This window comes from Streptosporangium sp. NPDC048047 (genome assembly GCF_040653115.1).
Taxonomy (GTDB): domain Bacteria; phylum Actinomycetota; class Actinomycetes; order Streptosporangiales; family Streptosporangiaceae; genus Streptosporangium.
In genome coordinates this window covers 35,177-92,847 of sequence record NZ_JBEZNH010000027.1, presented here as the reverse complement: position 1 = coordinate 92,847, position 57,671 = coordinate 35,177, and the positions used below count along the sequence as shown (strand labels likewise).

Below are 57,671 nucleotides of genomic sequence, written 5' to 3'. Positions count from 1 at the left end.
GCTCGCCCATCCACCACTTGCGGGCGTCCGCCGGCGGGGCGCCGGCCGCGACCGTCGCCTCGACCAGGTCGATGGCGTCGGCGTTGTACATGGACTGCATGTCGAGGTCGGAGACGCCCCATTCCTGCTGCAGCCGCTTGCGCCGCGCGCCGGGCAGCTCGGGCAGCGTGGCCTTGAGCTCGGCGACCCAGGCGGGGTCGGGGGCGATCGGCACGAGGTCGGGCTCGGGGAAGTAGCGGTAGTCCTGCGCCTCCTCCTTGGACCGTCCGGACGTGGTGGAGCCGGTGTCCTCGTGGAAGTGGCGGGTCTCCTGGACGATCCGGCCGCCGCCGGCCAGGACGGCCGCCTGGCGCTCGATCTCGCCTCGGACGGCGCGCTCGACGCTGCGCAGCGAGTTGACGTTCTTGGTCTCGGTACGGGTGCCCCACTCCGAGGATCCGCGCGGCATGAGGGAGACGTTCACGTCGAACCGCATGGAGCCCTCCTCCATGCGCACGTCCGAGACGCCGAGGCCGCGGACGAGTTCGCGCAGCTCGGTGCCGTAGGCGCGGGCGACCTCGGGGGCGAGCCGGTCGGTGCCCGGGATCGGCTTGGTGACGATCTCCACCAGCGGGATGCCGGCCCGGTTGTAGTCGACGATCGAGTAGTCGGCGCCGTGGATGCGGCCGGTCGCGCCGCCCACGTGGGTGGATTTGCCGGTGTCCTCCTCCAGGTGGACCCGCTCGATCTCGACCCGTACGACCTCGCCGTTCACCTCGATGTCGAGGTAACCGTCGAAGCAGAGCGGCTCGTCGTACTGGCTGATCTGGTAGTTCTTCGGCATGTCCGGATAGAAGTAGTTCTTCCGGGCGAAGCGGCACCACTCGGCGATCGAGCAGTTGAGGGCCAGGCCGATGCGGATCGTCGCCTCGATGGCCGCGGCGTTGGCCGTCGGCAGCGCGCCGGGCAGGGCCAGGCAGACCGGGCACACGTGCGTGTTCGGCGGGGCGCCGAACGTGGTCGGGCAACCGCAGAACATCTTCGACGCCGTGCCGAGCTCGACGTGCGTCTCCAGGCCGAGCACCGGCTCGAAGCGCTCCAGCGCCTCGTCGTACGGCATCAGCGTTTCCGTGCTCACTGGTCGTTCACCACTCCTCGTTCACTGCGCGGGGCGCTCGTGCCTCGCGCTCCACTCCGCTCACTGCGTCGGGCTCTCTCCCGCTCACAGGTCGTTCACCACTCCTCGTTCACTGCGAGTCGTTCACCGCGAGCATCGCCGCTCACAGGTAACCAAGTCCTTTCAATGCGTTCCGCGTCTCGGCCACCCAGTCCGCGTAGGCGGGCACCTGGGCCAGCACGCCGAGATCGATGTTGCGTCCGATGTACTGGAAGTAGTCGCGCAGGGGCTTGCCCCGCCGGGGGACGGTCGCGGCCAGGACCTCGCCGGGGTCGGTGATCCTGGCGACGTCGCGCGGCCGGGTGGGCAGCCGGCTGAGGTCGCTCCCCTCCAGTCTCGCCCACACTCCGGGGTCGGCGAGCAGCCACGCCTCGGTGTCACCCAGGCTGACCACCGGAACCAGGTAGTGGGAGTGGTATCGGACGCCGTCGGCCCGTCCGCCGATCTTGCCGCGCTCCCACTCGACGTTGTGGGTGAACAGCAGGTGGCAGTCGGCCGCGAGCTCCTGCATCGCGGCCACCACGCGGTCACGGCCGCAGGTCACGACCTCCGTGGCCTCGACGTCGACCACGTGGGGCGACATCCAGGTCAGCTCCCGGAGCTGCCGGGAGATCACGATGCCGAGGAAGCTCTCGGCGGCCTCCCCCTCCGCGATCAGACCGGGGACCAGCGAGCGGGGCGTCATGCCGCCGCGCCGAGGTACTCGCGGACCTGCCGGGGCGAGACGAACGTGCCCGGCTCGCCGTACGGCTGGACCGACTTCGCCACGGTCACCCGCGACACCCGGTCGTTGTCGGGGTCGACGCGGACGGCGGTGTCGAGGAAGGTCAGCGCGTCCGGGTCGGTGCGGTAGGTCTCGGCCACCACCGCCGGGGAGTGGCTGGTGACGATCACCTGCCGGAACGGCTCCGCGCCTCCGGGCATGGCGACCCGCTGCCTGACGCGCCGGAGCAGCTCGCCGACGCGGGCGGGGTGCACGCCGTTCTCGATCTCCTCCACCAGGAGGGTGCAGGGGTGGCCGGGGTCGTGCAGGGCCGCCAGCAGGGCGAGGACCCGCAGGGTGCCGTCCGACAGCAGCGCGGCCGGCACCGGCCCCTGGCCGTCGAGGACCAGGTCGAAGGAGCACTCTCCCCGCTCGACGCGGGACACCAGGTCGGCCACGCCGGGCAGGATCCCGGCGAGGTCGGCCATCAGGTCGGCCAGCGCCGCCGTCCCGGCCATCCGGGCGAGCACCGCGGCGAGGTTGGCGCCGTCGCCGGTGAGCGGCCCGGTGTCGGCCGGGACGCTCCTGCGGCGCATGGTCCGCGGCGAGGGCGCGTGCCTGCGCCAGGCCCGCACCGTACGGCGGGGCGTGCTCTCCGGCTCCGGGTCCTCCACCACCAGCTCCAGCAACTCCTCCGGGATCTGGCGGACCGCGTGGCTGACGACCGGGCCGCTGGCCCGGGGGATCCGCAGCACCATCTCCGCGCCCGCGTCGATCCGGATCGGCAGCAGCGCGCCGGGTTCCGGGGCGACCAGGGCCTCCACCGAGACGACGAAGCCCGGCACCGGGGTGCCGCGCGCCACCCGGTGGAACTGCTCGGCGGGCAGCCCGCGGGTCGCGCCCATCAGCCCGCCGGCCCCGGTGACCTCGTCGGCGACGAACCCCAGGGCGTCGAGCAGGTTCGACTTGCCGCTGGCGTTGGGACCGACCAGCACCAGGAAGGGCGGCACGTCGAGGTCGAAGTTCAAGAATGACTTGAACCCGTCGATCTCGATCCGAGTGATCATGCCGCCGCTCCCCCCTGTCGCGTCCGTCGCCGTGTCTGCCCGGGTGCCCTTACAGCGCCGGTGCCTTGGACAGCAGGGTCCCGCCCCAGCGGGACTCCAGGGCGTTCTCCACCGCGGCGGCGACCCGGTAGCAGCGGTCGTCGCCGAGCACCGGGGCCATGATCTGCAGGCCGACCGGCAGGCCGTCCTCGTCGGCCAGGCCGCACGGCACCGAGATCGCCGCGTTGCCGGCCATGTTGGCCGGGATGGTGCACAGGTCGGCGAGGTACATCGCCATCGGGTCGTCGGCGCGCTCGCCGATCGGGAACGCCGTGGTCGGCGTGGTGGGCGAGATGAGCACGTCCACCTGGCCGAAGGCGGCCTCGAAGTCGCGGGCGATCAGCGTGCGGACCTTCTGCGCCTGGCCGTAGTAGGCGTCGTAGTAGCCGCTGGACAGCGCGTAGGTGCCGAGGATGATGCGCCGCTTGACCTCGGGGCCGAAGCCGGCGGCCCGGGTCAGCGCCATGACCTCCTCGGCGCTGCGCGTGCCGTCGTCGCCGACGCGCAGGCCGTACCGCATGGCGTCGAAGCGGGCGAGGTTGGACGAGCACTCCGACGGCGCGATGAGGTAGTACGCCGGCAGGGCGACGGTGAACGACGGGCAGGAGACCTCGACGACCTTGGCGCCGAGCGACTCCAGCAGCTCCACCGTCTCGCGGAAGCGGGCGAGCACGCCCGGCTGGTAGCCGTCGCCGCCGAACTCCTTGACCACGCCGATGCGCAGCCCCGCCACGTCGCCCTGGCGGGCGGCCTCGACGACGCTCGGCACCGGGGCGTCGATGGACGTCGAGTCGAGCGGGTCGTGGCCGGAGAACGCCTCCTGCAGCAGCGCGGCGTCCATGACGTTGCGGGCGAACGGACCCGGGGTGTCCAGGGAGCTCGCGAAGGCGATCAGGCCGTAGCGGGAGGAACCGCCGTAGGTCGGCTTCATGCCGACGATGCCGGTGACCGCGGCGGGCTGGCGGATCGAGCCGCCGGTGTCGGTGCCGGTGGACAGCGGGGCCTCATAGGCGGCGACCGCGGCCGAGGAGCCGCCGGAGGAGCCGCCCGGGATCCGCGTCAGGTCCCACGGGTTGTGCGTGGGGCCGTAGGCGGAGTTCTCGGTGGAGGAGCCCATCGCGAACTCGTCGAGGTTGGTCTTGCCGAGGATCACCAGACCGGCTTCGCGCAGCCGCCGCGTCACCGTCGCGTCGTACGGCGGGCGCCAGCCTTCGAGGATCTTCGAGCCGGCGGTGGTCGGCATGTCGGCGGTGGTGAAGACGTCCTTGTGCGCGATCGGCACGCCCGCGAGCGGGCCGAGGCGCTCCCCGGCGGCCCGGCGGGCGTCGACGGCGCGGGCCTGCTCCAGGGTCGTCTCGGCGTCGACGTGGAGGAAGGCGTTGACCTGCGGCTCCACCGCGGCGATCCGGTCGAGGTGGGCCTGGGCGACCTCGACGGCCGAGACCTCGCCCGAGGCGATCAGGGCGCCGAGCTCGGCGGCGGTCTTGTGAGTGAGACTCATGCTTCCTCCCCGAGGATGCGCGGAACGCGGAAGCGGTCGTCCTCGACCGCGGGGGCGCCGGCCAGGGCCTGCTCGGGTGTGAGGCCGGGCCGTACCTCGTCGGGGCGGTAGACGTTGGTGAGCGGGAGCGCGTGCGAGGACGGCGGGATGTCGTCGGCCGCCACCTCGGCGACGCGGGCGACCGCACCGATGATCACATCGAGCTGGGCGGCGAAGTGGTCGAGTTCCTCGTCGGCCAGCGCCAGCCGGGACAGCCGGGCGAGGTGAGCGACCTCGTCGCGGGTTATGGCGGACATGAGTCGTTGAACCCGTCTCGTGGAATGGCAATTGGACACTGTCATCTTAGGGCGCGTGACTCGACGTGCCTGACCGCTCGCCCCCCACGACCCGCCCGCGGGAGCCGGTGTCACGCCGTCCGGACGTCGAGGACCTCTCCGGAACGCAGCAGGGTCAGGCCGGGCAGGGCGCGGCCGCGGTGCTCGTGCAGCCAGGCGGTGGCCTCGGCGGCGGGCATCGGCGGGGCGAACAGCCGGCCCTGGGCGAGGTCGCATCCCATGGCGGTCAGCCGGTCGGCCACCTCGGCGGACTCGACGCCCTCGGCGACCGAGCGCAGGCCCAGGGAGCGGACCAGGTCGACGATGGAGCGGACGATCCGCTCGTCGTCGGAGGACTGGCCGATCCGGTGGACGAACGAGGAGTCGATCTTCACCTCGGCGACCGGCAGCCGCTGCAGGCGCACCAGCGAGGAGTAGCCGGTGCCGAAGTCGTCCAGCGCCAGCGGCACGCCCAGCGAGACCAGGGCGCGTACGGCGTCGGCGGTGTAGGACTGGTCGGTCATCAGGACGCGCTCGGTCACCTCCAGCTGGATCGCCTTGGGCGGCAGCCGGTGGTAGGCCAGGCCGGCCTCCAGGCGGTCGGGCAGCGCCGAGTCGAGCAGGTCGCGGGCGGAGACGTTGACGGAGATCTGCTCGTGCAGGCCGGCGCGCCACCAGTGCGCGGCCTGCTCCAGGGCCGCGTCCACGACGTACTGGGTGAGGTGCCGCATGAGGTAGGACTGCTCGGCCATGGGCACGAACTCCCCGGGCGAGATCATCCCCCGCTCCGGGTGACGCCAGCGCAGCAGCGCCTCCACGCCCCGCACCTCGCCGACGGCCAGGTCCAGCTTGGGCTGGTAGTGCAGCCGCAGCTCGGAGCGGTCGATGGCCCGGCGCAGGTCGCCCAGGAGGTTGAGCCGGTCGGGGCTGTTGCGGTCCTTCTCCGCGACGTAGATCTCGACGCCCGTCCGCCCCTCCTTGGCGAGGTACATCGCCACGTCGGAGCGCTGCATCAGCAGCTCGAAGTCGGGGGCGTGGTCGGGGTGGAGGGCGATGCCGACCGAGGCGTCGAGGTCGAAGGTCATCCCCTCCAGCCGGACCGGCTCGGTGAGGGCCACCCGCAGCCGCGCGGCGACCTCGCGGGCGGCGACGGCGTCGCGCACCGAGGGCAGCAGCACGGCGAACTCGTCGCCGCCGAGCCGGGCCACCACGTCGCCCGGCCGCACGCTGTGGGTCAGCCGGTGCGCCACGATCTGCAGCAGCCGGTCGCCCACCGGGTGGCCGAGGGTGTCGTTGACCTCCTTGAACCGGTCGAGGTCGAGCAGGAACAGGCCGACCCGCTCGCCCGGCCGAGCCTCTGCAAGCGCTTCCTCGGTGCGCAGCACGAGCAGCTTGCGGTTGGGCAGCCCGGTCAGCCCGTCGTGCATCGCCTGGTGGTCGCGGCGGAGCGACAGGGTGGCGGTGAAGTAGACGGCGGCCATCGGCGCGACGAACAGCGGGACCAGCGCCGGGGAGTGGTTCATCACCACCACGACCGGCGGCGCCAGGCCGATCAGCCCGGCGTAGACCAGGCTCTGGTGGCCGATCGCCGCCCGGACCACCCGGTGGACCGAGCGGCGCTCGTGCAGTGCCACCGCGCCGGAGACCAGCAGCCCCCGCACCGTGAAGTAGGCGAGCCCGGCCAGGGCGATCGCGAGCAGGTCGGAGCCGACGGGCGTCCGCCCGCCCGCCGTGACGGGCTGGTGGCCGAGCGTCTCCAGCACCGCGCCGGCGGCGGCGCAGGCCAGCGTCGTCTGCGCGATGTTGAACATGACCCGGTGCCACGCCCGGCGGGTGACGGCCGCGTTGACGACGATGCCGACCGCCTGGATCAGCACGGCGACCGGCATGCCGTAGTGCAGGAGGGCGGCGAAGATGAACATCGTCGACGGGTAGGTGCCGCCCACGGACGTCGACGACGACAGCAGGACCGGCCGCAGTTCCCCGAGCACGACCAGGCCCGTGAGCATCCAGAACATCGGGCTGCGGGCGAGGACGAGCGTCTCCGCCGGGCCGAGTCGCCACTGCGCCGCCGCGAGGACGGCGACCCCGAGCGTGATCACGACGGTGAGGTAGGCCCACAGTGGTGAGCCCGCACGTGGGCCGGTGTCGCGAGTGTCATTCGGGTCAGCCATGAATAACAAAACCCCCATTAGTTCCCTATGGGAGAGTACGGCCTTTGGGCCACTTCGCGAAACCGGTTGGGCACGTTCCGTTACGAGTGGGTTTGAGTGGTTACCCCGTTTTCCCCGCCGTCTCTCCCCGTCTTCCCGTCCTCCGGCTCGTCGTCCGTTTTCCCGTCCGCCTCGCCGGCCGCCCTCCCGTTCCCCGTCTTCCCGCCGTCTTCCCGCCGTGCCCGGCCGTCCCCGTCCTCGCCCCCGGCGGCCTCCCGGCCGCGTCCGGTCGCCCTCGTTCCCCGGCCGCCTCCCGGCCCGCCGATCATTCTGCCGCCCTCGGCCCGCCGTCCGCCCCGTCCTCCGGCCCACCGCCCGGCCCACCGCCCGGCCGACCGGCCACCCGTTCCACCGTTCCCCGCCCGCCGTACGGCCCGCGGCTCGCCGTACGGCCCGTGCCCCGGCGGAGACCATGAGACGGCCCCGCCCCGGCATGTCCGGGGCGGGGCCGTCCCGGTCACGCCTCGGGCGTGACCGTCAGCCCGGCCGCGGCCTCGGGCCCGTCCTCCAGGAGGACCTTCAGGCCCTCCTCGTCGAGGATCGGCACGCCCAGCTTGACCGCCTTGTCGAACTTGGACCCGGCGTTCTCGCCCACGATCACGAAGGACGTCTTCTTGGAGACCGAGGACGCCACCTTGCCGCCCCGGCTCGCCAGGGCCGTGCCGGCCTCGTCACGGGTGAGGCCGGCCAGCGTGCCGGTCACCACGAAGGTGAGCCCGGCGAGGGTCTGCGGGGGCAGGTCGGCGGGCGCCTCGTCCTCCATCCGCACCCCGGCGGCCCTCCACCGGTCGACGATCTCCCGGTGCCAGTCGACCTGGAACCAGTCGTGGATCGCGGCGGCCACCCGCGGACCGACGCCCTCGACCGCGGCGAGCTCCTCCTCGGAGGCGGCGGCGATCGCGTCGATCGAACGGAACTCGGCGGCGACGGCCTGGGCGGTGGGCGGGCCGACGTGCCGGATGGAGAGCGCGACCAGTACCCGCGCCACGGTCGTCTCCTCCTTCGTCTTGGCCCGCTCCAGCTCCTGGAGCATCTTCTCGGCGTTCTTGCTCAGCCCGCCGCTCTGGTTGGCGAAGAAGGAGACGATCCTCGGCTCGCCGGTCTCCGGGTCGGTCTTGGGCAGCCCGGTGTCGGGGTCGCGGACCACCGAGCGGATCGGCAGGAGCTGCTCGGCGGTCAGGTCGAACAGGTCGGCCTCGGTGCGGATCAGCGGCTGCTGCGGGGGCAGCGGCTGGGTCAGCGCGGTGGCCGCGACGTAGCCCAGGCCCTCGATGTCGAAGGCCCTGCGACCGGCCGCGAAGAAGATCCGCTCACGGAGCTGGGCGGGGCAGGACCTGGTGTTGGGGCAGCGCAGGTCGGCGTCGCCCTCCTTCTCGTAGGCCAGCTCGGTGCCGCACTCCGGGCAGTGCGCCGGCATCACGAACTCCCGCTCGGTGCCGTCGCGCAGCTCCTCGACCGGTTTGACGATCTCCGGGATCACGTCGCCGGCCTTGCGCAGCACCACCGTGTCGCCGATCCGCACACCCTTGCGCACGACCTCGGAGGCGTTGTGCAGGGTGGCGCGCTCGACCGTGGAGCCGGACACGACGACCGGCTCCATGACGCCGAACGGGGTCACCCGGCCGGTGCGGCCGACGCCCACCTGGATGTCGAGGAGCCTGGTGTTGACCTCCTCCGGCGGGTACTTGTAGGCGATCGCCCAGCGCGGCGCCCGGCTGGTGGAGCCGAGCTCGCGCTGGAGGTCAACCCCGTCGATCTTCACCACGACGCCGTCGATCTCGTAGGCGGGGTCGTGGCGGTGCTCGCGGTAGTACTCGATGTAGGCGTTGATCTCGTCGAGGCCGCCGACGACCCGGTAGAGGTCGCTCACCGGCAGCCCGAACTCCCGCAGCCTCTCGTAGATCTGCGACTGCGAGGCGGGCATCGGAGCGCCGCCCTCCCAGGGGCCGACCCCGTGGACGATCATCCGAAGCGGCCGCCGCGCGGTCTCCCGCGGATCCTTCATCCGCAGCGAGCCGGCGGCGGAGTTGCGCGGGTTGGCGAACGGCTGCCTGCCCGCCTCGACCAGCTGCTCGTTGAGCCGCCCGAACCCCTCGACGGGCATGTAGACCTCGCCCCGGACCTCCAGCAGATCGGGGACGCCGTCGCCGGTCAGGCGCTGCGGCACGTCGGCGAGGGTCCGGACGTTCGCCGTCACGTCCTCGCCGACCCGGCCGTCGCCGCGGGTGGCCCCGCGCACCAGGCGGCCCTTCTCGTACACCAGCGCGATCGCCAGGCCGTCGATCTTCAGCTCGCACAGGTAGGGGGCCGGGTCGCGCTCGGCCAGCCGCTCGGCCCGCGCCTGCCAGGCGGCCGTCTCGTCGGCGCTGAACGCGTTGTCCAGGCTCTCCATCCGCCGCAGGTGGGCCACCGAGGCGAAGTCGCTGGTGATCGGCGCGCCGACCCTCTGGGTCGGGGAGTCGGGCGTGCGCAGGGCGGGGTGCTCCTCCTCCAGCCCCTGCAGCTCGCGCATCCACGTGTCGTACTGGGCGTCGCTCACGGTGGGCGCGTCGAGCACGTAGTAACGCCAGTTGGCCTCGTCGACCAGCTCGGCCAGCTCGGCGTGCCGTTTCCTCGCCGACGCCGGCGCGACCCCGGACTCCGTCTCAGCGCCCATCACCCAAGATCTCCCCTCGTCACCGCGAACCGGCCGGCCGGCGACCCCGGCCGGGGGCCGCAGAAGCAGCGAACTCCCAAGTGGAACGCTATCGCCGCGCACCGACAATGCGGGGACCGCCTCGACCCCCGGAAAGGACGGTCCGGGCGGTCACTCGCCGGGATCCTCCCGCAGCACCAGCGCCGCGCCGCGCACCTTCGCCAGGGCGGCCCTGGCGTAGGCGGGCGAGGCCCCGGCCAGCCCGCAGGAGGGGGTCAGGACGACCTGGGAGGCGAGCGTCGCGGCGGGGAAGCCGAGGCGGCGCCAGAGCTCGACGGCGGGCCGGGCGACCACCCCCACGTCGGGCAGCGGGGCGTCGGTCCCGGGCAGCACGCCGAGGAACAGGGCCGTCCCGGCCTCGATCGCCTCACCGATCGCGTCCTCGTCGCGCCGCCGGAGCAGGGCGGCGTCCAGCGAGATCCCCCGGGCGCCCGCCGTACGGAGGAGCCTGAGGGGAACGCCCGGGGCGCAGCAGTGCACGACCGGGAACGCCCCGGCGGGCAGCACCGCGCCCAGCCGTTCGGCGGCGACCTGGGCGTCGACGGCCGGCAGCCGCCCGAAGCCCGAGGCGGTCGGCACCGTGCCGGCCAGGACGCCCGGCAGCCCCGGCTCGTCGAGCTGCAGGACGATCTCCGTGGCCCCCGGCACCCTGCGCCGCACGTCGGCGAGGTGGGCGGCGAGCCCCTCGGCGAGGGAGGCGGTCAGGTCGCGCACCGCGCCGGGGTCGGCGAGCGTCTTGTCGCCGTGCCGCAGCTCGATCGCCCCGGCCATCGTCCACGGCCCGGCCGCCTGGATCTTCAGCGGGCCCTCGTACCCCTGCGCCGCCTCCTCCAGCGCGTCGAGGTCGCGCCGCAGGTGGTCACGGGCCCGTCTCAGGTCGCGTCCCGGCCGGTCGGTGAACCGCCACCCGGACGGCTGCACCTCCACCGGCAGCTCCACCAGCAGCGAGGCGGTCCTGCCGACCATGTCGGCGCCGACTCCGCGCGCGGGCAGCTCCGGGAGGTAGGGCAGGGCGGGCAGTTCCCCGAAGACGACCCTGATCGCCTCCTCGTGCTCCTCCCCCGGGTGGGATCCGATCCCGGTGGCGGTCGCCTCGCCCCACGGATACTCGCTCATGCCGCTCCTCGCCGCGTTCCTCCGCGAACCGGACGGCCGCCGTCGCGTCCGGCGGCCCGTCCTCGCACGACAGCAGCTTAGAGCGGTCCGGCGGCGTCCCCCGACCGCCCGGCGGTGCCGCCGCGCGAGAACGGGCCGGCCCGCGGCGGTCCACCGGCCGCCCGGCCACCTCCCCGGGACACGGCCGGGGATTCGGGCGTCGGCATGACGTCCCTTGATCGGGTTGAGTAGTGTTTCGCCCGGTATTCACCCAGCCCGGGGGGACACATGGTGATCGGCCGGACACTAGCCGTCGTGTCGCTGCTGGCGGCGGCCGCGGCGGCCCTGGGGCCGCCCGCGGCGGCGCGGGCGGCCCCGGCACCCGAGAGGCCGCCCGCCGCGCGGGCGGCCGAGCCCAGGCAGTGCGCGCCCAAGCCCGGCACGAAGAGCATCGCCGAGCCCTGGCCCCAGCGGCGGCTCAGCCTGCGGGACGTGTGGCGGCTGACCAAGGGCGCCGGTATCACCGTCGCGGTCGTCGACAGCGGGCTGGACACCACGCATCCCCAGCTCGCCGGGGCCGCCGTGTACGACGTCACCGGCACCGGGACGCGCGACTGCGACGGCCACGGCACGGCGGTGGCGGGCATCGTCGCCGGGCGGCAGCGGAAGGAGTCCCCGTTCTCCGGGGTCGCGCCGCAGGTCAAGCTGATCTCCGTCAAGCACACGGACGGCGACGAGGGCGAGGTGGGCAACCTGGCCCGGGCCATCGCGCGGGCCGCCGACCTCGGCGCCGACGTGATCAACGTGTCGGTCCGGGCGAGCGACCAGCCCGACCTTCGCACCGCGGTCACCTACGCCCAGGCCAAGGGGGCGGTGATCGTGGCCGCGGCGGGCAACTCCGAGAACAACGACTCCACACCGGCTTACCCGGCCTCCTACCCCGGTGTGCTGTCGGTCGGCGCGGCGGGCCCCGACGGGCGCCGTACCGACTTCTCCAACACCGGTTCCCCGGTCGTCGTCCTGGCCCCCGGCGAGGGGATCACGAGCACCTGGCCGTGGGTCACCTACCGGGAGGACCTGCGGGGCACCAGCTTCGCCGCGCCGTACGTGGCGGGGGTGGCGGCGCTGGTCCGCGCGTACCACCCGGAGCTGAGCGCCGAGGCGACGGTACGGCGCATCGCGATGACCGCCGACGGCGGCACCGGGGCGGGCGTCGGCGCCGGGATGGTCAACCCGCTGCTGGCCGTCACGGCCGTGCTGCCCTCGGAGGCCGTCGCGCTCGCGCCGCCGCCGCCCGTCCCGTTGCCGCCCGGCGCGATACGGCCGGCGCCGGTGAAGGACGTCCGGAGCATGTCGATCGCCGGGTGGGTCGCGCTCGGCTCGTTCGCCGCGGCGGGCGTGGTCGTCGTGGCCGGCGTCGCGATCCCGGCGGGGCGCCGCCGGAGGTGGCGGGCGGGGGCGCTGGAGAACGGGGCGTGAAAGAGATGTGAATTATGTGAATTTCGTGACGCACGTTTGGTTCGATAGTACTAGACCGCCAATCAGCGGTTTTGATGGCAAGTTGAGCCAGAAGGAGTGAAATGGGCGATTTAAACCCATTACTGGCTGAAGATCCAGAGCGTATAGGTCCATACGTTCTCGTCGGCCGTCTCGGCCGCCTTCAGCCCCCCGTTCATCTGGGTCACCTGCCGGACGAGGACACCCTGCGCGCGATCCGGATCCTGCCTCCGCGGCCCGGGATCGATCCCGGCGCGCGAGCGCAGATCACCGACGGCCTGGAGGCCGTCAGGCGGGTCTCCGGCGCGCACACCGCGAAGCTGATCGAGGTCGGCTGGGACGGCGACACCCCCTATGTCGTGCGCGAACACGTCGAAGGACGCTCGCTGCGCGAGGCCGTGACCGCCGACGGTCCCCTGACCGGTGACGCGCTGGAGCGGCTCGCCGTCGCCACCCTCACCGCGCTGACCGCCGTCCACCTCTCCGGCATGACCCACGGGGGCCTCAGCCCCGACACCGTGCTCCTCGGCCCCGACGGGCCGCTCGTCTGCGACATCGGCCTCGGCGTCATCGGCCCCGAGCCCGACTACCGCGCCCCCGAGCACATCCAGGCCGAGCTGACCCCGGGGACCGGCGCCGTCCCCGGCAGGCCGGCCGACGTCTTCTCCTGGGCCGCCACCGTCCTGTACGCGGCCACCGGACGTTCCCCGTTCGGCGGACAGCTGGACAGGCTCATGAACGGCCCGGCCAACCTGGTCGGCCTGCCCGCCGACCTGGCCGGCCTCCTCGCCGTCTGCCTGAGCAAGCGCCCCCAGGAGCGGCCGGACACCAAGGCCGCCATGCTCCGCCTGCTCGGCGAGCAGCAGGTGCCCCAGATCACCGGGGACGACTGGCTGCCCGAGGCGCCGCAGGGCCCCGTACCGGGCCGCCCTGAGGCCACCCTCCCGCAGCCGGCGGTCCCCTCCGGCTGGGGCGCGCCGCCGCTCCCCACCGACCCGCCTCCGCCGGACCCGCAGGGGCCCGTCGTGATGCAGCTGGCCCCCGAACCCGAGAAGCGGCCCAGGAACGGCAAGCTCTCCGTGGCGCTGGCCGCCTGCGTGGGCGGGGCCGTCCTGCTGTCCGGCGCGGGGATCTGGGCTGCCGGGCAGTACACCTCGCTCGGCAGCACGGAACAGGTCGCGGCCCAGGGCGGCGACGGCCACTCCGGCCTGTCCAGGGTCGCGCAGGGAAACGGCCAGGGCCAGGGCCAGGACCAGGACCAGGGTCAGGGTGACGGCGGCGGCGACACCGGCGGGTACGGCGACCAGGGCGGGATCGGCGACCAGCCGACGGCCAAGGTGACCGTGCCGTGGAACGCCACGGTCGATCCCCAGGTCCCGGACGTCTCGCCGATGAAACTGGCCACGGAGACCCCGCTCCCCCCGCCGATCCCTTCGATCACGGCCTATCCCACCGCGCCGCCCGTACCGGTGCCGACGAACCCCGCCACGGGCGCGCCGACGGCTCCGGCCCAGCCGACGGCGCAGCCCACCAACGGGAACGGCAACGGGAACGGGAACGGCAACGGGAACGGGAGGAACCCCCACAAGCCGGAGGTCGACCCGACACCGGCCCCCACGCCGCCGCCGAGCGGTCCCGCGACGCCTCAGCCGACCGACGGGGGTTCCCCGGCGCCCACGGCTCCGGAGACGCCCCAGCCGAGCGGACCCGCCACCCCGGTGCCCACGGCCCCGACGACGCCCCAGCCGAGCGTGAGCCCGACGTGGATCCCCACGGCGACGCCGACCGCGAGCCCGACGTGGATCCCCACGCCGGTGCCCACGGCGACCGCCACCCGGGCGCCCAGGCCGACGCACACGCCGAGGCCGACCTGGTCGCCGAGGCCGACGCGCACGGCGGAGCCGAAGCCCACCAGGACCTGGTCGCCCAGGCCCACCTCGTCGCCGAAGCCGACCCGTACGGTGGAGCCGACACAGCCGCCCAAACCGACGTGGTCGCCGAAGCCGACCCGTACGGCGGGGCCGACGGTGATCCCGCCGGCCCCGACGAGCCGGCCGTCGACGAGCGCCCCGGAGAGGCCGACGCCGCCGCCGACCCGTACGAACCCGTACTCCCCCGAGAAGGTCTGCGGGGCGGGCTTCTACGTGCAGCGGTCGGTCCCGTTCGCCGGTGGGACCGCCTACCAGCTCTACAACTCCTCCAACGGCCTCAACTGCGCGGTCACGATGAAGACCGCCAACGTGGGCGTCGCCAGCCCGGTCTGGGCGACCCTGGAGGTCCAGAACGGCGAGAGCAAGACCGACCGGGGCAGCTACGAGTTCTACGCCGGGCCGGTGATCCTGTCCGGCAAGGGGAAGTGCGTCCGCGTCAGCGGCGGCTCCTCCACCGGTGACACGAGCTCCGGCTGGGCCAACTGCGGCTGACACCCGCGGACGCCGTGACCGCCGGCTCCCGGCGGTCACGGCGGATCTCCCGGCCCCGGGCATGAAGAGGCCCGCCTCCCCTCCACCACGGTTCGGTGGAGGGGAGGCGGGCCTCGCCGGTTCCGGGGTCACGGTGGGGCCGCGGTCACCACTTCTCCGTCAGGTCGCGCAGGGTGCGCGCCAGGTCCGCGCCGATCGCCTCGAACTCCCGGCGGGCGCGCTCCATGTCCAGGGCGACCGGCGCGCCGCCCGTCGCCGCCCTGAGCAGCTCGTCGTTGCGGCGCGCCGCCTCCTCCTGCGCCGCCCGTACCGCCTCCGTCGCCGCCTCGGCCAGCTCCGCGGTGCCCATCCGCGCCGCACGCGCGTCGAAGGCGATCCGCCGGATCCGGCCGGCGCCGTCCACCTCCGCGCGGACCATGCCGTCGGCGGCGGTCCCCTCGCCCGTCACGGCCGCGAGCTCCCGCTGGGCCTCCGCCAGCCCGGCCATCACCCGCTCGCTGTGCCGTACGACCTCGTCGAGGTCCTCCGGGCTCTCCACGCGCGGGTTCTCGGGGTCGAATCTCGTCATCTGGCCGGCTCCGGAGTCTCTTGCCTGGGGGAAAGCCACTGGAAGCCCGCACTCGGCGGGAGGCCGGGCACGTTCCCGGCCGGTGGCGGGGGCTGGGGCGCGTTCCCGGGGGACGGCGGCTTCTGGAAGGACGGCAGGTCGCCGATCCTGATCTCGGCCTGGGTGAAGTCGATCCGCGCCGCGCCGGTGGGTTCGAGGTTGTACATCTGGAAGATGGCCTTGCCACCGAAGTAGACCGCGAAGCCGCTGGCCACCACCTCGACGAGCTTCCACAGCGCTCCTGTGGAGACGCCGATGATCTGGGTGGCCAGGGTGCCGAGCATCCGGAGGTTGAGGGCCGCCGACCCCGCCCAGGGCGTCAGGAGCATGGCGGCGGCGATCGTCGCGAGGAGCAGGAACGTCGCGGCCAGCCGGGCGATCGCCACCCAGTAGGCGCGGTAGGCGTCGCCGATCTCGTCGACGATGCCCGCGATGGTCTTGATGTAGCCGCGCATGCTCTCCAGGCCCTCCTGGAAGTGCCGCACGGCGTCCTCGTACGCGTCGCGGTCGTCCGCGATCCAGCCCTGGGAGCCCGTGGTGAGCAGGGCCGCCGAGTAGCTCTTGACGGCGGTGTCCAGCCGTGAGTGCAGGGACTCCCAGTTGTTGTAGACGTCGGCCATCCCGGGCACGTTGGCCACCGCGGTCGCCGCGATCACCACACCCGCGTACAGGGTGGGCGCCAGCCGCGACCCCTTCTGCAGGCTACTGATGATCTTGGAGGCGTCGGTCATCACGGTCTTGGCGTTCTTCGCGGCCACGCCGGGGGACGGCCGGTAGGGCGACGGGGCCCGGTGCCGCCCGCCCCCGGACGGCCACCGGTGAGCGCCCCCGCCGGACGCCTGGGGCGGCCGTGACTGCTGCGGCGTCCAGGTCGTGTGGGAAGGCTGCGGCGGCGGCCAGGCCGGCGGCCGTGACTGCTGCGGCGTCCAGGTCGTGTGGGAGGGCTGCGGCGGCGGCCAGGCCGGCGGCTGCGGGGGCGGCGTCCAGGTCGTCGGCGGCGGTGTGGCCGGCTGCCAGCCCGGCGGCAGCGGCGGGACGCCCGCGGCGCGCGCCGGCGGCGTGATGTCGTTCATCTCGCGGGCCCCGTCACCGGTAGACGACGACGCTGTGCGACTCGGCGGTCCGCCAGTTCCGCTCGGCCCGCTCCAGCAGTTCCAGCCACGTGTCCAGCACCTCCAGTGCCTCGTCGAACTTCTGGACGACGTCCCGCTGGATGTCCCGGTAGCGGATCCCGACGACCACCTCGCCGCCCGCGCCCCAGCCGAAGGGACGGAGGGCCTCCGGACCGGTGTCCCGCAGGTCGGTGCTGTGCACCATGTCCCGCATCTCCCTGATCTCGGGGATCAGGTCGTCGCGGATCTCGGTGCGGACGCTCCGGATCGCCGCCGACGTGACGTGTATCTCCTGCCCCATGACCCCTCCCCGTGATCAACGTCGTTCCGGGACATCTCTACCACCCGCCCCGCGCCCCTCCGGAGGTCACGACGGCCTGTTCAGGAGGCTTTAGGCACCCCGAAACCCCGGGGCCACAGGGCGTTCACCGGCCCCGCCGGTGATGCCGTGCACCTGATCGCGCTTCTATGCTGTCGGCTACCGTCACACCGCGACGCGGAGGTGGAATGCAGACCCGTCGTGATCTCTACCAGGCGTACAAGCTGATGACCCAGCGCCTGAGCATGGCCCTTCTCCAGGGCGAGCCGGACCTGCCGGAGACGCCCACGCGCCGGCACAACGTGGCCATGTTCGGCTCCGCGCTGGTCGCGGTGGTCGTGGCGGCGATCTTCGGCATCCTGGGGCTGCTCCGACCCGGCAGCGCGACCGCGCTCACCGCCCCCGGGACGGTGCTCGTGGAGGAGGAGTCGGGCGCGGTGTTCGTCTACAGCGCCCCCAAGGAGAAGCTGATCCCGGTCGACAACGTGACCTCCGCCCGGCTGCTGCTCGGCGAGCAGCAGGTGAAGGTCCGCTCGGTCAGCGCGGCCTCGCTCGCGAAGTTCCGGCGCGACGCGATGGTCGGCATCGCCGGCGCCCCCAAGTCGCTGCCCGCCCCCGACCGCCTGGTCCGCGGCCCCTGGACGGCGTGCGTGGTCGACGGCGTGGACACCGGCAACGAGCGCAGGCCGTACACCACGCTGCTCGGCGGCATCGACGTCGGCGGCGCCCCGATCGAACAGGGTTCGGCCGTGGTCGTGGAGGAGGGCGGCCAGGCCTGGATGCTCTGGTCGAACCGGCGGATGCGGGTCCCGGCAGAGGCGGTGCGGACGATGACCCCCGGGCGGCCCCGGCAGGTCCCGGCGGCCTGGCTCAACGCGCTGCCCGAGGGGCCCGCCTTCCGCGGCCCGGACATCCCCGGCCTCGGCCGCGCCGTGGCCGGGCCGGACGGGAAGCGCTACCGGGCCGGCACGGTGTTCACGGTGCCGCCGGTGGCCGGCATGACCGTCCGCTGGTACGTCCTGCTCCCCGACGGCCTGGCGTCCCTCACCCCGGCGCAGGCCGCCCTGCTGCTGCAGAGCCCGGTCATCAAGCAGAAGGCGTACCGCGGCGCGTCCGCCCGGCCGATCGAGCTGGACGCCGCGACGGTGAACGCGACGAAGGCGTCCGCCACCGATCTCGGTACCTCCGACCTGCCCTCGGCCATGCCCAAGATCACCACGGTGTCCGGCTCGACCCCGCTCTGCGCCGTCTACTCCGGCACCGAGAAGGGATCGACCCGGGCGGTGCTGACGACGGGCGCCGCCAAGCCCATCCCGCAGCCGCCGAAGGGCTGGTTCAACCAGGAGCTTGCCGACCAGGTGCTGCTCACCCCCGGCTCGGCCGCCCTGGTGGGCGTCCTGCCCGGGGAGGGGAGGCTGGACGCCGTCGGGCCGCTCTACCTCATCGGCGACCAGGGACGCCGGCACGCGATCCCGTCCGCCGACCTGCTGCCCAACCTCGGGTACGGCCAGCAGAACGTCGCGCCGCTGCCGGCCCACCTGCTGCACCTCATCCCCGAGGGGCCTGCGCTCGACCCGGAGGCGGCCAGGAACCCGATCCAGGCCGCCCCGCCGGTGACGGCCCCGCCGCAGCAGTGAGCACGGCGCCTGGCGCGGGCGGCGGAAGGGGGGATCCGGAGGGCGGTCAGGCCTCGACGCCGGCCGTCAGCGGGGGCGCGCCGCCGGGCGGGCTCCCCTGTCCCGGCTTCGGGGTGAGGCCGATCCCCTTCTGGTACTGCAGGCCCGCCTGGGTGAAGTCCGGGGCCTGACCGGGAGCGGTCTTCATGCCGAAGAACAGCGCCCGGTGGCTGATCTGCAGAGAGTTGACCGCGGTGAAGATGGAAGCGGCGGCGGTCACGAGCACCATCTTCCGCTTGACCACGGCGTTGACCACGGTGTTGATCTTGTTGACGATCTGGAGGATCGCGAACTGCACGGTCGCCATCAGGACCGGGGGGAGGAGCCTGGCGGCCTGGAAGGCCACCCCGAGCCCGAGCATCACCGCGGCGACGTTGCCGGCGAACACGGCCGCGGCGTGGTAGGCGTTCCCGGTCTGGTCGGCGCACTCGCCCGCGGCATGGCGGTACCTCTTGTTGTCGTCCAGTGCCGCGAGGAAGGAGTCCGCGGCGGTGTTGAAGGTCTCCGCGGCCTCGCCCTCCCAGTGCTTGTTCTCCTTGACCTGTTTCTTCAGGTTCTTGATGTCGGCCACGATCCGGTCGAGGTTCTCCGGCGAGCCCTCCTTGCCCTGGTCGCGCCAGCCCTCGGCGGCCTTCTTCATGCTGCCGGGGTTGGAGACCAGGAGGCCGAGCGCGACGGGGACGGCCAGCGCCTGCTTGCTCCTGATCAGCCCGGCGGCGACGACCGTCGCCGCCACGGACGCCGTGAACCACCGGACGTCGTTCTCATACGCCACGAGGCGCTCCTTCCGCCCTGCCGCCCGTCGTCACCGTCACGTCTCGTGCCCGATGACCGAGGGGGCGATGTCCACGTCGTCCTCCCAGTCCTGCTCGCTCCCGCGCAGCAGCCCCGAGGGCTCCCTCTCCTCGTCCTTGCCGCCGGGTGCGCCGCCGCCCCCCATGGGAGGCATCATCGGCATGCCGCCCATGCCCGGTGTGCCGGGCGCGCCGGTCACGCCGGGACGCACCGCCTGCGACAGGGAACTCCCGCCGTAACCGCCGCCCTGGCCCCCGCGGTTCTGGTTGCCCTGGTTCTGGTTGTTCTGGTTCTCCTGGGAGTTGCCGGGGGGCTGGCCCTGCCCTCCCGGGTCGCCCGGCCAGTTCGGCGGCACCGCGTTCTGGAGCTGCTGAGCCTGCCGGGCCTGCTGGGCGAGCAGGTCGTTCGGGTCGTAGCCCGCCAGATGCGTGGCGTTCGGGTTGTAGCGGGAGGGGTCGCCCTGGTCACGGCCGGGGAGCGCGCCGTTGAGGTCCGGCACGTTCGGAACGGACGCGTTCGGGACGGACGCGTTCGGGACGGGCACGTTCGGGGTGGTCGTGTTCGGGTCGGGGATGTGCGGCCGGGGGACATCGGTGCCGGGCATGTTCGTCCCGGGGGCGCCGGGGCCGGCCTTCGACGGGTCCGTTCCGGGCGGCCCGCCGTTCAGGCCGGGGACATCGGAGCCGGGGCCCGGCAGCCCGCCGTTCAGATTCGGCGCGGGCAGCCCGCCACCCGGCAGTCCGCCGCCCGGCCCCATCGACCCGGGGCCGGTGGGAGAGCCACCGGGAGGCGAGCCGTTCAGCAGGGATTCGATGTCGGGCCGGCCGGAGGGGGATCCCGAGCCGGGGTCCTTGTCCTTGCCGCCCCCGCCGGGGTCCTTGATCTTGCTGTGCTCGTCGGCGTCCTTGTAGAACTTGTCCGATTCGGCCAGGGAGTGCTGCCACGACTCCAGCGTCGCCGCGGCGGCGTCGAGCGCCGTCGCGCCCTCGTTGCACGCCTGCGAGTGGGCGCTGTCGATGCCGATGCCCAGCACGCCGCAGCCGGGCCAGTCGAAGGTGAAGCCCTTGGTCCGGGTGGAGAGGTCCTTGAGAGGCTGGACGTGCTGCCCCATGGAGCCGCCCAGCCCCTTCACCTTGCCCTCGGTGAAGCCGACCTCCCGGGGGGCGCCGCCACGCGCGGCCTTCTCACCGTTATCGGCCATGACCACCGTCCTCTTCCGTGCGGCTTTCCGGATGGTCTCCCCGGAACCTCCGGGTAAGCGATCACCCTACCCGCGTCGGATCTTCGGCGTCCGCCGTACGGCCCGCTGCCCGGTCGCACCGCCGGCCGGACTCCGGCGGCGTCCGCCGCCGCGGGAGCGGTGCTCCCCGGCGGGCCGGATCACGGCGGACGGCGACGCCTCAGCAGAGCAGCGAGGGTCCCCCGCCTTCGGCGGAGCCCCAGACGTCGTCGACCTCCGAGATGGGGATGCCGGAGCTCCGCTCCTCCTGCTCCCCCTCGGCGCCGCCGCCGCCCATGAAGGGCGGGATCATCCCGGGGCCACCCGTCGTGCCCCGGGACAGCACGGCGGAGGTCACGCCGTTCGGGTTCGAGCCCCAGCCGGAGCCGTTCCCGGAGCCGAACCCGCTCCCCGGGCCGTTTCCGGTGCCGGGGCCGCCGAGGATCGGCGGGACGTTGGTCGTGACGTTGGGGAAGGCGGTCACGTTCGGGTTCGGGGTCACGGTGTTGCCGATCACCGGGTTGGGGTGCCCGAACGAGTTGTACGGCGAGACGGTGTTCGGGGGCGTCTGCGGGTTGAAGCTCGCCATCTCGGTGGTGCGGTCGTACCGGGAGCCGTTCTCCCCGCCGATCACGGATGGCACGGTGCCGTCGCCGTCCCGGCCGGGTCCGTTCGCCCCGGGCCCGTTCGCGCCGGCGCCGTTCCCGCCCGGGTCGTTCGCACCCGGGGCGTTCGTCCCCGTGTCGCCGGGTGCGTGGGAGCCGGAACCGTCCGTGCCGGTGCCACCGGAGCCGGAACCGTCCGAGCCCGAACCGCCGGAACCGGAACCGCCACCGTTCCCTCCGTTGCCGCCCGAACCCGAGCCGTCAGAGCCCGAGCCGCCGGAACCGTGGGAACCGGAACCCGAACCGGAGGAACCCGAACCGCCGGACCCCCCGGGCCACGAGGAACCGCTGGGGTCGTACCCGCCGCCCGAGCCGTTCCCGGAGAAGATCGAGCCGTTGTTCGGCGAACCGTCCGAGTAGCGGGTGGTCCGGTAGTCGCCGGGCCCGCCCGGCAGCTCCACGACCGGCAGCTCGTACGACACGTGCGGGGGGACGTACGAGGTGTAGAGGTCGACGATCTTCTCGTTGAGCTCCTTCAGTACCTCGCGCGCCGCCCGGTCGGCCTCCTCCGGCGTCAGGATCGTCTCCCCGGGGGGAGTCGCGCTGGGAGCGGGCGTGGTCGTCGGGGTGGGGGTGGCGGTCGGCGACGGCGACGAGGTCGCGCGGGGCGCCCCCCCGGGGCTCGGGGAGGGCCCCGGTGTGGGGGTCGGCAGCTTCGGGTCGGGGATCTTCTCGATCTTCGCGATGGCCTGGGGGAGGTACTCGCCGCCGTAGAGCCGCAGGGTGGTGGACATCTGGTTCATCTTCGAGGACAGCTCGGCACCGGTGGCGTGCAGCATCTGCAGCGCCTTCTGCACCTCCTTGGCCGCGTCCCCGCCCCACACCCGCGACAGTTCGGCCGCGTTGCGCTGCAGGGCGCCGCAGACGGTGTCGATGGTGCCGGCGGCCTTCCCGTAGGCGAACCCCGCGTCGTTGACGGCGGTCGCGGAGGTGTCGTTCAGCAGCCTCTGGATCTCGCTCTTGCCTGCGGAGACCGTCCCCGCGTCCGGAACCGCGCTATAGGACCGGATCAGCAGAACCTTGGTTTCGCTTCCCACAGCACCTTCCCCTGCCCGCTTCTGCCCCGTGTCCCGCCTCAGCCGCCGTTGGCGTGGCGGGCCCCGTCGTACTCGTCGGCGTTCGCCCTGATCGCCTTGATGGCCTCGTCCAGCCGCTGGGCCAGGAGGCCGTACACCTTCCACAGGGCCTGTGCGCCCTCGTCGCCGCTGGACTTGCCGACCGTGTGGGCGAAGGCCTGCGCCGCGCTCCAGGCGCCGATCTCCTTGGAGGTCAGCTCGCCGTTCTCGCTGACGCCCTGCACCGTCCCCGTGGTGTAGCCCTCGGAGTAGGCCGGGCCCTTGAGCATCCGGGCGTACTCTTCCAGGTCGCTGGCGATCGCCCGCATCTTGGAAGGGCTGAACTCCGCGCCGGGAGAGCCGTCCAGACCGGGCCAGTTGGGGTCGACCCAGAGCGCGCGGTCGTTGCCGCCGTCCATGGCGTCCTTGCTGGTCATGATCACCCCTTGTGGAGAGGCCGGGTCGCGGGCCGCGTGCCCGCGACCGGAGACGGACTGTCTCGGTCACCGCCGCCACGGTGACCGAGCGGAGACCGGTGTGCCGGTCGCGTCAGTGGCTGGACCAGATCGCCTTGTTGCGCGCCTCGGCGGCCCGGTAGTTGTCGTTGGCGACGCCGAGGGCCACCGCGGCCTCGTGGAGCTGACGGCCCATCTCCTGCTCCGCCCGGTCCCACTTGGCCCGGTGCTCCTCGAAGAACTGCGAGGCCCCACCGGACCAGGCCTGCTCGCCCAGGGTCTGCCGGAGCTTGGTGACCAGGTCGTCGGTGGCCTTGTCCATGTCGGTGACGACCTTGAGGAGCTGCTCCTGGACCCGCTCCATGTGGCCGAAGTCGACCTTGGTGTAGTCACCCGCGTTGCTGGACATTCAACTCTCCTTACTCTGACCGTGTACGGGGACGCGCTACCGGGGGGGAAGGTTGATGAGCGAGTCGACCCGGTTCATACCGGACTGCACATCCTGGTCGGCCCCGCTGTAGGTGACGGCGTTCTGGCCCATCCGGTCGGCGATGTCCTCCAGGTCACGCCGGATGATGAGAGCCTGCTCGTCCCACTTGGTCATGGCCTGCTGGAACTTGACGGCCGCCGCACCGAGCCAGCCCGAGGCCGTGAGCTCCTGGGTCGTGGTCGCGACGCCCCTGCGCAGACCCTCGACGAACTGCGCGGTGTCGACGACCTGGGTCGCACCCAAGTTGATCTTCTCTGGGCTCGCACCGTAAAAATCCACCGGTCACCTCCGTGACATGGGGCTACCTCTTCGTCACGGCGCCACGTCCTCGCGCCGGCCCCGTGGCGCATTGGTCACACAGAGCGACAAAAGGAACTACCCCCGCGAACATCATCGAATGGCATGCTAGCGATCTAGAGCCCCACAAATAACTCGCGAATATATTACGGCCTCATAACATTTCCACGTCTTCGAAAGAAACGCCCAGGCCAAAGGGCATTTACCCCGTTAATGGCCACTCGGCGGCGCCGATCGCCTCCCGGGCGAATAGTTGATGCTTCATCCACTTCTGTACCGTCCAAACGCAGGTGGGCTACTGTTGACGATCACTGCGTGCCGTGACGGGAGGGTGAAGGTGGCCGAGGGTCCTGACATCGAACGCCTGCTCAACTGGGGCGAGACTTCGGCTCCGCCCACCACCGGCCCGGTGGAGATCATCCGCCCCGCCGACGACGGCGCGGGAGCGGCGCAGCCGTCCGCGGAGTCCGGCTTCTCCGGCATGACCGGCTACGAGGGCCCGATCGACCTGGCCACGGAACCCGCGTCGTCCGCCCTCGGCGCCGATGCCTCCGCGGCGGTCTCCGGAACAGGCGGCGCCGCGCCCGGCGGATCCCCCGACGACGGCCCCAAGCAGGAGATCATCACGGACCCGTACGGCGAGGCCGGCCGTGGCGGCGCGGGAGCCGATGACGGTACCGGTCCCGGGGGGACGGCGAACGACGGCGGGACCGTGGATGACAGCGGGACCGTGAACGACGGCGGTACGGGCACGGACGGCCCGCGCGGCTCCGGCGACGACTCCGGCGCCGACGGGTCCGACACCCCGGACGGCGGCGCGGGGGTCCCCGAGGGCGAGGCTCACGACCCGGGCGACACCGGGGACGGCGGATCCGGCGACGAGCCCGGATACGTCGAGCCGAGCGGGCCGGACGACGACGCCGCCGGGTCCGGCGACGGAGGCGGCTCCGACGACCCGGCCGGACCGGACGGGGAGATCTACCCCGACGACCCGAACGGCGACGTGACCGAGGACCCCGGTCCGCCCGCGGCCGACGGCCAGTCGGACTCAGGCGAAGGGGGCGGCTCCGGCGACCAGGGGAACCCGGGAGACTCCGGAAGCCAGGGCGACCAGGGGAATCCCGGCGGCTCCGACGGCTCCGGGACGGGTGACCAGGGCGGCTCCGGCACGGGAGACACCGGCGGCCCCGGAACCGGCGACCAGGGCGGCACCGGTGACCCGGCCGGTCCGGGGTCCGGTGATCCGACCGTCCCCGTCGAGCCCGGCACCCCGCAGACCCCGGGCGACCCCGGCCCCGGGAGCCCGGCCGACTCCTCCACCCCTCCCACCCCGGAGAACCCTGCCGACCCCGCGCTTCCGGGCCAGCCGGAGACCCCGAGCGCGGAGCTGCCGGGAGCCTCACTGCCCGGCACGGGCGCCCCGGGCGCCGAGACTCCCGGATCCGGGACGCCGGGGATGGAGACCCCGGCGGTGCCGGGCGGATCACCCGGCGGCGGGGACCCGGGCGGTGGCGGGATGCCCGGCCTCGGCAATCCCGGAGGCGGCGCGGGACCGGGTGGATCACCCGGCGGCGGTGCCGGGGGCGGCCTGAGTCCCGCCGAGCAGAAGAAGAAGGCCGCCGAGGAGCAGAAGAAGCAGGCGGCCCAGCAGCGCCAGCAGTACCTCGCCACGAACGGCGTGGGCGACCAATGGCGCAAGGCCGACACCGGCTCGCTGACCAAGCTCAGCGGCAGGCTCAAGGCCATCGGCGACGAGGGCGGAGAGGCCGCCGTCGCCCACTCCAACGCCACCGGCATCGACCTGGGCGGCTTCCCCGGACTGGGCGTGCTCGGCCTGATGGGGCTCAACTCCGCGCACAACGGAACCCGCGACAACATGGTCAGATACCTGGAGTCGGCCAAGACGCACCTGAACACCACGATGAGCGGGCAGCTGAAAGAGGGATCGACGGTCATCAAGGCCGCCGAGGACGCCAACACACTCAAGGGAGTCTGAGCGGACATGGACGCCTACAGCGCCGGGACGGGCCTCTACACGACGGCGCTCGCCCTGTGCGTGGCCAGCGCCGCGATCCCCAACAGTCCGATGTTCACCTACGCCAGCCGGACGGCCGCGGCGGCGATCGGCGTCCTGTACTCCAGCCCGAGCGACATCCAGGGATGCGGGGACGGGTGGAAGGGCCTGAACCCGCACATCGAAGGCACGAAGGCCGCCATCCTCAAGGCTGCGGAGGCCGTGACGGACGACGAGTGGAAGAAGATGGGCCGCGAGGAGTTCGACGCGGCCTACAAGAAGTTCTGCGCCGAGCTGGACAAGTGCAAGCAGATGAACGACTCCGTCGGGGGCTGCATGGACGGAGCCGCGAAGATGTCGTACGCCGGGGCGATCGTCTCGACTCTCGGAGCCCAGGTCCTGTTCGGGCTCGCCCTCGCGGCGATGGCCGGGAAGTTCATCCCCGTCGTCGGGCAGGCCGTCTCCCTGGCGACCCAGACCGCCGGGATCACGTACGCCAACGCCTTCCAGATAGGCCTGAAGAACATGGCGAGGAAGAACCTCATGGTCCTGGGAACCGCCGCGACGATCGCCGTGATGGCCGGCCAGTTCTTCTCCCAGTCCACCCAGCAGAAACTGTCCACGGCGACGACCCCGACCAACGGCGACATCCCCGCCTTCGAGCAGGTGACGATCGAGGGCCTTCCCGTGTCCACCAAGGGGATGCCGGGGGCGTCCGGCATGCCCGGGGCATCGGGCATGCCGAAGATTCCGGGAATGCCGGAGGCCTGATCCGCCGCCCGCGCCCCGGAGCGGCACCGGTCCGGTCAGAGGTCCAGACGGCGGCGGATGCGGTCGAGCTCGCCCATGACGTCCTCGAACGTCCGGTTGTAGGCCGCCTCGGCGCTCTTGAGCTGCTGGAGCGCCGCGTCCGGGTCCTGGGCGAACCGCATCGGGTTGTCGTCCTCGCCGAAGGTCTCGGCCATGACGGCGTTGACCTGGTCCTGGAGGTCCCGCGTGGCGGCGTGCAGGACCTCCTTGATCCGCTCGGCCAGCTCGCCGGAGCTGAGCCGCATCGCCTTGGGGTGGAGCTGGAGCTCCTGCAACCCCTCGGCGGCGTACTCCACGGTGACCAGGCCGTCCTCGTCCTGGGCGCGGCCGACCAGCGTCGCCAGGGACTTCTGGAGCTCTTCCATCCGGGCGAACTGGCTGTCGGCTCCGTTCAGGAGCTTGTCAACATCAATGTTCGCGAAATCCCCGAACTCCGCCGTCATCGGTCGTCCCCTCTTGCCCCGCACTCACTCATCCGGACTGCTACAAAGGTCCGTTTCCGCGGAAAGCTAACCGCACCCGATCACACCTCCGCAATCCACTCGGCGACATTCCACCCACGCCGCCGCTTCGCACCCGCCGCGGGAACCACAGGCGCTCCCGGGAACGGAGGCGCTCCCAGGGACGGAGCCGCCCCGGTTCAGCCGGCCAGGCCGCGCACCCAGGCGTAGACGTCCAGTACGCCGAGGGCCAGCGGGAACAGCGTGATGATCAGCAGGATCTCCACGATGTCCCCGGCCCGCCCCCAGAACGGGGACGGCTTGCCCTGACGCAGCCACAGCCCCATACCCGCCGCGACCGCCGCCGCGCACATCAGCCCCATCACCGCGATGATCGCCGCCACCCCGCCCGCGCCGGCGACCCGGGCGAGGGCGAAGAAGACGAGGCCGGCGAGGCCCGCCGTGACCAGCCAGAGCCGCTGGCCGAACCCGCGGAAGACCCGCGAGCGCAGCAGCAGGGTCAGCGCCAGCGTCACCGTCGCCGTCATGGCGACCCAGTCGTTCACCAGCGCCAGGTAGAGCTCCGTCCCCAGGGCGACCATCCCGAGCCCGGCGACCATGCCGGTGGCGTAGGCCTGCGCCCGGAGCGTGCGCTCCCGGACCGACGGCCCGTCGACCCGCTGGTTGTCGCCGCGCAGCTCCTCGGCGTTGGTGGGCATCGAGGGCATCGGCATGCCGGCGGCCCGGAACGCCACCGTCGGGATCAGGGAGCTGAACGCCAGCAGCACCGTGAGCGTGACCGCGGCGACCCCGGCCGGGGAGGCGTCCGAGACCATCACGACGCCGGAGCTCACCGCCCCGGCCATCGCGGCGATGGCCGTGCCGAGGAACCCCTGCACGCCGTCGGAGATCGCGATCAACGCCACCGTCGCCACGAGGCCGACGGTGGCGAACGCGGCGAGCAGGTGCGCCGCCCCCAGCCCGGTCAGCCCGCCGTTCCCGGCGGGCGCCAGCAGCCCGGCGATGAAGCCGTACGGCAGCGCCGCGTGGCCGACCAGCGCGCCCGCGAAGGAGTCGCCCACCACCCGGGACACCAGGGCCCCGGCCACGACCAGCAGCAGGGCGATCACCCCGGCGACCACGGCGGAGGCCGTCCACGGCGGTCCGGCGAACACCAGCGTCACCGCCCCGGCGGCCAGCAGGGCCAGGGCCGAGCTCACCCCGACCAGGCGGGTGTGCGAGGAGGTCCAGTTGCCTGCGCTCTCCTTGACACCGGTGGCGACCACGTCGGCCACATCGTCGAACATGGCGGGTGGCGCCGCGGCCTCGCGCGGCCGCAGGTAGAGAACCTCGCCGTCGAGCACGCCGAGCGCCCCCAGGCTCTGGGCGACGTCGAGGGGCGGTCCGCCGGGGCGCTGGAGCACCCACCCGGGGGCCGCCGCCGCCTCTCCCCCGATCTCGCCCATCGCGCGCAGCAGGCCGGGCAGCACATGCGGGAGCGGGATGTCGGCGGGCAGCGCCAGGTCGGCCTTCTTGCGGGGTCCGACGATCGTGACGTGGCACAGGGCGGGCAGCGGCGCGGCGAACTGGGCGAGCGCGCTCTGCGGCGCCGGGAGCGGGACGGGCGGCTGGGCCAGCGACCTCACAGTTGTCCTCCTTTTCCCACATCCATCACGGACATCAGGGATATGCCGGATACGGTAGCGATAAGAAGAGGGATCATGTGCGATGGCCGTACCCGAACGGCGCCGGACGGACGGCGCCGCGGACGGCTGAGAACAACCAGGAAGGCATCCGCAGGGTGAGCATCGTCGTCGTACGGCGCCCCGAGCGCCGGCCCCCGCCCAAGCCACCGCGCGGCGAGATCCTGCTCGAATCCCCGCCCGAGGTCCCCGAGGTGCAGTCGCAGGGCATGATGGCCGTGCTGACCTACCTTCCGATGGTGGCCGGCGCGGCCGCGATGGGCCTGATGTTCACCGCGGGCGGCAACGCCAACCCGATCATGTACGTGGCCAGTGGCCTGTTCGGCGTCTCCATGCTCGGCATGACGATGGGGCAGCTCGGCCGCCAGTCCGGGGAACGCCGGCAGCGGCTGAACGGCCTGCGCCGCGACTACTTCCGCTACCTGTCGCAGATCCGCAAGCGGGCGCGGCGGGCGGCGGTCCAGCAGCGCGAGGCGCTGGAGTGGAGCGGCCCCGACCCCGAGTCGCTGTGGTGGGTCGCGATGAGCCAGCGGCTGTGGGAGCGCCGACCCCGCGACGACGACTTCGGCACCGTACGGCTCGGCACCGGCGTCCAGAAGCTCGCCATCCAGCTCGTCCCGCCGGACTCCCGGCCGGTCGAGGACCTGGACGCGCTGACCTCCGGTGCGCTGCGCAGGTTCGTCCGGGCGCACTCGACGGTCGCCGGGCTGCCCGTCGCGGTGGCCCTGCACTCCTTCGCCCGGATCAACCTCACCGGCGACCCGGTGGCCGTGCGCGAACTGGTGCGGGCGATGATCGCGCAGATCACCGTGTTCCACTCCCCCGACGACATGCGGATCATGGTGTGCGCGAGCAAGGAGTGGATGGCCCAGTGGGACTGGGTCAAGTGGCTGCCGCACGCCCTGCACCCGGAGGAGACCGACGCCGCCGGCCCGGTGCGGCTCATGGCCGAGAACCTCGCCGAGCTCGACCGGCTCGTCGGCGGGGAGCTGAAGGAGCGGGCGCGGTTCCGGCCCGGCGCCTCCGCCGACGCCCTGCCGTACCACGTGCTGATCCTGGACGGCGGGCACGTGCCGCACGACTCCCAGCTCGGCACCGACGCCATCCAGGGCGTCACCGTGATCGACCTGTCGGGGTCGGCGGGGGTGATCGAGGAGAAGAGCACGCTGCGGCTGGACGTCCAGCCGGACGGCTTCCACATGATCAAGGTGGACCACGCGGGCAAGCGCAGCTCGACCCGGCTCGGCGACCCCGACCGCCTGGACTTCCTGCGGACCGAGGGCCTGGCCCGGCAGCTCGCGCCGCTGCGCGCGTCCACCTCCAAGGGAGGCGGGGAGGCCCAGGACGTCCTGGCGGTCAACACCTCGCTGACCGACCTGCTCGGCGTCGGCGACCCGGCGCGCCTCGACGCGGGGGTGACCTGGCGTCCCAGGGCCGGGCGCAACCGGCTGCGGGTGCCGATCGGCCTCGGTGTGGACGGCCGGCTGGTCGAGCTGGACATCAAGGAGTCGGCGCAGGGCGGGATGGGGCCGCACGGCCTGGTCATCGGCGCCACCGGCTCGGGCAAGAGCGAGCTGCTGCGTACCCTGGTCCTCGGCCTGGCGATCACCCACTCCTCGGAGATCCTGAACTTCGTCCTGGTCGACTTCAAGGGCGGCGCGACCTTCCTGGGCCTGGACACGCTCTCCCACGTCTCGGCGGTCATCACCAACCTGGAGGACGAGCTCCCCCTGGTCGACCGCATGTACGACGCCCTGCACGGCGAGATGATCCGCCGCCAGGAGCTGCTGCGCGCGGCCGGCAACTACGCCTCCCTGCGCGACTACGAGCGCGCCCGCGAGCAGGGCGCCGACCTGCGCCCGATGCCCACGCTGTTCGTCGTGATCGACGAGTTCAGCGAGCTGCTGACCGCCAAGCCGGAGTTCATCGAGCTGTTCGTGATGATCGGCCGGCTCGGCCGGTCGCTCGGCGTGCACCTGCTGCTGGCCTCCCAGCGCCTGGAGGAGGGCCGGCTGCGCGGCCTGGACACCCACCTGTCCTACCGGGTGGGCCTGCGGACCTTCTCGGCGATGGAGAGCCGGGTCGTGCTGGGCGTCGCCGACGCCTACGAGCTGCCGTCCGCGCCGGGCAACGGCTACCTGAAGTTCGACACCACCGGGATGACCCGGTTCAAGGCCGCCTACGTGTCGGGCGCCTACCAGGCCGACCCCCACCGCGCGACCTCCGCGGACGGCGGCGCGGCGCCGTGGGAGATCGTGGAGTACGGGCCGGAATTCGCGCCGGTGCCGGTCCCGGCCGAGCCTCCCAAGAAGGAGCTGACCCCGGCGGAGAGCTCCCCCGCCAAGGGCAACTCCAGCAGCCTGCTGGACATCGTCGTCGGGCGGCTGAGGGGCCAGGGGCCGCCCGCCCACCGGATCTGGCTGCCCCCGCTGGCCGACGCGCCGACCCTCGCCCACCTGCTGCCGCCGCTGTCGGCCACTCCCGAGCTGGGCCTGACCACGACCGGATGGGCGGGCCGGGGGCAGCTGCACGCGGTCATCGGCATCATCGACAAGCCGTTCGAGCAGCGCAGCGACCCGTTCTGGCTGGACGTCTCCGGCGCGGCCGGGCACGTCGGCGTCGCCGGCGGCACCCAGAGCGGCAAGAGCACGATCCTGCGCACCTTCGTCACCAGCATGGCGCTCACGCACACCCCCCGCGAGGTGCAGTTCTACTGCCTGGACTTCGGCGGCGGCTCGCTCGGCTCGCTGGAGGGCCTGCCCCACGTGGGCGGCGTCGCCACCCGCCTGGACACCGACCGGGTCCGCCGTACGGTGGCCGAAATCTCCACCCTGCTGGAGCAGCGGGAACGCGACTTCGCCGAGCAGGGCATCGACTCGATCGCCGTCTACCGGCGGCAGGTGGCCGACGGCGCGATCGAGGGCGACCGGTTCGGTGACGTCTTCCTGGTGGTGGACGGCTGGCTGACCGTCCGGCAGGACTTCGAGTCGCTGGAGCCGGTCATCACCGACCTGGCCGCGCGCGGTCTCGGGTACGGCATCCACGTCGTGGCCGCCACCAACAAGTGGTCGGAGTTCCGGCCCGGCATCCGCGACCTGTTCGGCACCCGGGTGGAGCTGAAACTGGGCGACGCCTACGAGTCCGAGGTCAACCGCAAGGCGTCGCTGGCCGTGCCCGAGGGAACCCCGGGCCGCGGCCTCACCCGGGAGGGCCTGCACTTCCTGGGGGCGCTGCCGCGGATCGACGGCGTCCGCAAGGCCGACGACCTGACGGTCGGCGTGCGCGCCCTCGTCGACGCGGTCCGGGAGGCCTGGCAGGGCCTCCCCGCCCCCGGCGTGCGACTCCTGCCGCCGGTGCTGCCGTCCGAGACCCTGCCCGGCATCGAGCAGACCGGCCCCGGCCGGATCCCGATCGGCATCGACGAGGCGACCCTGTCGCCCGTCATGCTCGACTTCGACACCGACCCGCACTTCATCGTCGTCGGCGACACCGAGAGCGGGAAGTCCAACCTGCTGCGTCTGATCACCGAGGGCCTGGTCGCCCGGCGCACGCCGCGCGAGGCCATGATGATCGTGATCGACTACCGGCGGACCCTGCTGGACTCGGCCGCCACCGAGCACCGCATCGGCTACGCCGCCTCCAGCGCGGCGGCGGCCGGCCTGATCGGCGACGCGCGCGCCGCGCTGCTCAAGCGGCTCCCCCCGGCCGACCTGACGCCCGAGCAGCTCCGCAGCAGGAGCTGGTGGCAGGGTTCGGACCTGTACATCGTCGTCGACGACTACGATCTCGTCGCGACCTCGTCCAACCCGCTGCAGCCGCTGGCGGAGCTGCTGCCCCAGGCCCGTGACATCGGGTTGCACCTGATCGTGTCCCGCGCGATGGGCGGCATGGGACGGGCGATGTTCGACCCGATCGTCCAGCGGCTCAAGGACATGGCCAGCCCCGCGGTCGTCCTGTCGGGCAACAAGGACGAGGGCTTCCTGTTCGGCAACGTGCGCCCGCATCCGCTGCCGCCGGGCCGCGGCTACTACGTCGACCGCAAGTTCGGCGCGCGGCTGGTCCAGACGGCGTTCATGCCGCCGCAGGAGCCGGTGGAGGACTGAGCTCCCGGCCGGGCGGCGAGGAGACGGAGGAGTCAGGCGGCGGAGAGGCGTCGGAGCTCGTCGAGGGCGTGCCGGGCCACGGCCTCGTTCACCGGGGGGCACCGGCGTCCGGCGGCGTCGATGTGCGCGCAGAGGTCGGGGTCCGGGCGGATCCCGTGGACGCGGAGGTAGTAGGCGACGGTGTCGGTCCAGATCCACGCGCCGTCGGTGCGGAAGCTCAGCGGCACCACCGTCCCGCGTTCGGGCCGGACCCGGTCGGCGTCCAGGCCGGTCGTGGACAGGATCGGCGTGCCGGCCTCCAGGTAGGCGGCCAGCCCCTCCCGCTCGGCCGGGTCGTCCACGACCGGGTGGCCGGGGGCGAAGTAGGGCGCTCCGTCCTCTCCGACGCCGTCGAAGACCCGGGCGAGGCGCATCTCCGGCATGAAACGGACATAGCCGTTGGTCCAGCCGTTGAGCCGGTCGAACGCCTCCCGCGGGGACCGTTCCCGGACGACGGCCATCATCTCGACGTCGGCCCGGAGGGCCGGCGGCTCGAAGTTCAGCCCGCCGTCGCCGCCGAACGAGACCCTGCCGATGAGCCGCCCGCTCCGGACGTCCAGCATCCGCAGCGTGTCCGGCGCTCCCGGTGTGCCCGCCGTCACGCCGCCCGCCCCAGGCGGATGAGGCCGGCCCCGGCGAGGCTGGTCAGCAGGCTCTGGTCGTCGGCGGGGTCGAGCCAGATCACCGCCCCCGCAGGCGCCCTCGGCCGGAGCCGGGGGGCGTGCGGCTCGTAGTGGGAGGTGACCAGCACCAGCGGCACGGCGGCGTTCCAGGCGAGCGGGGCGGGCGGTTCGGCGCGGTCGGCGAGGATGACCTCCCGCTCCTCCGGGGTGCAGGCGTCGAGGTCCCCGTCCACCGCGAGCCGCGCCTGCAGCCGCACCTGGAAGTCCACGGCCAGGCGGAGCCGGGCGGCGGCGCGCTGCTCCTCGCCGGGCAGCTCGGCGTAGCCGGGGACCAGCTCCGCCACCAGTTCCGCCGGGTCGTCGGCGTAGACCCGCCACCAGCCGTCGATCATCTCGTAGACGTACGGGGTGCCGTCGTCCCTGAGCGGCTCGGACGGCGGCGCCTGGGCCGCCGAGGTGTTGCGGATCCGGATGCTCACGGGGTCAATCCTCCATCAGCTTCATGTATCTCTCCAACGTGGGCTGCCAGTTGTTCAGCGCGAACAGCGCGGTGAGCTGCTCCTTGTCGGCGGTGCGGGAGAAGACCAGGTCCGCCAGTGCGCGGAAGGACGCGGTCTCCTCCTCCCGAGAGATCCGCTCGCCGTTCCGCAGCCGCTCCTCGTGATGACCGAGCCTCTCGGGCGGGGGGATGTCGCCGATCTCGCGGGACGCCAGCTCGGCCAGGGCCAGGGAGAGCTTGATCCGTGTCTGGATGATCCCGGGGTCGACGTGGCCGTCCCACATCCGGAACTCCAGGTGGTCGCTGGGCAGCCCGCGGGCGTCCGTCATGCTCACCGCCGAGACGCCCAGGTTGTACAGGCGGATGTTGTCGAAGCTCGCCCGGTAGTGGCTGGGGTCGGCGTTGGGCAGGCAGTTGTCGTAGCCGCGGTGCATGCCCAGCTCGTCGACGGGGTTCTGGGCGATCCGGAACAGCACGTCCTCGAAGGCGTGGTAGATCTTCAGCAGCCGGACGTGCCTGGCGACGGACGTCCCGTAGTCGGGGATCCCGACGTGGACGTGACCGCCGGTCAGCGCCGTGGCCTCGCCGCCGTGCGACCGGATGATCCCGGCGGCCCGCTCCAGGTCATGCCAGGAGGCGGGGTCGTCGTGCAGGATCGGGGAGATGACCTCGCCGGCGATGCCGCTGTCGGCCTCCAGCTCCAGCCGCCAGCCGCGGTCGTACCCCTTGCCGGAGTCGTGGTAGTCGTACACGATCGGGTCCTCGGCCAGCCCCGCGTCGTGCAGCTCCCTGGCGATCGACTCGACCACCGGCGGCCAGTCCTTCCAGGGGATGGGCGGCAGGGCGAACTCCAGCTCGACCCCGAAGCCGCGCCCGCCCCCGGGGGCGCCGACGCCGTCGGTGGCGTCCTCGGTCATGTAGGGGACGATGGCGTCCACCGGCTCGCCCTCGGCGAAGCGGGTGGCGGCGTCGTCGTAGACCCGGTCGAACGCCTCCGTGTCCCGGGTGTAGGAGACCGGCTCGCCGTGCTCGCCGAAGTGGTGCGCCACGGGCCCGCCGGCGGGGGCGTCGTGGGCGAGGAGCGGCACGTCCCCCTCGGCGTGTTCGGCGATCCGGTAGAGCCGGTCCATGAGGACGTCGAAGTCGCCGCCCCGGCCGAGCCGCTCGAACTCCGGGCGCAGCGCGTGGACCCGCTCGACGACGAGGTCGGCGTCCTGGCGGGTGAGCGGGTTGCCGATCCACCCGAAGCCGCCGTCCGGGGTCCGCCCGAGAAGGTTGCCGGTGAACGGGGCGCCGTCGTGGACGTCGAGCCCGGGGTAGCGGAGGTGGAACGCCCTGCCGTGGTCGATGCCGACCAGCCGGCCGTCGTCGGTGACGAGCAGGTTGCCGGGGTGGCGGTCGTGGTTGACCGTGAGGACGTCCAGCAGGCCCAGCAGCACGGCGTCGCGCCTGCCCGCGTACGCCGAAAGGTAAGGGGCGATCCCGTAGGCGCTCTCCCCCTCGACCAGCTCCATGTAGACGGCGCCGGCGCGGTGGGGGTCCCTGAGGACCCGCGGGACCGGGGCGCCGATCGCCTCCGCGACACGCGAGGCGAGCAGCTCGTTCTCCGCCGTCCGCACGTCGCCGTAGTACATCTCCTTCCGGACGGCCACGGTGCCGTCGGCGAACGTGACCCGGTAGACCTCCCCGTCCTCGCCCGCGCCGATCAGCTCGCGGTGGGGCTCGCCTCCCTCCAGCAGCCGGAGCAGGGACTCCTCGGTGAGCGGGGCGGGGCGGGCCTCGCCCACCGGAGCCGCCGGCCAGGCCGGCCGCTCGGGAACGACCTCGGCGGGGACCTCGGGGCGCGCGTGGGGGGTCTCGGGCACCGCGACGTGCCAGGCGCCGTCGTCCGCCCCGGGGAACGCCGGGCGGCCGTCGGGGAGATAGCCGGGGATGCCCGCGGTGTGCGCCTGACGGTCGGCGCCGATGAACACGTACCGGTCACCGGCGATGATCGTGCGGCCGGTGATGTCGGCGAGCTCCTGCATGGCCGCCCGGTTCTGCGCGGTCTCGCAGCCGAGGACGCGCAGTGCCGCCCCTGGCTCGGCCATCACCCGGGGGTCGTGGGCGAGCATCACGCCGAGATCCCTCGCGGACAGGCTCCGCTCCCCGATGCGGAACTCCGTGGGCGTCCCCGCGATGCCGACGTCGATCACCCCCTCGGTCCGCCGCAGCAGCCGCATGTCCGCCGTGGGCGTCACCGTGGAGTCCGGGTCGCGGTACCACAGACCCGCGTCGACCTCGCGGCGGGACGAGAGGATCGTCTCCCGGTGCCGCGGCTCCAGCTCCGGAAGGGGGCGCGGCCCCGCGGCCGGTCGCCCCTCCGCACCGACCTCGGTACGGCCGTCCGGGTGGGCCGGCACGGGCCGCTCACCGGTCCCGGCCGCCGCGTGTCCGTCCAGGTCGCCCAGCACGGGAAGCTCGCCGTCCGCGTGCCGGGAGAGGTGCCCGAGCCGGTCCATCAGCCCGTCGTGCCAGTCGAGCCGGCCCCGGCGCGCGAACTCCGGCCGCAGCCCCTCCAGCCGCGCCGAGACGGCCGCGACGTCCTGCGGGCTCAGCCTGTTCTGCCGGAACGTGACATGGGGTGCCTCCGTCCCCTGGGGGCGGTGCGTGACGAGGAACTCCTCGGGGAACCGCCCGCCCCACCGCGCGGGCGGTTCATCGCCGGCCCGCAGGCGGTGCACGCCGTGCGCGTCCACGGTCACCTCGTGCGGGGTGAAGCCGTCCCCCATGGTCAGCACGGTGTACATGCCGCGCCTGGTCCGTTCGGCGGGGGACTCGTGCCCCCCGCGCGGTGCCTCGTCGCCGTGCTCCCGGTAGACCACATCACCGGAGCGGTGCACCGCCGGGCCGTCCAGGCCCAGCGCGGCCCGGGTCAGCGCCGCCGCCTCGGCCGCCTCGGCGTCCCGGCCGGTCAACCGCGCCGCCGTCCGCCCGTCCCCGAAGGTGACGATCTCCGCCCGCACACCCTCGGCGTGCAGCGAACGGACGTCACGCACCCCGCTCGCCACGCTCCTGCCCAGCTCCCCGCCGGGATCCATCAGCCGCGTCCCGGCGTGGTCCGGCGGCGTGATCCCCTCCTGCGACGGCCGTGTGCCGTCACCCGTCCCGGCGTCGCGCGCGCCATCGCCCGGAGCCGCGTCCCGGGTCCCGGCGGAATCCGCGTCCCGCGCCTCGGCGTCCCGGAAGGCGGATCTCCCGGCGTCACGGCTGTGAGCGACGGGATCCCCCGCGTCACGGGAAACGACCGGACCGTGCGTGTCCCGGTGAGCGGAACCGGGCGGGCCCGGGTCGGCCGGACCGGCGCCGTCCGGACCGGAGACGGGCCCGTGGGAGGCGTCCGGACCGGAGACGGGTGGGTGGGAGGCCGGCGGGGTCGATGAGCCGAGCGGGTCGTCGAGGATGCCCTCCAGCCAGTCGTCCCGGATACGCCGGACTCCTTCCCACGCCGCGGCGGGGACCGGATCCTCGGGCAGGAAGATCAGCAGCCGCCCGCGGCCGGTCATGGTGTGGGAAAGAGCATCCGAGTCGTTCACGGTTTCGACGTCACCGTGCGAGTTGACATTCATCAGCCCGTCGGAGGCGACCACCACGTGGCCGGTCCTGTTCGCCACCTCCTGGGCGTACGGCCATTCACCCGTGCCGACCCTGCAGTTGCCGAGGTAGACCACATCGTCCGGACGCAGGCCGGGCTCGTTGAGCAGCAGCGCCGTGAGCTCCTGGGGGCTCAGCCTGTCCGAGCCGATGTAGACCCCCTTCGGGCTGCCGTGGGCGTCCACGTAGAACAGGCCGTCCATCTTCCGTACGGTGCGCGCGCTGCTCGCCAGGATCCGGTCGTCGGGGTCGCTCAGGTCGCGGTACCACACGCCGGCGTCGGTCGTCTCGCGGTGCTCGTCGAAGTGCTTCCGCAGCCTTTCGGGCAGCTCGGGCGGGGTCTCCGGCAACCCGTCCGTCCGGGCGGCGGGAAGAGCCCCCTCCACGTCGGAGACGCGGGTCACGAAGTACTCCTTGACGCCGTAGGAGGTCTCGTGGATCCCCAGTACCTTGAACCGGGCGCCCTCCTCAAAGATCACCTGGTGGGGCTTGCCGGACAGGTCGCCCACCCGCGTGTGCTCTCCGTGGATGATCAGCCGCGCGCCGTGGTCCATGTCCGGCAGGAACCGGGGGTCGTCGACGCCTTCCAGGAATCCCGCGGCGGTGAACTCATGGCCGGCGGCCAGCCCCTCGGGCAGCCGGCCGACGGGAATCCGCGCCTGCACGGTCCCCTGGGTGTGCGGCAGCTCGGCCAGGCCCTCGTTGACCAGCTCCGCGTACGCCCGCACCCGGGCCACGTCGTCGGGATGGGCCGCGGGGTCGGCCAGCGCCTCGTTCAGCCGTCCCAGATCGCCCTCCCGCACCACGCGGGCGAGCGCCTCATCGGGCCGCGTGGTGGCCGGGTCGTACGGCCACGCCGTGTCCTCCGGGTGGGCGACCGGCACCTGCGGCGCCCCCTCCGGCGGGATGGGGCCGTGCGGGACGGCGTCCGGACCGGTCAGCAGCGGATTCTCCCCACCTCGGGCCCGCTGCCCGAGGTGTTCGAACCGTTCCGTCATGTCGTCGTGCCAGCGCTGCCACCCACGGCGCTCGAACTCCGGCCGCAACGCCTCCAGCCGCGCCGCCACGGCCGCGATGTCCTCCCCGGTGAGGCGGTTGCTGAGGATCCTGAGGTCGACGATGTCGGACCGGGAGTAGATCTCCCGGCCGATGAAGCGGTCGAGGAGGGCCTTCTCCCACGCGTCGGCGAAGCCCCGCTCGACGCCCAGGAAGGACTCGCCGCGCGCGTTCGTCTTCATCACGTGCGTGGTGAAGGTCTCGCCCAGCGTCAGGACGTCGTACAGAGCCCTCTTGGCCGCGTGGCCCGGCGGCTCGCTCCACACCAGCGGCTTCACGTCCGGATCGTCGGCCGCCTCGACGCGGGTCACGTAGACGGCCGTCTCGCTCGCGCGGTGGATCCCTCCGTGGGCGTCCGCCGTGGACCGGGGAGGCATCGCCGCCGCCTCGGCATCGTCCGCGTCGAGGGTGGTCTCGTACTCCTCGCGGAACACCCGTCTTCCGTCGTTGAAGGTGACGAGCTCCCGGAACTTGTGCTGTCCTTGGGAGATGAGCCGGGCATCGCGGATGCCCGTCTCGATGCTCCTGCGCAGCGCGTCGTCCCCGTGCTCCCGGTAGACCACGTCGCCGGAGCGGTGCACCGCCGGGCCGTCCAGGCCCAGCGCGACCCGGGTCAGCGCCGCCGCCTCGGCCGCCTCCGCGTCCCGGCCGGTCAGCCGCATCGCCGTACGCCCATCACCGAAGGTGACGATCTCCGCCCGCATCCCGTCGGCGTCCAGGAGCCGGACATGGCGCACCCCGCTCGCCGCGCTCCCGCCGAGCTCCCCACCGGGATCCATCAGCCGCGCCGCGGCCTGGTCCGACGACGGCGTGCCGTCCCGGGACGGCACGCCGCGCGGCTCACCCTCGGGCGCCCTGTCCCGCGGCTCACCCCCGGGCGCCCTGTCCCGCGGCTCACCCCCGGGTGCACCGTCGCGCGCCTCATCAGCGGACGCCCTGTCCCGTGTCCGGCCGGAGCGGGGAGCGGCGGGTTCCCGGGCGTCGAGGAGCGGCGTCGTGCCCTCGGCGTGCTCGGCGATCCGGTCGAAGGCGAATTTGGCGTTGGCGTACCAGTCGTCCCGGCCCAGCGCCCGGAACTCGCCCTCCAGCGCGGCGATCCGCGCGCCCAGGACCTCGATGTCGCGCCGGCTGAGCGGGTTGCCCGCCCACTCGACCCGCATCGGGGACGTCTCCCGGAAGAAGTGCCGGACGAAGGGGTTGCGGGTGTCCGGGAGGATCCCCTGGAACGCCTTCTCGTGGTCGAACGCCCTCAGCCCGCCGTTCTCCCCGACCCGCAGGTCGATGTCCGCCGCCCGCAGGTCGAGGTCGGCGTCGGGGAACCGGAAACGGTCGTAGTGGCTGGTGAGCGTGTCGAGAAGGCCCAGCAGGACACCGTCCGCCGTGTCGTGGTGGCCCGGCGCCTCCCAGCTCCCGTCGGGGTTCAGCCGGACCTCCGCCCGTTCCCCGCCGACCCAGTCGATGAGGACGTGCCGCTCGCCGGTGATGTGCACGGCGGCCACGTCGGCCCCGACGGCCTGCCCGAGGCGTGAGGTGAGGTACTCGCGGTCCCGGGCGTCCCGGCCGGCCAACTCCTTGTCCACCGCCCGCGTCCCGTCGCCCAGGGTGACCCGGTCGGCCCGCAGGCTCTCCGCGCCGGTTCTGAGCGGCTCGCGGGGCCCGGTGATCCCGGTGGCCACGCTCTGGGCGAAGCTCTCGTGGTCGCGCAGCGTGATGGGACGCGGCGGCCGCGCCGTGTCCGGGCCGGCGTCCGGGAGCGGGTGCGGGGCGGGCGGGTCCGGCTGCCCGGTGAGGACGGTCGCGGTTCCCGGGTCGTCCCCGTGGTTGATCAGCGAGTCGATGCTCCCCGCCTCATGCCGCACGGCCGGAGCGCTCTCCCCGGTGGCGACCGGGTCCCGCGGGGCGGGCACCGCGGCCTCGGGCCCGTGCCCGGGACGGACGGCGTTTCCGGCAGCGGAGTGCGCGGCGTCAGCGGGGCCGGGCCGTACGACGGCGCCGGGCCCGGGGTGGGTGGCGGCCCCCGGAGCGGCGTTCTCCGTCCGTACGGCGGACCCGGCGGGCCCGCCCCCGGACCTGGAGGCGGAGGCCGGGGCGGCCGCCTCGGCGTGGGACGGCACTCGCGACGGAGGCGCCGCGTCCGCGAGGGGCGCGGCGTGCGGCGCGGCCGTGCCGTCCGCCCTGAGGACGGGCGAGGGAACGGCCTGCGAAGCGGCGTGCGGCGGGGCCGTGCCGTCCGCCCCGAGAAGGGCCGATGGGAACACCTGCGAACCCGCGTGCGGCGGGGCCGTGCCGTCCACCCCGAGGACGGCCGGGGGAACGGCCCGCGCCAGGACGGTGGCCGGGTCCGCGGGGGCGTGAGCGGATCCGCCGGAGGTGTGAGCGGTGCCGCCGGAGGCGGTGACCGGGTCGGCGGGGCGGCCGGAACCGGCCTGGTGGGCGCCCGCGGTACCGGGCCCGGACGGCCCACCCGGGTCATGCGGAACCACACCCCCGGAGCCGGGCGGACCGTCGGGGCCGGGCGGAGTCCCGCCGGAGCCGGATGGTCCTCCCGGGTCGTGCGTGACCCCGCCGGGACCGGACGGCCCGCCCGGGTCGTGCGGGACCGTGCCCCCGGCGGGAGATCCGCCCGCCGGGCCGCCGCCGGGTCCGCCGCCGTCACCGCCGTGGGCGGACCCGCCGTCGCCGCCCGCGCCGCGCACCGTCGGCTGCCCCGCCCAGTGCGCGTCCGCGCCGCCGACCACGCCGGCCGTGGTGCCCTTGAGCACCATCTCCCAGTCGAACTGGCCGCTCATCGCCAGGCTGATCGCGGTGGCCGCCCCGTTGGCCAGCCCGGACTGGCCCATCATGCCCCACATGGAGTTGGTGGAGGCCGCCAGGAACTTCTCGAAGGCCGTCATCTCGGCCCGGCTCAGCCCCGCCCGCAGCCCCGCGGTCGACAGCCCGGACAGCCCGGCAGGCAGTGCGGTGAGGAACGCGCCGCTCAGCGCGCCCATCATCGCCGACGCCTTGACCGACTCCCAGTCGATGCCGTCGCGCCGCGACTGGGACAGCTGAACCCCCAGGTCCATCCCGACGCCCAGTCCGCCGAACAGGGCGAGGTTGACCAGCAGGCGCCGGGCGATCTGCTGGATCGTCATCCGGGTGAGCTGCACCCGCGGGCCGATCAGCGCCAGCGACAGCGCGCCCCACGGGCCCATCGAGGCCGCCAGCAGCCAGCCGAGCTGGAAGATCAGGAACCAGACCGACACCTCGATCATCTTCTTGGTGTACTCGACCTGCACCCCGGCCTGGTTGAGCTCCAGCGCCGCCGACACCAGACGGTCGACCAGTTCGGCCTGCCTGCCCCCGGAGACCTTCTTGACGTGCTCGGCGAAGAGCTTCAGGGCCTCGCCGTCCCATTTCACGCCGCCCGCGGTCCCCAGCGATCCCTGGGAGGACAGCGGCCCCTCCCCCGCGACCTTCCGCGCGGTGGCGGCGCAAGCGTCGGCGAGCCGGAAGCACCGTGACTCGTCCCCCTCGGGCCAGTCCATCCCGACGGCCCAGCCGACGTACGGCTTGGCCCAGTCGGGCACGAGGAAACCGTCGAACCCCACGGAAGGTCACACGCCGCGCGAGGAGGGGATGGTGCCCGCTCCTTCGGCTCCCTCGTATGTCGCGGCGCCCGCGCTCAGCCGCTCCCGGACGCCCCCGATCTCGTCGATGTACGCGTCGAACGCCGTGAAGAGCCCGTCCATGATGCCGGGCAGCCGCTTCTCCAGCTCCGCGCCGTACTGGTCGTCGCCCAGCGGGGGGCTCTCCCGCAGGAACGCCTGCCACAGCTCGTCCCGCCGCTCGCGCAGGAAGTCGCGCTCCTCGCCGTACTGCGACGCCCTGCGACGCAGGTCCGCCCACTCGGCGTAGTAGCCGTCACCGGACGCCGTCATCCACGGCCCTCCGGTTCCACGGGCGACAGCGTCACCGGCTGGGGGAGGAACGACTCGAAGCTCGCCCCCTCACCGAAGACCTCCTCGTACGGCAGGCCCTCCGGCAGGAACGGAGCCATGAGCTCCTTCGTCTGGTCGGCCACCGCACCCGTCGCCGCGCCGATCTGTTCCATGATCGCCCGGGCCAGCTCCGTGGGGGACAGCTTGCGGTAGACGCGGGGGTCGAGCGTGAGGTCCCGCACCTGGCCCCGCGGACCGACCGTCACCGACACCATTCCGTCGTCGGACCGCGCGGTCACGTTCAGCTCGTTGAGCTTGCCGTACGTCTCGCGGAGCTGCGTCGCCTGCCGGTTGTACTCCTCGGCGAGCTCTTCCATGGTCCTGCGGAACTCGTCGCTCATCCTCTTCACCTCCCGGGATCAGGGAAACCATACGCCACAGGAAACCCAACAGAACCAGACATACCATTCGCAGTCCGGCCAGATCGAGGAAAACCGGCATGCCTCTGGCCGGACCCGCTGCCGGGACGCCGCGGGACCGCTAGGGCCGCGGCGGGACCCCGGGCTGGATCACACGCCGCCGGCGGGCCGGAGGGCGGTCAGGAGTCCCCGTCCCGCTCGGCGGCGGCGGCCCGCCGCATCTCGTCGAGGACGGCGAACTCCTCGGGTGTGAGGTCGGGGGAGACACTCAGGCTCCCCGCGGACGTCTCCAGCACCAGGGGCTCGGCGCGGGTCCCGGCGGCGTCGGGGACGAGCGTGAGCAGAGGCGCCGAGGACGGCCCCAGGGCGCGCAGCGCGCGGTCCGCCTCGGCGTCCCCGACCTCGGGGCAGCGGTACTCGTGGGCGGCGGCGTGCCCGCACAGCCCGGGGTCGGGCAGCAGGCCGTGTTCCCGCAGGTAGTACGTCACCGCGTCCGTCCAGACCCAGCGCCCGTCCGTGCGGACGTCGCGCGGCACCGCCTCCCCGCGGGAGGGGTCCAGCCGGTCGGGGTCGCGGCCCCGCTCGTGCGCGATCACCCGACCGCCGTCGAGGTAGGCCGCCAGCAGTTCCCGCTCGGCAAGGTCCTGCGCGCGGGGGTGACCGGGATCGAAGAACGGCCGCCCGCTGCCGGGCTCGACGCCGTCGAACACTCGGGCGATCGAGATCGTGTTCTCACTCATACGGGAGCCCTCATCGACGAACCGGGAATGAAGCGGTGACGGACCCATCCTGCCGGAACGCGGACGGCCGCCGTCAGGCCGGGCGGCGCTTCCCATGACACCGCCCCCGGAAGATCCATGTCCCCTATGATCGGTATTCGGTGGCTTTGTTCCTACACGGGAGGGGGGCCGGGCTCGGTGGCCGACGTCGACATCCATTTCCAGGCGCTCGATCAGTGCCGCACGACCGCGAGGACGCTGGCCGGGAAGTTCGAGGAGATCGGCGACAAGTACCCGGCCAAGACGGCCGACTCCTCCGTCTTCGGCAAGCTGACCGACTCCTCCGGTCTCGCCACGGCCCTCGACACCGTCGAGAAGACGCTCGACGACCAGCTCGGCCGTGTCGCCAAGAAGCTCAGGCTCGTGGAGCGGGCCCTCGACCAGGTGCAGGACAACGTGCGCGGCGCGAACCGGGCCGGAGGCGGTCACTGATGGGCTCGGAACAGGTCCGCCAGCTCCCCGGCGGCGGCACACTGGCCGGCTACCTGGACAAGGTCAGCGGCGACCCCGAGTCGATCCGCGCCGTCGCGAAACGCTGGCGCGGCGCCGCCGGGAAGACGAACGAACACCTCGGCGCCCTCGGCGCCGCCGTACAGAACGTGGACGACGCCTGGCAGGGCGCCTCCGCCGACAACTTCGCCACCTACATGAGCAAGTACGGCAGAGCGGGCGAGGAACTGGACATCGCGGTGTCGAGCTGCGCGAACTCCCTGGACGACGCCGCCGGCGCGCTGGAGGACGCGAAGGCGAAGATCGGCAGGATCGCCGACACGCTCCTGACCGACGTGTCCGCCTACCGCAACAGCAGCCGCGGCGACACCCCGCGGGAAACCTCGGCGACCATCTCGCAGATGGCCTCCTCCGCCGCCGAGAAGGCCAAGCCCCACGTCGACGAGGCCGACAAAGCCGTCAGCAAGGCCATGAAGGAGATCAACAAGTATCTCGGCGAGCGGAAGATCACCTTCACCTCGATCGACGACCCCGGCGACCAGCCGTTCGTGCCCGGAGCCGGCCACACCGTGAGCTGGGAGCGGACCGTCGGCTACCACCCCGCGGGAGGACCGGGCGGGGGCGGCCCCGGAGGCGGTTCCGGCGGCGACGGAGCCGGCGGCAACGGGTCCGGCGGCGGCTTCGGCGGCTACGGGCCCAGCGGCCCGCCCCCGCCCGGCGGCGGTCCCGCCCCCGAGGGCAGGGTCAAGGAGTGGATCGACCAGGCGATCGAGATCCTCAAGGAGCAGGGCGTCCCGGTCGGCAAGATGAACCCCAACGACATCTGGATGATCATTCAGCACGAGTCGGGCGGGAACCCGCACGCGATCAACAACTGGGACTCCAACGCGGCCGCCGGACATCCGTCCAAGGGGCTGATGCAGACCATCGACCCGACCTTCAACTCCTACAAGCTGCCGGGCCACGGCGACATCTACAACCCGGTGGACAACATCATCGCCGGGGTCCGCTACGCCGTCAGCCGGTACGGGTCGGTCTCCAACGTGCCCGGCGTGGTCGGCAGCAAGACCGGCAGCGGCTACGTCGGCTACTGACCGCCCCACGGCCCGCGTACACGGCGGCGCTCTCGCCCGCGTGCCCGGCCGGCGCGCGCCGTCAGCGTGCCCGCCGTACCCGGGAGCCGATGGACGCGGGCGATCCGGTGGGCGCGGGCGGGCGGCGTCCCGGGGCCCGTGGCTAGGCTGGGACGATGAAGCTGACGAAGTTCGGGCACGCGTGCGTCCGTCTGGAGAAGGACGGCTCGGTCCTGGTCATCGACCCGGGCACCCTCAGCGAGGAGTCCGCGCTGGAGGGCGCGCGCGCCGTGCTCATCACCCACGAGCACTTCGACCACCTCGACGCCGAGCGGCTGCGCCGGGCGGCCGAGGCCGACCCGTCGCTGGAGATCTGGACGAACGAGGCGGTGGCCGCCACACTGACCGGCCTCCCCGCCGAGGTCCGGACCGTACGGCACGGCGACGCGTTCGACACGGCCGGTTTCGGAGTGAAGGCGGTCGGCGAGTGGCACGCCCCCAACCACCCCGACATCCCGGCCGTGCACAACGTCGGGTTCCTGGTCGACGAGGAGGTCTTCTACCCGGGTGACGCGTTCACCCCGCCCGGCACGGAGGTGCCCACCCTCCTGGTGCCGACCAACGCGCCCTGGATGAGGATGGCGGAGGCGATCGAGTATCTGCGCCGTGTCCGTCCGGCCCGCGCCTTCTCCACCCACGACGGCCTGCTCAACGACGTCGGGCTCCGCCTGGTCGACGGCTGGCTCGAACGGGAGAGCGAGGAGCAGAAGGCCGAGATACGCCGCCTCACGCCGGGCGAGTCCGTCACCCTGCCCTGAGCCGTTCCCCGGCCCGAAGGCCGGAGCGCCGGCCCGCGCTCCGGTGGACGGGCGCCCCTGGAGGGCGGTCCGTCACGTCATCGGGGAAACGGCCCCCGTGGCCGGACGGGCCCGCCGTGCGCCGCGGGCGCGGGCCCGCCCCGGCGGGACGGGCCCGCCGGCGCGGACGGTCACGCGGCGGTGGCGATGGTGGCCGAGCCGATCACGGTGTCGCCCACGTAGAGCACCGCTGCCTGGCCCGCCGCGACCCCGGTGGCCGGGGAGTCGAGCGTGATGTGCACCTCGTCGCCGGAGAGCTGGGCACGGCAGCCGTACACCTCGCCGTGCGCGCGGAGCTGGACGGTGCAGGCCAGCGGCTCGCACGGCTCGGCGACCGGGCCGTTCCAGACCGGCCGGACGGCCACGATGGCGGTGACCTCCAGGGCTGAGCGGGGGCCGACCGTGACGGTGTTGGAGACCGGCTCGATGGACAGCACGTAGCGCGGCCGGCCGTCGGGGGCCGGGCGGTCGACGCGCAGGCCCTTGCGCTGGCCGACGGTGAAACCGTACGCGCCCTCGTGGGTGCCGACGACCTCGCCCGAGACGTCGACGATCGGGCCGGGGGCCGCGCCGAGGCGGTCGGCGAGGAAGCCCCGGGTGTCGCCGTCGGCGATGAAGCAGATGTCGTGGCTGTCGGGCTTGTCGGCCACGGTGAGCCCGCGCCGGGCGGCCTCCTCGCGGACCTGCGCCTTGGTGGAGTCGCCCAGCGGGAAGATCGCGTGCCTGAGCTGGTCCCTGGTGAGGACGCCGAGGACGTAGGACTGGTCCTTGGCCGCGTCGGGGCTGCGGCTCAGCACGCCGTCGGCGAGCCGGGCGTGGTGGCCGGTGGCCACCGCGTCGAAGCCGAGGGCGAGGGCCCGGGTGAGGACCGCCTCGAACTTGATCTTCTCGTTGCACCGCAGGCACGGGTTGGGCGTACGGCCGGCGGCGTACTCGCTGACGAAGTCCTCCACCACGTCGCGGTGGAAACGCTCGGCCATGTCCCAGATGTAGAAGGGGATGCCGATGACGTCGGCGGCCCGGCGGGCGTCACGGGAGTCCTCGACCGTGCAGCAGCCGCGGGCGCCGGTCCGGTAGGACTGCGGGTTGGCCGAGAGTGCCAGGTGCACCCCGGTGACGTCGTGGCCGGCCTCGGCGATGCGGGCGGCGGCCACGGCGGAGTCGACGCCGCCGGACATGGCGGCAAGCACGCGAAGTGTCATAGCCCCTTGAGCGTACCGTCGCGACGGGGTAAGCCGTCAGCTCGGGCCGCGTCGTGCCCCGGCGCGCGGGCGGCCACCGTACGGCCGCGCGGACGCCCCGGCTCCGGTACGGCCGGGCGGTCCCGGGTCCCGGGTCCCGGTCACCGTACGGCCGCGCGGCGCGGGTCAGCTCAGGCCGGCCCGGCGGGCGCGTTCGACGACCGTGCCGATGACGGCGGCCACCCGGTCCACGTCGTCCCGGGTCGAGGTGTGGCCCAGGGAGAAGCGGAGCGAGCCGCGCGCCCGTACCGCGTCGGCGCCCATGGCCAGCAGGACGTGGGAGGGCTGCGCCACCCCGGCGGAGCACGCCGAGCCGGTCGAGCACTCCACGCCCTTGGCGTCCAGGAGCATCAGCAGCGCGTCGCCCTCGCATCCGGGGAAGGAGAAGTGCGCGTTGCCGGGCAGCCGGTTCACCGGGTCGCCGTTGAGGATCACGTCGGGGACGGCCTCGCGGACCCGGCGGATCAGCTCGTCGCGGAGCGCGGTCAGCCTGGCCGCGGTCTCGGCCCGGCGGTCCACGGCGACCCGTACGGCCGCCGCGAACCCGGCGATCGCCGGGGTGTCGAGCGTGCCGGAGCGCACGTCGCGCTCCTGTCCGCCGCCGTGCAGCACCGGCACCGGGTCGACGCCCCGGGCCAGCAGCAGCGCGCCGGCGCCGATCGGGCCGCCGACCTTGTGGCCGGAGACGGTCATGGCGTCCACGCCGGAGGCGGCGAACTCGACCGGGAGCTGGCCGACGGCCTGCACCGCGTCGGTGTGGAAGGGGATGCCGTGGTCGTGGGCGACGGCGGCGAGCACGCGGACCGGCTGGACGGTGCCGACCTCGTTGTTGGCCCACATCACGCTCACCAGGGCGACGCTCTCCGGGTCGCGCTCGACGGCGTCGCGGAGGGTCTGCGGGTGCACCCGGCCGAGCTCGTCCACCTCCAGCAGCTCCACCTTCGCGTCCTGGTGGTCGCCCAGCCAGTGCGCGGGGTCGAGGGCCGCGTGGTGCTCGGCCGCACTCATCAGGATCCGGGTCGCGCCCCTGGCGCGGCGGGCCCAGTACAGGCCCTTGACGGCCAGGTTGTCGGCCTCGGTGCCGCCGGAGGTGAAGACCACCTCGCTCGGCCGGGCGTCCAGCGCTTCCGCGATGCTCTCCCGCGACTCCTCCACGACCCGGCGGGCCCGGCGGCCCGCGGCGTGCAGCGACGAGGCGTTGCCGACCACGCCGAGCTGGGCGGTCATCGCCTCGATCGCCTCGGGCAGCATCGGCGTGGTCGCCGCGTGATCGAGATAGGCAGACTCCACGACCGCACTTCCTTCCCCGGCCGCTTTCCTCCGGCCCTTCCAAGCGTATCCGCGCCCGGACGGACGCCGTCGCCGTGGTCCCGGGGGCGCCGGAGGCGCCGGGGCGGCGCGGATGTCACGCGCGTCACAGCCGCCGCGCTTGCTGCTGTACCGTCCGGACGGTACAGTAAATGTCATGCGACGAGAAGAGCTACTGGACGCGGCGGAGGACCTCCTCTGCGACCAGGGTTCCGCGGCCCTGACCCTGGCCGCCGTCGCGGAGCGGGCCGGATGCAGCAAGGGCGGCCTGCTCTACCACTTCAACTCCAAAGAAGCCCTGATCAAAGGCATGGTCGAGCGCCTCATCGAGGACTTCGACCAGCTCGTCGCCACCCAGGGCCACGACACCTACACCAAGAACTACCTGGCCGCCACGTTCGAGGCCGTGCGGACCGGCAGGCTGCGGCGCTGGGCCGTGGTCACCGGCGCGTCCGGCAACCTCTTCCTCCTCGCCCCGTTGCGCGAGGCGATGGCCAGGTGGCACCGCGAAGGGCTGGACGACGAGCCCGACCCGGCCGCCGCGCAGATCGTACGGCTCGCCTGCGAGGGGCTGTGGGACGTGGCCAGCCACGACCCCGCCCTGTACGACGACGAGCGCTACGACGAGCTGAAACGGCGCCTGCTGGCGCTGCTGCCCGCCTGAGCGAACCGCTCCCGCGGCCCCTGCGCGACCCCTCCGACCGATCGCACCCGCGGTCGTCTCCGCCCACGCGGAGGCGGCCCGCTCGTGCGTGCCCGATCGACGTTCAACGATTTTCGTTTGAGTTCATCTGAAGGAGCCAGTGATGACCCGCGCCCTGAGGACGGCCCGTACCGGTGCCGTTCTCACCTTCGTGCTCGCCGGACTGATGTGCGGATCGATGACCGTGCGCATCCCCGCGCTGTCCGACAAACTCGGCCTGTCCGAGGCGTCGGTCGGCGTGACGCTGCTGGTGTGGGGCCTCGGCGCCCTCGTCACCATGCAGTCCATGCGCCGGGTGATGACCCGCTTCGGCAGCCGGAGCGTACTGCGGGTCGGCGCCCCCCTCTGCGCGGCGACGCTCGCCCTGCTGGCGTTCGCGCCGACGTATCCTCTGCTGCTGGTGACCGCCGGGCTCTTCGGCATGGCGTTCGGCGCCGTGGACGTCGCGATGAACGCCCAGGGTTCGGCCGTCGAACGCACCTACGGACGTCCGCTGATGAACGGCATGCACGCCGGCTGGTGCGTCGGAGCGATCTCCGCCGGCCTGCTCGGCACCGCGGCCATCGCCGCGGGGCTGTCGTCCACGGCGCACCTGGCCATCGTCGCCCTGGTCTCGCTGCCCCTGCTGGTCGCCATCAGCCGCACCTACCTGCCCGATCCGGTCGTCACCGAGGACGGCCGGGCCGGGGCGCGCCGCCGGATGCCGCCGGTGGTCTACCTGCTCGGTGTGATCGCGTTCTGCGCCTTCATGGTGGAGGGCACGGTCGCCGACTGGAACGGCCTGTACCTGCGCGACGTGCTCGGCGCCCCCGAGGCGCTGGCCGCGCTGGGCTACCCGGTCCTGGAGGCCGGCATGCTGTTCGGCCGTCTGGGCGGCGACCGGATCCGGGCCCGCTTCGGCGCCCGCGGCATGCTCATGGTCTCCGGGCTGGTGACCGCCGCGATGTTCGCCGTCGTCCTCACCGCCTCGACGGCCATGGTCGCCATCGCCGTCATGTTCCTCGTGGGCATCGGGGTGGCGACGATCTCCCCGATGGCCCTGTCCCTGGCGGGCGGCGCCGTCGCCAACCCCGGTCCGGCCATCGCCCAGACCGGTGCGATGGGGTACGCGGGGCTGCTGCTCGGCCCGGTCGTCATCGGCTTCATCTCCGACGTCGCCACCCTGCGGGCCGCGCTCGGCATCGCCGTGGTGCTGGGCCTGCTGATCGCCGTGGCCGCGCGGTTCCTGCCGCGCGCCGGCACGCAGGCCCCCGCCGCCCCGGCCGAGACCCCCGGCCGCGAGCTCTCCATGGCCGCCTGACCGGCCACCACACCCGCCGTCCCGCACGCCTCGCCGTACGGGACGGCGATCCCGGAACCCGGGAAAGTCCGGCAGGACTCCTCCACTCCGCCGGAACTCCGGACAGGATATGAGTTGAGAGTTATATTTCTGGCATGATCTGGGACACCTCATGAGCCCCGCACGCCGCTGGCAGGAGGTCAAGGCCGAGGCTCACCGGCTGCACCCCGAGCTGGGCGATCCCGAACGGCAGGCGGCCGCCGAAGCCGCGCTCGACGCGTACGTGGCCGGTCATCACCTGAAGGAGCTCCGCCGGGCGCTGGGCAAGACCCAGGCCGAGGTCGCCACCACACTCGGCGTCTCCCAGTCGCGGGTCTCCCAGATCGAGAACGGCGGCATCGACACGATGGAACTGGAGACCCTCCGGGCCTACGCGGCGGCGCTGGGCGGGCATGTCGACGTGACGATCAGCGTCGGCCCGCACTCCGTCAAGGTCGCTTGAACAGAGCGGATCATCTGCGGCGCAGGGCCCGGAGGACGCGTGAGGGCGCCGCACGCGTGTGCGGCGCCCTCCTGCGTTCCGTGCCCGCCTCGCGGGCCGCGCGTCACTTGCGCTTGGCGATCTCCTCGGTCAGCTGCGGGACGATCTGGTGCAGGTCGCCCACGACACCGAAGTCCGCCAGCTCGAAGATCGGCGCCTCCGGGTCCTTGTTGATCGCGACGATCGTCTTGGCGGTCTGCATGCCGGCCCGGTGCTGGATGGCTCCGGAGATGCCCGCGGCGATGTAGAGCTGCGGCGAGACGGTCTTGCCGGTCTGGCCGACCTGGAACTGGTGGGGGTACCAGCCGGCGTCGGTGGCGGCGCGGGAGGCACCGACCGCCGCGCCGAGGGAGTCGGCGAGCTTCTCGATGATCGAGAAGTTCTCGGCCGAGCCCACGCCTCGCCCGCCGGAGACCACGATCGCGGCCTCGGTGAGCTCGGGACGGGCCCCCTTCTCCTCCTTGACGCGCTCGACGACCCGGACGGCCTTGGCCGCGTCGGAGACGGCCACCGAGACCCGCTCCTCGGCGCCCGCGCCCGCGGCGGCCTCGACCGGCGTGGAGTTGGGGCGGACGGCGATGATCGGGAGGCCCTTGGTCACCCGGGCCCGGACGTTGACGCCGCCGCCGAAGATCGAGTGCTCGGCGACCATGCCGTCCTGGATCCCGACGACGTCGGTGAGGATGCCGGCGTCGAGCTTGACGGCCAGGCGGGCCGCGATCTCCTTGGCCTCGGCCGTGGCGGCGACGAGCACCGCGGCGGCGGACTTCTCCGTGGCGAGCTGGGCCAGCAGCTCGGCCTTGGGCGCGACGACGTGGTCGGCGATGTCGGCCGAGTCGGCGACGTAGACCTTCTCGGCGCCGTACTCGGCCAGCCGGGCCTGGGCCTCGGCGGTGTATCCGGGGCCGGCCCAGACGGCCGACGGCGCGCCCAGCCTGCGGGCGAGCGTCAGCAGTTCGAGCGTGACCTTCTTGACCTGGCCCTCGACGTGCTCGACGAGAACGAGAATCTCAGACATTTCGGTTGACCCCCCGTCCTCAGACGAACTTCTTCGACGCGAGGAAGTCGGCGGTCTTCGCGCCGCCGTCGCCCTCGTCCTTGACGATGGTGCCGGCCGCGCGGGGCGGGGCGGCGGCGAAGTCGACGACCTCGCTCCAGGAGTTGGCCAGGCCCACCTGGGAGGCGTCGATCTCCGCGTCGGCGATGCCGAACGTGGTGACCGGCTTCTTCTTGGCGGCCATGATCCCCTTGAAGGAGGGGTAGCGCGGCTCGTTGATCTTCTCGACCACGGAGACCACGGCGGGCAGCGACGCCTCGACCCGGTCGTAGCCGTAGTCGGTGACGCGCTGGGCGGTGATGGTCTCGCCGTTCACCTCGACCTTGTTGGAGAAGGTGAGCTGCGGAACGCCGAGGCGCTCGGCCAGCATGGCGGCGAGGACGCCGGTGCGGGCGTCGGTCGACTCCGAGCCCAGCACGACCAGGTCGAAGCCGATCTTCCTGAGGGTCTGCGCCAGGGCGTAGGAGGTGCCCAGGGCGTCGGAGCCGTGCAGCGCGTCGTCCACCAGGTGGACCGCCTTGTCGGCGCCCATGGCCAGGGCCTTGCGGATGGTGTCGGTGGCCTTTCCGGGGCCCATGGTGAGGACGGTCACCTCACCGCCGTGGGCCTCCTTCAGGCGCAGCGCCTCCTCGACCGCGTATTCACACAGCTCGTTGATGACGCCGTCGGCGGCGTCGCGGTCGAGCGTCTTGTCATCGGACCTCAGCTTGCGCTCGGTCGCCGTGTCGGGGACCTGCTTCACGCAGACGACGATGTTCATGGCCGGTGGCCGACCTCCCGTGTTCGCGTACGCCACCGCGTCGTTGCGGTTGGCGCCGGATGTGCGGTACGCGCACGCGGGGCACGTGCACGTGATGCCAAGACTGCCAGGTGCCCAAGGGGGGCGTGACAGTGGGATGTCCGGTCCGGCGCGCGCCCGCCGGCTCCCGACATCATGTTACCCATCGGTAGCTTAGGTGCAAACCGCCAGGCAGTATGGCATCCATCCGGCGCTCCACCCCCGTTCCGACCGGTTCCCCCACCCTAACCGAACTATGTTCCACCCATGCGGGAGCCCCACCCGGGATTCGCCCGCGGCGAAAAGACGCCCCGCGGGCCCGGCGGGTGACGGCCCGTGAGGCGAACCGCCGGCGGTCTCCCGCTCCCCCGGAACCGGCGGGCTCAGGGCTCCCTGGGATCAAGGCTCCACGGGATCAGAACTCCACAGGATCAGGAGCCCAGGAGGATCGCCACCACGACGAAGACGACGGTTCCCAGGGCCAGCGCGAGGGTCAGGGGACTGAAGAACGCGCCGAGCACGGCCCACAGCGCGAGCGTCCCGGCGACGCAGCCCAGGTCGAGGATCGCCCGCCCGCGGTTCTTCCGGGCGAACATCGCGACCCCCGCGTCGACGGTCAGCGTCAGCGTGTACGCCGACAGCAGCAGCAGCGACACCTCGGGCAGCGGGTTCCGCGCCGTCGCCGCGGCCAGGCCGACCAGCAGCCCGGTGCCGATCACCCAGCGGCGGTGCAGCACGGCGCGACGGCGCTCGCGCAGCTCCTCCGGCGAGGGCCTGCCGGGTGGCCGCCTCCGCCCGGGACGCCACTCGCGGGTGACCAGGCCGTGCAGCCCGCTCCCACCCACACCGCCGGCCCCGGTCCCGGCCGCGCCGTCCCCCGGCTCGCGGAAGGCGACGCCGGTCTCCGCAGCCCGCGCCTCCGCGATCCGCGCCTCCGCGGCCCGTGCCTCCGCGACCCCGGCGGCGGGCCCGGCTACGGCGCTCCCCGCCCCACCGGATCCCCCGGTGCCGGCTCCCCCCGCGTCGTCGGCCGGCTCGGCCGTGGCGACGGCGGCGAGGAGCGGGCGGACCGACCGGGCGGCGCCGGCCTTCCCGGCGGGCAGCGCGGCCACCCGCGGCTCGGCTGAAAGGGCCGCCAGCAGCTCGGGCGCCGAGGGACGGGCGGACGGGTCGCGCCGCAGGCACGCGGCGAGCCGCGGCGCGAGCCAGCCGGGCACGCCCTCCAGGTCGGGATCGTGGTGGACGACGCGGTAGCCGACCGCCGAGGCCGGGCCGACGCCGTACGGCGGGCGGCCGGTCGCGGAGTGGGCCAGCGTCGCGCCGAGCGAGAACAGGTCGGCCGCGGGACCGGCGTCCGCGCCCTCCAGCACCTCGGGCGCGAGGTAGCCGGGTGTGCCCAGGACCGCGCCGGACACTGTGACCGAGACGGAGTCGAGCGCGCAGGCGATGCCGAAGTCGATCACCACCGGCTCGCCGTCGCTCAGGATCACGTTGGCCGGCTTGAGGTCGCGGTGGACGACGCCTGCGGCGTGGATCGCCACCAGCGCCCCGGCCAGGCCGCGCGCCAGCCGCGCCAGGCCGTCCCCCTCGACGGCCCCGGCCGCGATGACCGCGCTGAGCGGGCGGCCCTGCGCGTAACGGGTGACGAGGTAGGGGCGGGGGGCCGCCATGGAGGCGTCGAGCACCTCGGCGACGTACGGCCCCTGGACGCGCCGCATGGTCTCGACCTCGCGGGCCAGCCGGGCCAGGGCCGTCGCGTCGGCCGCGACGTGCGGGTGCAGGATCTTGACCGCGACCGTGCGCCCCTCGGGGTCCAGCGCGAGGTGGACCTCGCCGAAGCCGCCCGCGCCGAGCGTGGACAGCAGGCGGTAGGGGCCCAGGCTCTCGCCGTCCGGTGCTCCCATGCGAACTCCCTCCGGCCCTCACGTCCCCCCATCGTGCCCCAGGGGGACGATCACTTCCAGAAGGTGACGAAACCCAGACCCAGGCTGTTCAGCAGGTCGTCGACGAGACCGCCGACGAGGTCGAGGACGCCCATCTTCCCGCGGTTCACCTGGTTCTGCCATTCCAGCGTGAGCTGGTCGATGACCTGGGTCGGCGGCTTCCAGGGCGCGAAGGACGGGTGCATGGTGAACACGGCCATCACCGCGAAGAACGCCAGCGTGCCCAGGACGATCGTGGTCACCATCGCCGCACCGGGGCTGCGGATGGAGGCGGTGAGCGTGCGGGCGACGGCCTTGCGCGGCTTGCCCCCGCCGGGCAGCACGAACAGCCCGGCCACGAACCCCCCGGCGGCGTAGGCGGCGGCCGTGTTGGGCCCCAGGTTCGCGCCGAACCGCAGCGCGCCCCACACGCACATTCCGAACATCGCGGCCAGCGGGGTGGTGAGAACGGTGGCGAACACCGCCTTGACCAGCGCCCACGGCGTGCCCAGCACCGCCAGCAGCGGATCGGCGGCGCTGCCGCCGCGTACCGAGCGGCGCTCGGCGAGGTCCCCGAAGAGGTACTCGCCCACCCGCAGGCACAGCACCGCGACCAGCGCGACGGCGCTCACCATGACCGGGCGCACGCAGGCCAGCCCGACGAGGATCGTCAGCAGCAGCGCCGCGGCCAGCGGGTGGCCGGTGCGGTAGGGGGCGCGCTCCGGCGGCCGGGGCCGGGCCTCCGGCGGGGTGTGCGGCCGGGCCTGGGCCGGCGGGGCGTACGGCTGGGGCTGCCCGGTCGGCGGGGGCGGCGGGTAGCCGGCCACCCGCTGGTCGGGGTAGGGAGGCGGCGGGGACGCTCCCCGCCGCGTCGGGGCCGCGGCGTAGGGGGGCGGCGTGGCCGGCACGTACGGGGCGATCCCCTCGGGGGTCAGGCTCGGCTCGGGGCGGGCCGGCCGGCTCCGCCGTTCGGGCCTGGCGTACTCCACCGGCGGCAGCAGGTCCGCGTAGTCGTCCCCGCGCGGAAGCGTGCGGGTGCCGCTCGGCGGGGACCCCGGCCCGCCGGGCAGGGTCGAGGTGCCGTCGGTGTCCAGGACCCGGGTCCCGCCGTCGTCGAGGACGCGGGTGCCGTCGGCGTCGATGACGCGGGTGCCGCCGTCGGCGGGCGGCGGCGTCTCGTGCAGGACCGTGGTCGTGGGGTCGAGCTCGCGGGCCATCCGGAGGAGTTCCTGGGCACTCGGCCGGGCGTCCGCGTCGACCGCCAGCGCCCGGCGGAGCCAGCCGCGCAGCCAGGCGGGGGCCTGGTCGATGTTGGCCCGGCCCTCCATGATGTTGAAGCAGACGACCTCGAAACTGCCGGTGCCGAACGGCGGTTTGCCGGTCGCGGCGAAGAACACCGTCGAGGCCAGCGCGTGCACGTCGGCCGCCTGGGTGATCTCGGAGTCACGGATGATCTCCGGGGCGAGGTAGCCGGGCGTGCCGACGAACATGCCGGTCTGGGTCAGCCGGGTGGCGTTGACCAGGTGCGCGATGCCGAAGTCGATGACCAGCGGCTCACCGTCGACGATCATCACGTTGGCCGGCTTGAGGTCGCGGTGGACGACGTCGGCGGCGTGGATCGCCACCAGCGCCGCGCACAGGCCCCGGGCGAGCCTGATCACCCCGTCCGCGTCGAGCGGCCCGTCGGTGAGGACGATGTCCTCCAGCGTGCGGCCCGGCGCGAAGCGGGTGACGATGTAGGGCTGCCTGCCGGTCAGCTCGGCGTCGACGACCTCGGCGACCTGCGGGCTGCGCACCCGCCGCATGGTCTCGACCTCGCGGGTGAGGCGGTCGCGGGCCTTGAGGTCGGCGGCCACGTGGGGGTGGAGCACCTTGACCGCCACCTCGCGGCCGTCCTCGTCGAGCCCCAGGTGGACGACACCCATCCCGCCCTCGCCGATCTGCCTGAGCAGCCGGTAAGGGCCCAGCCGCTCGGGCGCCTGCGTCTCCCCCGTCATCGCCCCGCCCTCTCCCGTAGCTCGTCCAGTCTGCTCACCACCGTCTTGACACCGACCGGCGTCCACCTCGCCTCCCGTGCCCCGTCGCGCACGGTTCCGGCCGCCATGACGACCGCCAGCACCGCCGCCGCCCCCAGCGCCACGGCCGTGATCACGGCCGCGCCGCGCGAAGGCAGCAATGATGCCAGCGTACGTCGCATCTGGCGGCTGGGGCCCTCAACCCCCGGTCCCGCGCAGATCGCCCACAGCGCCACCGCCGCCCCCCAGCTCAGCGCGTTCGTCACCGGCATGCCTGTGACCAGCACGGTCAGCAGGAGCGTCACCGGCAGGCCGAGGATCAGCGCGTACGGCAGGAGCGCGATCGTGACGCCCACCGCCTTCAGCAGCGCGGCGGGGTCGCCGAGCACCCGCAGGACGTCGGCCGCCGCCGCGCCGGCCGGACGGCGGGCGGCGAGGCCGGGCTGGGCGATGTCGGCCGCGCGCAGCAGGATCACGGCGGGCACGACCACGACGGCGGCGAGGACCGGCGCCAGGACGGCCACCGCCGCGACGGCGACCAGCGCCATCGTCGCGGCGACGCCGTGCGCCCGGGAACGCTGCAACAGGTGACCCGCCTGAGCCCCGGGCGGCCGGGGGTGAGGGTAGGGGTAGGGCGGCGGCGCGGAGTGCCGGTCAGGCCGCAGGTTCGGTGTGTGCTCGAACGGGTCCGCCGGCGCGGGCCACCGGTCGCGCGGCCCCCCGGAGGGCACCGGCGGCGGGTACGGCGCCGCCGGGCGGGCGGTCCCGGGCCCCGAGCCGGGCCGGGCCTGGTGGTCGCGGGCGTACTCCTGCAACTCCTGGGGACGGACCCGCTGCGTCGGGATGTCGCCGTCCGGCACCCGCGGTGCGGGCCGCGACCGATCGGAGACACCGGGCCGGGCGCCGTCGCCCGACATGCCGGACCGCTCGGGTCCGGTCCACGCGCCCGGCCCGGACCCGCCCGGCCGCGACGTGCCGGGGGCGAGCATGCCCGGCCCCGACGCGCCCGGTGCGGG

The 57,671-nt window shown here is 73.4% G+C and carries 43 protein-coding genes and 1 pseudogene (1 of these 44 cut by a window edge); 12 read left to right on the top strand and 32 right to left on the bottom strand.

Annotated elements, in window-relative coordinates; translation table 11 throughout:
• The 8 genes from gatB to AB0D67_RS22910 all read right to left on the bottom strand — a co-directional run.
• A protein-coding gene (gene gatB / locus AB0D67_RS22945; RefSeq protein WP_362939147.1) for an Asp-tRNA(Asn)/Glu-tRNA(Gln) amidotransferase subunit GatB crosses the window boundary here: on the bottom strand, positions 1–1,099 show its 5' portion. 389 nt of this gene lie to the left of the window's left edge; 1,099 of the gene's 1,488 nt are visible here — the first part of the coding sequence; the start codon lies at positions 1,097–1,099; its stop codon lies off the left edge, out of view.
• Positions 1,100–1,259: 160 nt separating this feature from the next.
• Positions 1,260–1,841 carry a hypothetical protein gene (locus AB0D67_RS22940; protein ID WP_362939141.1) on the bottom strand — a complete coding sequence of 194 codons (582 nt, stop codon included), beginning with the start codon at positions 1,839–1,841 and terminating at the stop codon, positions 1,260–1,262.
• Positions 1,838–2,926: an AAA family ATPase gene (locus AB0D67_RS22935; protein ID WP_362939138.1), complete on the bottom strand. Its 1,089-nt coding sequence runs from the start codon at positions 2,924–2,926 to the stop codon at positions 1,838–1,840. Before AB0D67_RS22935 ends, AB0D67_RS22940 begins: the two co-directional genes overlap by 4 nt.
• A gap of 49 nt (positions 2,927–2,975) precedes the next feature.
• The gene (gene gatA / locus AB0D67_RS22930; protein WP_362939135.1) at positions 2,976–4,466 is read right to left on the bottom strand and encodes an Asp-tRNA(Asn)/Glu-tRNA(Gln) amidotransferase subunit GatA; all 1,491 of its coding nucleotides are present in this window, start codon (positions 4,464–4,466) and stop codon (positions 2,976–2,978) included.
• The gene (gene gatC, locus AB0D67_RS22925) at positions 4,463–4,762 is read right to left on the bottom strand and encodes an Asp-tRNA(Asn)/Glu-tRNA(Gln) amidotransferase subunit GatC (protein ID WP_179824916.1); all 300 of its coding nucleotides are present in this window, start codon (positions 4,760–4,762) and stop codon (positions 4,463–4,465) included. The genes gatA and gatC overlap by 4 nt, the downstream gene beginning before the upstream one ends.
• Before the next feature lie 110 nt (positions 4,763–4,872).
• Positions 4,873–6,954: an EAL domain-containing protein gene (locus AB0D67_RS22920; RefSeq protein ID WP_362939132.1), complete on the bottom strand. Its 2,082-nt coding sequence runs from the start codon at positions 6,952–6,954 to the stop codon at positions 4,873–4,875.
• Between the two features lie 496 nt (positions 6,955–7,450).
• Positions 7,451–9,649, bottom strand: a complete 2,199-nt coding sequence (gene ligA / locus AB0D67_RS22915) for an NAD-dependent DNA ligase LigA (protein ID WP_362939129.1) — start codon at positions 9,647–9,649, stop codon at positions 7,451–7,453.
• A gap of 150 nt (positions 9,650–9,799) precedes the next feature.
• The gene (locus tag AB0D67_RS22910) at positions 9,800–10,804 is read right to left on the bottom strand and encodes a methionine synthase (protein ID WP_362939126.1); all 1,005 of its coding nucleotides are present in this window, start codon (positions 10,802–10,804) and stop codon (positions 9,800–9,802) included.
• Positions 10,805–11,098: 294 nt separating this feature from the next.
• Between AB0D67_RS22910 and mycP the strand changes: the two genes are divergently transcribed.
• Together mycP and AB0D67_RS22900 are read left to right on the top strand one after the other, a co-directional pair.
• A complete protein-coding gene (gene mycP / locus AB0D67_RS22905; RefSeq protein WP_362939123.1) occupies positions 11,099–12,262 on the top strand; it encodes a type VII secretion-associated serine protease mycosin in 1,164 nt (387 codons plus the stop codon).
• A 101-nt stretch (positions 12,263–12,363) separates the two neighbouring features.
• Positions 12,364–14,703, top strand: coding sequence for a serine/threonine protein kinase (locus tag AB0D67_RS22900; RefSeq protein WP_362939120.1), 2,340 nt, complete (start codon positions 12,364–12,366; stop codon positions 14,701–14,703).
• 145 nt (positions 14,704–14,848) lie between these two features.
• Here the strand turns inward: AB0D67_RS22900 and AB0D67_RS22895 are convergent, their stop codons facing one another.
• From AB0D67_RS22895 to AB0D67_RS22885, 3 genes are read right to left on the bottom strand one after another with little or no spacing between them, the layout of a single operon-like run.
• Positions 14,849–15,271, bottom strand: a complete 423-nt coding sequence (locus tag AB0D67_RS22895) for a YbaB/EbfC family nucleoid-associated protein (protein ID WP_362939116.1) — start codon at positions 15,269–15,271, stop codon at positions 14,849–14,851.
• Positions 15,268–16,383 carry a hypothetical protein gene (locus tag AB0D67_RS22890; protein ID WP_362939113.1) on the bottom strand — a complete coding sequence of 372 codons (1,116 nt, stop codon included), beginning with the start codon at positions 16,381–16,383 and terminating at the stop codon, positions 15,268–15,270. Before AB0D67_RS22890 ends, AB0D67_RS22895 begins: the two co-directional genes overlap by 4 nt.
• A 13-nt stretch (positions 16,384–16,396) precedes the next feature.
• The gene (locus AB0D67_RS22885) at positions 16,397–16,723 is read right to left on the bottom strand and encodes a hypothetical protein (RefSeq protein WP_362939110.1); all 327 of its coding nucleotides are present in this window, start codon (positions 16,721–16,723) and stop codon (positions 16,397–16,399) included.
• Positions 16,724–16,929: 206 nt separating this feature from the next.
• On the opposite strand from AB0D67_RS22885, the gene eccB reads away from it, so the two are divergent.
• The gene (eccB, locus tag AB0D67_RS22880; RefSeq protein WP_362939107.1) at positions 16,930–18,378 is read left to right on the top strand and encodes a type VII secretion protein EccB; all 1,449 of its coding nucleotides are present in this window, start codon (positions 16,930–16,932) and stop codon (positions 18,376–18,378) included.
• Positions 18,379–18,424: 46 nt separating this feature from the next.
• Here eccB and AB0D67_RS22875 read toward each other — a convergent pair whose 3' ends face one another.
• The 6 genes from AB0D67_RS22875 to AB0D67_RS22850 form a co-directional block, all read right to left on the bottom strand.
• On the bottom strand, positions 18,425–19,192 hold the full coding sequence (locus tag AB0D67_RS22875) for a hypothetical protein (RefSeq protein ID WP_362939104.1): 768 nt from the start codon (positions 19,190–19,192) through the stop codon (positions 18,425–18,427).
• Positions 19,193–19,228: 36 nt separating this feature from the next.
• Positions 19,229–20,413, bottom strand: a complete 1,185-nt coding sequence (locus tag AB0D67_RS22870; protein ID WP_362939101.1) for a hypothetical protein — start codon at positions 20,411–20,413, stop codon at positions 19,229–19,231.
• A 199-nt stretch (positions 20,414–20,612) separates the two neighbouring features.
• On the bottom strand, positions 20,613–22,133 hold the full coding sequence (locus AB0D67_RS22865) for a WXG100 family type VII secretion target (protein WP_362939098.1): 1,521 nt from the start codon (positions 22,131–22,133) through the stop codon (positions 20,613–20,615).
• A 38-nt stretch (positions 22,134–22,171) separates the two neighbouring features.
• Complete coding sequence (locus AB0D67_RS22860; protein ID WP_362939095.1) at positions 22,172–22,588, bottom strand: hypothetical protein; 417 nt, start codon at positions 22,586–22,588, stop codon at positions 22,172–22,174.
• Positions 22,589–22,700: 112 nt separating this feature from the next.
• A complete protein-coding gene (locus AB0D67_RS22855; RefSeq protein WP_362939092.1) occupies positions 22,701–23,015 on the bottom strand; it encodes a WXG100 family type VII secretion target in 315 nt (104 codons plus the stop codon).
• Between the two features lie 36 nt (positions 23,016–23,051).
• On the bottom strand, positions 23,052–23,375 hold the full coding sequence (locus AB0D67_RS22850; RefSeq protein ID WP_362939089.1) for a WXG100 family type VII secretion target: 324 nt from the start codon (positions 23,373–23,375) through the stop codon (positions 23,052–23,054).
• 319 nt (positions 23,376–23,694) lie between these two features.
• On the opposite strand from AB0D67_RS22850, the gene AB0D67_RS22845 reads away from it, so the two are divergent.
• Complete coding sequence (locus tag AB0D67_RS22845) at positions 23,695–25,389, top strand: hypothetical protein (protein WP_362939086.1); 1,695 nt, start codon at positions 23,695–23,697, stop codon at positions 25,387–25,389.
• Positions 25,390–25,395: 6 nt separating this feature from the next.
• Positions 25,396–26,178, top strand: a complete 783-nt coding sequence (locus AB0D67_RS22840; RefSeq protein WP_362939083.1) for a hypothetical protein — start codon at positions 25,396–25,398, stop codon at positions 26,176–26,178.
• 35 nt (positions 26,179–26,213) lie between these two features.
• On the opposite strand, the gene AB0D67_RS22835 is transcribed toward AB0D67_RS22840, so the two are convergent.
• Together AB0D67_RS22835 and eccD are read right to left on the bottom strand one after the other, a co-directional pair.
• Entirely contained in the window at positions 26,214–26,660 is a 447-nt protein-coding gene (locus AB0D67_RS22835) for a YbaB/EbfC family nucleoid-associated protein (protein WP_362939080.1), read from the bottom strand.
• Between the two features lie 197 nt (positions 26,661–26,857).
• Positions 26,858–28,303 carry a type VII secretion integral membrane protein EccD gene (gene eccD, locus AB0D67_RS22830; protein ID WP_362939077.1) on the bottom strand — a complete coding sequence of 482 codons (1,446 nt, stop codon included), beginning with the start codon at positions 28,301–28,303 and terminating at the stop codon, positions 26,858–26,860.
• A 155-nt stretch (positions 28,304–28,458) separates the two neighbouring features.
• On the opposite strand from eccD, the gene eccCa reads away from it, so the two are divergent.
• Positions 28,459–32,463, top strand: coding sequence for a type VII secretion protein EccCa (eccCa, locus tag AB0D67_RS22825; RefSeq protein ID WP_362939074.1), 4,005 nt, complete (start codon positions 28,459–28,461; stop codon positions 32,461–32,463).
• Between the two features lie 32 nt (positions 32,464–32,495).
• Here eccCa and AB0D67_RS22820 read toward each other — a convergent pair whose 3' ends face one another.
• The 6 genes from AB0D67_RS22820 to AB0D67_RS22795 all read right to left on the bottom strand — a co-directional run bounded on the left by AB0D67_RS22820 (position 32,496) and on the right by AB0D67_RS22795 (position 43,392).
• Positions 32,496–33,104: a hypothetical protein gene (locus AB0D67_RS22820; protein WP_362939071.1), complete on the bottom strand. Its 609-nt coding sequence runs from the start codon at positions 33,102–33,104 to the stop codon at positions 32,496–32,498.
• Complete coding sequence (locus AB0D67_RS22815; protein ID WP_362939068.1) at positions 33,101–33,604, bottom strand: hypothetical protein; 504 nt, start codon at positions 33,602–33,604, stop codon at positions 33,101–33,103. The genes AB0D67_RS22820 and AB0D67_RS22815 overlap by 4 nt, the downstream gene beginning before the upstream one ends.
• A gap of 4 nt (positions 33,605–33,608) precedes the next feature.
• On the bottom strand, positions 33,609–41,903 hold the full coding sequence (locus AB0D67_RS22810; RefSeq protein ID WP_362939065.1) for a hypothetical protein: 8,295 nt from the start codon (positions 41,901–41,903) through the stop codon (positions 33,609–33,611).
• Between the two features lie 6 nt (positions 41,904–41,909).
• Positions 41,910–42,233 (bottom strand): hypothetical protein, encoded by a 324-nt coding sequence (locus AB0D67_RS22805; RefSeq protein ID WP_362939062.1) that lies wholly within the window; start codon positions 42,231–42,233, stop codon positions 41,910–41,912.
• Positions 42,230–42,634: a YbaB/EbfC family nucleoid-associated protein gene (locus tag AB0D67_RS22800; protein ID WP_362939059.1), complete on the bottom strand. Its 405-nt coding sequence runs from the start codon at positions 42,632–42,634 to the stop codon at positions 42,230–42,232. The genes AB0D67_RS22805 and AB0D67_RS22800 overlap by 4 nt, the downstream gene beginning before the upstream one ends.
• A 197-nt stretch (positions 42,635–42,831) precedes the next feature.
• The gene (locus AB0D67_RS22795; protein WP_362939056.1) at positions 42,832–43,392 is read right to left on the bottom strand and encodes a hypothetical protein; all 561 of its coding nucleotides are present in this window, start codon (positions 43,390–43,392) and stop codon (positions 42,832–42,834) included.
• A 177-nt stretch (positions 43,393–43,569) separates the two neighbouring features.
• Here AB0D67_RS22795 and AB0D67_RS22790 point away from each other — a divergent pair, with 177 nt between their 5' ends.
• The 3 genes from AB0D67_RS22790 to AB0D67_RS22780 all read left to right on the top strand — a co-directional run bounded on the left by AB0D67_RS22790 (position 43,570) and on the right by AB0D67_RS22780 (position 45,772).
• Positions 43,570–43,863, top strand: coding sequence for a hypothetical protein (locus AB0D67_RS22790; protein ID WP_362939053.1), 294 nt, complete (start codon positions 43,570–43,572; stop codon positions 43,861–43,863).
• Positions 43,863–44,975, top strand: coding sequence for a transglycosylase SLT domain-containing protein (locus AB0D67_RS22785; protein ID WP_362939049.1), 1,113 nt, complete (start codon positions 43,863–43,865; stop codon positions 44,973–44,975). The genes AB0D67_RS22790 and AB0D67_RS22785 overlap by 1 nt, the downstream gene beginning before the upstream one ends.
• A gap of 155 nt (positions 44,976–45,130) precedes the next feature.
• Positions 45,131–45,772, top strand: a complete 642-nt coding sequence (locus tag AB0D67_RS22780; RefSeq protein ID WP_362939046.1) for an MBL fold metallo-hydrolase — start codon at positions 45,131–45,133, stop codon at positions 45,770–45,772.
• A 170-nt stretch (positions 45,773–45,942) separates the two neighbouring features.
• Here AB0D67_RS22780 and mnmA read toward each other — a convergent pair whose 3' ends face one another.
• Entirely contained in the window at positions 45,943–47,013 is a 1,071-nt protein-coding gene (gene mnmA, locus AB0D67_RS22775) for a tRNA 2-thiouridine(34) synthase MnmA (RefSeq protein WP_362939043.1), read from the bottom strand.
• Between the two features lie 165 nt (positions 47,014–47,178).
• Positions 47,179–48,342 (bottom strand): cysteine desulfurase family protein, encoded by a 1,164-nt coding sequence (locus tag AB0D67_RS22770; RefSeq protein ID WP_362939040.1) that lies wholly within the window; start codon positions 48,340–48,342, stop codon positions 47,179–47,181.
• 175 nt (positions 48,343–48,517) lie between these two features.
• Here AB0D67_RS22770 and AB0D67_RS22765 point away from each other — a divergent pair, with 175 nt between their 5' ends.
• From AB0D67_RS22765 to AB0D67_RS22755, 3 genes are all read left to right on the top strand, one after another.
• Positions 48,518–49,024: a TetR/AcrR family transcriptional regulator gene (locus AB0D67_RS22765; protein ID WP_362939037.1), complete on the top strand. Its 507-nt coding sequence runs from the start codon at positions 48,518–48,520 to the stop codon at positions 49,022–49,024.
• 142 nt (positions 49,025–49,166) lie between these two features.
• A complete protein-coding gene (locus AB0D67_RS22760) occupies positions 49,167–50,363 on the top strand; it encodes an MFS transporter (RefSeq protein ID WP_362939034.1) in 1,197 nt (398 codons plus the stop codon).
• A 151-nt stretch (positions 50,364–50,514) separates the two neighbouring features.
• The gene (locus AB0D67_RS22755; protein ID WP_362939031.1) at positions 50,515–50,844 is read left to right on the top strand and encodes a helix-turn-helix transcriptional regulator; all 330 of its coding nucleotides are present in this window, start codon (positions 50,515–50,517) and stop codon (positions 50,842–50,844) included.
• 103 nt (positions 50,845–50,947) lie between these two features.
• On the opposite strand, the gene AB0D67_RS22750 is transcribed toward AB0D67_RS22755, so the two are convergent.
• From AB0D67_RS22750 to AB0D67_RS22730, 5 genes and pseudogenes are all read right to left on the bottom strand, one after another.
• Complete coding sequence (locus tag AB0D67_RS22750; protein ID WP_362939028.1) at positions 50,948–51,901, bottom strand: electron transfer flavoprotein subunit alpha/FixB family protein; 954 nt, start codon at positions 51,899–51,901, stop codon at positions 50,948–50,950.
• Positions 51,902–51,920: 19 nt separating this feature from the next.
• On the bottom strand, positions 51,921–52,700 hold the full coding sequence (locus tag AB0D67_RS22745; RefSeq protein WP_362939025.1) for an electron transfer flavoprotein subunit beta/FixA family protein: 780 nt from the start codon (positions 52,698–52,700) through the stop codon (positions 51,921–51,923).
• A gap of 449 nt (positions 52,701–53,149) precedes the next feature.
• Positions 53,150–54,622: a serine/threonine-protein kinase gene (locus AB0D67_RS22740; RefSeq protein ID WP_362939022.1), complete on the bottom strand. Its 1,473-nt coding sequence runs from the start codon at positions 54,620–54,622 to the stop codon at positions 53,150–53,152.
• A 50-nt stretch (positions 54,623–54,672) separates the two neighbouring features.
• Positions 54,673–56,637 carry a serine/threonine-protein kinase gene (locus tag AB0D67_RS22735; RefSeq protein ID WP_362939019.1) on the bottom strand — a complete coding sequence of 655 codons (1,965 nt, stop codon included), beginning with the start codon at positions 56,635–56,637 and terminating at the stop codon, positions 54,673–54,675.
• Positions 56,634–57,671: pseudogene (locus tag AB0D67_RS22730) on the bottom strand (hypothetical protein); the annotation flags it as partial. The pseudogene AB0D67_RS22730 and the gene AB0D67_RS22735, both read right to left, overlap by 4 nt.

Excerpts from the sequence above, each read along its gene's own strand:
- AB0D67_RS22855 (WP_362939092.1), bottom strand. The coding sequence starts at position 23,015 with ATGTCCAGCAACGCGGGTGACTACACCAAGGTCGACTTCGGCCACATG.
- AB0D67_RS22835 (WP_362939080.1), bottom strand. The coding sequence starts at position 26,660 with ATGACGGCGGAGTTCGGGGATTTCGCGAACATTGATGTTGACAAGCTC.
- AB0D67_RS22860 (WP_362939095.1), bottom strand. The coding sequence starts at position 22,588 with ATGACCAGCAAGGACGCCATGGACGGCGGCAACGACCGCGCGCTCTGG.
- mnmA (WP_362939043.1), bottom strand. The coding sequence starts at position 47,013 with ATGACACTTCGCGTGCTTGCCGCCATGTCCGGCGGCGTCGACTCCGCC.
- AB0D67_RS22890 (WP_362939113.1), bottom strand. The coding sequence starts at position 16,383 with ATGAACGACATCACGCCGCCGGCGCGCGCCGCGGGCGTCCCGCCGCTG.
- gatC (WP_179824916.1), bottom strand. The coding sequence starts at position 4,762 with ATGTCCGCCATAACCCGCGACGAGGTCGCTCACCTCGCCCGGCTGTCC.
- AB0D67_RS22795 (WP_362939056.1), bottom strand. The coding sequence starts at position 43,392 with ATGAGTGAGAACACGATCTCGATCGCCCGAGTGTTCGACGGCGTCGAG.
- AB0D67_RS22840 (WP_362939083.1), top strand. The coding sequence starts at position 25,396 with ATGGACGCCTACAGCGCCGGGACGGGCCTCTACACGACGGCGCTCGCC.
- AB0D67_RS22750 (WP_362939028.1), bottom strand. The coding sequence starts at position 51,901 with ATGTCTGAGATTCTCGTTCTCGTCGAGCACGTCGAGGGCCAGGTCAAG.
- AB0D67_RS22900 (WP_362939120.1), top strand. The coding sequence starts at position 12,364 with ATGGGCGATTTAAACCCATTACTGGCTGAAGATCCAGAGCGTATAGGT.
- AB0D67_RS22940 (WP_362939141.1), bottom strand. The coding sequence starts at position 1,841 with ATGACGCCCCGCTCGCTGGTCCCCGGTCTGATCGCGGAGGGGGAGGCC.
- gatA (WP_362939135.1), bottom strand. The coding sequence starts at position 4,466 with ATGAGTCTCACTCACAAGACCGCCGCCGAGCTCGGCGCCCTGATCGCC.
- AB0D67_RS22805 (WP_362939062.1), bottom strand. The coding sequence starts at position 42,233 with ATGACGGCGTCCGGTGACGGCTACTACGCCGAGTGGGCGGACCTGCGT.
- ligA (WP_362939129.1), bottom strand. The coding sequence starts at position 9,649 with ATGGGCGCTGAGACGGAGTCCGGGGTCGCGCCGGCGTCGGCGAGGAAA.
- AB0D67_RS22740 (WP_362939022.1), bottom strand. The coding sequence starts at position 54,622 with ATGGGAGCACCGGACGGCGAGAGCCTGGGCCCCTACCGCCTGCTGTCC.
- AB0D67_RS22935 (WP_362939138.1), bottom strand. The coding sequence starts at position 2,926 with ATGATCACTCGGATCGAGATCGACGGGTTCAAGTCATTCTTGAACTTC.
- AB0D67_RS22760 (WP_362939034.1), top strand. The coding sequence starts at position 49,167 with ATGACCCGCGCCCTGAGGACGGCCCGTACCGGTGCCGTTCTCACCTTC.
- AB0D67_RS22755 (WP_362939031.1), top strand. The coding sequence starts at position 50,515 with ATGAGCCCCGCACGCCGCTGGCAGGAGGTCAAGGCCGAGGCTCACCGG.
- AB0D67_RS22910 (WP_362939126.1), bottom strand. The coding sequence starts at position 10,804 with ATGAGCGAGTATCCGTGGGGCGAGGCGACCGCCACCGGGATCGGATCC.
- AB0D67_RS22780 (WP_362939046.1), top strand. The coding sequence starts at position 45,131 with ATGAAGCTGACGAAGTTCGGGCACGCGTGCGTCCGTCTGGAGAAGGAC.
- AB0D67_RS22870 (WP_362939101.1), bottom strand. The coding sequence starts at position 20,413 with ATGGCCGATAACGGTGAGAAGGCCGCGCGTGGCGGCGCCCCCCGGGAG.
- AB0D67_RS22745 (WP_362939025.1), bottom strand. The coding sequence starts at position 52,700 with ATGAACATCGTCGTCTGCGTGAAGCAGGTCCCCGACACGGCGACCGAG.
- AB0D67_RS22785 (WP_362939049.1), top strand. The coding sequence starts at position 43,863 with ATGGGCTCGGAACAGGTCCGCCAGCTCCCCGGCGGCGGCACACTGGCC.
- AB0D67_RS22895 (WP_362939116.1), bottom strand. The coding sequence starts at position 15,271 with ATGACGAGATTCGACCCCGAGAACCCGCGCGTGGAGAGCCCGGAGGAC.
- AB0D67_RS22735 (WP_362939019.1), bottom strand. The coding sequence starts at position 56,637 with ATGACGGGGGAGACGCAGGCGCCCGAGCGGCTGGGCCCTTACCGGCTG.
- AB0D67_RS22800 (WP_362939059.1), bottom strand. The coding sequence starts at position 42,634 with ATGAGCGACGAGTTCCGCAGGACCATGGAAGAGCTCGCCGAGGAGTAC.
- AB0D67_RS22920 (WP_362939132.1), bottom strand. The coding sequence starts at position 6,954 with ATGGCTGACCCGAATGACACTCGCGACACCGGCCCACGTGCGGGCTCA.
- AB0D67_RS22765 (WP_362939037.1), top strand. The coding sequence starts at position 48,518 with ATGCGACGAGAAGAGCTACTGGACGCGGCGGAGGACCTCCTCTGCGAC.
- AB0D67_RS22885 (WP_362939110.1), bottom strand. The coding sequence starts at position 16,723 with ATGGGGCAGGAGATACACGTCACGTCGGCGGCGATCCGGAGCGTCCGC.
- eccB (WP_362939107.1), top strand. The coding sequence starts at position 16,930 with ATGCAGACCCGTCGTGATCTCTACCAGGCGTACAAGCTGATGACCCAG.